This is a genomic window from Stakelama sediminis, from assembly GCF_014199335.1.
In the GTDB taxonomy this organism is placed as follows: domain Bacteria; phylum Pseudomonadota; class Alphaproteobacteria; order Sphingomonadales; family Sphingomonadaceae; genus Sphingomonas; species Sphingomonas sediminis.
The window spans coordinates 162844-204264 of record NZ_JACIJI010000005.1 but is presented as its reverse complement, the minus strand read 5'-3'; the positions used below and the strand labels follow the sequence as shown (position 1 = coordinate 204264).

29 protein-coding genes (1 of these 29 only partly in view) are annotated in these 41421 nt (G+C 62.9%); 15 read left to right on the top strand and 14 right to left on the bottom strand.

Annotated features, from left to right (window positions below):
- The coding region (locus FHR23_RS13235) for an AAA-type ATPase lid domain-containing protein (RefSeq protein WP_184004872.1) at nucleotides 1-642 on the top strand (642 nt) is incomplete at its 5' end.
- A 310-nt stretch (nucleotides 643-952) separates the two neighbouring features.
- Here the strand turns inward: FHR23_RS13235 and FHR23_RS13230 are convergent.
- Both FHR23_RS13230 and FHR23_RS13225 read right to left on the bottom strand, forming a co-directional pair.
- Nucleotides 953-2293 carry a sensor histidine kinase gene (locus FHR23_RS13230; protein ID WP_221227529.1) on the bottom strand — a complete coding sequence of 447 codons (1341 nt, stop codon included), beginning with the start codon at nucleotides 2291-2293 and terminating at the stop codon, nucleotides 953-955.
- Between the two features lies 1 nt (nucleotide 2294).
- Nucleotides 2295-2975 (bottom strand): response regulator transcription factor, encoded by a 681-nt coding sequence (locus tag FHR23_RS13225; protein WP_343043159.1) that lies wholly within the window; start codon nucleotides 2973-2975, stop codon nucleotides 2295-2297.
- Between the two features lie 220 nt (nucleotides 2976-3195).
- On the opposite strand from FHR23_RS13225, the gene FHR23_RS13220 reads away from it, so the two are divergent.
- The 9 genes from FHR23_RS13220 to FHR23_RS13180 all read left to right on the top strand — a co-directional run bounded on the left by FHR23_RS13220 (nucleotide 3196) and on the right by FHR23_RS13180 (nucleotide 16067).
- A complete protein-coding gene (locus FHR23_RS13220; RefSeq protein ID WP_184004866.1) occupies nucleotides 3196-4200 on the top strand; it encodes a YncE family protein in 1005 nt (334 codons plus the stop codon).
- A 149-nt stretch (nucleotides 4201-4349) separates the two neighbouring features.
- Entirely contained in the window at nucleotides 4350-6926 is a 2577-nt protein-coding gene (locus FHR23_RS13215) for a TonB-dependent receptor (protein ID WP_184004863.1), read from the top strand.
- A gap of 18 nt (nucleotides 6927-6944) precedes the next feature.
- Nucleotides 6945-8081, top strand: coding sequence for an alkaline phosphatase family protein (locus tag FHR23_RS13210; RefSeq protein WP_184004861.1), 1137 nt, complete (start codon nucleotides 6945-6947; stop codon nucleotides 8079-8081).
- Between the two features lie 530 nt (nucleotides 8082-8611).
- A complete protein-coding gene (locus FHR23_RS13205) occupies nucleotides 8612-9286 on the top strand; it encodes a winged helix-turn-helix domain-containing protein (RefSeq protein ID WP_184004858.1) in 675 nt (224 codons plus the stop codon).
- Entirely contained in the window at nucleotides 9283-10290 is a 1008-nt protein-coding gene (locus FHR23_RS13200) for a sensor histidine kinase (RefSeq protein ID WP_184004855.1), read from the top strand. The genes FHR23_RS13205 and FHR23_RS13200 overlap by 4 nt, the downstream gene beginning before the upstream one ends.
- Nucleotides 10291-10334: 44 nt before the next feature.
- Complete coding sequence (locus FHR23_RS13195; protein WP_184004852.1) at nucleotides 10335-11429, top strand: efflux RND transporter periplasmic adaptor subunit; 1095 nt, start codon at nucleotides 10335-10337, stop codon at nucleotides 11427-11429.
- 3 nt (nucleotides 11430-11432) lie between these two features.
- Complete coding sequence (locus tag FHR23_RS13190; protein WP_184004849.1) at nucleotides 11433-14513, top strand: CusA/CzcA family heavy metal efflux RND transporter; 3081 nt, start codon at nucleotides 11433-11435, stop codon at nucleotides 14511-14513.
- Nucleotides 14506-14805: a DUF3240 family protein gene (locus FHR23_RS13185; protein WP_184004846.1), complete on the top strand. Its 300-nt coding sequence runs from the start codon at nucleotides 14506-14508 to the stop codon at nucleotides 14803-14805. Before FHR23_RS13190 ends, FHR23_RS13185 begins: the two co-directional genes overlap by 8 nt.
- The gene (locus FHR23_RS13180; RefSeq protein ID WP_343043157.1) at nucleotides 14802-16067 is read left to right on the top strand and encodes a TolC family protein; all 1266 of its coding nucleotides are present in this window, start codon (nucleotides 14802-14804) and stop codon (nucleotides 16065-16067) included. The genes FHR23_RS13185 and FHR23_RS13180 overlap by 4 nt, the downstream gene beginning before the upstream one ends.
- Before the next feature lie 190 nt (nucleotides 16068-16257).
- Here the strand turns inward: FHR23_RS13180 and FHR23_RS13175 are convergent, their stop codons facing one another.
- Nucleotides 16258-18414, bottom strand: a complete 2157-nt coding sequence (locus FHR23_RS13175; RefSeq protein WP_246359881.1) for an MGH1-like glycoside hydrolase domain-containing protein — start codon at nucleotides 18412-18414, stop codon at nucleotides 16258-16260.
- Nucleotides 18415-18516: 102 nt separating this feature from the next.
- Complete coding sequence (locus FHR23_RS13170) at nucleotides 18517-20079, bottom strand: aldehyde dehydrogenase (NADP(+)) (RefSeq protein ID WP_184004843.1); 1563 nt, start codon at nucleotides 20077-20079, stop codon at nucleotides 18517-18519.
- A 460-nt stretch (nucleotides 20080-20539) separates the two neighbouring features.
- Here FHR23_RS13170 and FHR23_RS13165 point away from each other — a divergent pair, with 460 nt between their 5' ends.
- The 3 genes from FHR23_RS13165 (at nucleotide 20540) to FHR23_RS13155 (ending at nucleotide 25152) form a co-directional block, all read left to right on the top strand.
- Entirely contained in the window at nucleotides 20540-21613 is a 1074-nt protein-coding gene (locus FHR23_RS13165; protein WP_184004840.1) for a LacI family DNA-binding transcriptional regulator, read from the top strand.
- 141 nt (nucleotides 21614-21754) lie between these two features.
- Nucleotides 21755-23470 (top strand): IlvD/Edd family dehydratase, encoded by a 1716-nt coding sequence (locus FHR23_RS13160; protein WP_246359891.1) that lies wholly within the window; start codon nucleotides 21755-21757, stop codon nucleotides 23468-23470.
- Entirely contained in the window at nucleotides 23470-25152 is a 1683-nt protein-coding gene (locus FHR23_RS13155; protein ID WP_184004832.1) for a glycoside hydrolase family 43 protein, read from the top strand. The genes FHR23_RS13160 and FHR23_RS13155 overlap by 1 nt, the downstream gene beginning before the upstream one ends.
- An 80-nt stretch (nucleotides 25153-25232) precedes the next feature.
- Here the strand turns inward: FHR23_RS13155 and FHR23_RS13150 are convergent, their stop codons facing one another.
- The 7 genes from FHR23_RS13150 to manD form a co-directional block, all read right to left on the bottom strand.
- Nucleotides 25233-26672: a sugar porter family MFS transporter gene (locus tag FHR23_RS13150; RefSeq protein ID WP_184004829.1), complete on the bottom strand. Its 1440-nt coding sequence runs from the start codon at nucleotides 26670-26672 to the stop codon at nucleotides 25233-25235.
- A gap of 42 nt (nucleotides 26673-26714) precedes the next feature.
- A complete protein-coding gene (locus tag FHR23_RS13145; protein ID WP_184004826.1) occupies nucleotides 26715-27596 on the bottom strand; it encodes an SMP-30/gluconolactonase/LRE family protein in 882 nt (293 codons plus the stop codon).
- Between the two features lie 3 nt (nucleotides 27597-27599).
- Nucleotides 27600-28403 carry a D-xylose 1-dehydrogenase gene (gene xylB, locus FHR23_RS13140; RefSeq protein WP_184004823.1) on the bottom strand — a complete coding sequence of 268 codons (804 nt, stop codon included), beginning with the start codon at nucleotides 28401-28403 and terminating at the stop codon, nucleotides 27600-27602.
- A gap of 26 nt (nucleotides 28404-28429) precedes the next feature.
- Nucleotides 28430-29560 carry a fumarylacetoacetate hydrolase family protein gene (locus FHR23_RS13135; protein WP_425506371.1) on the bottom strand — a complete coding sequence of 377 codons (1131 nt, stop codon included), beginning with the start codon at nucleotides 29558-29560 and terminating at the stop codon, nucleotides 28430-28432.
- 138 nt (nucleotides 29561-29698) lie between these two features.
- A complete protein-coding gene (locus FHR23_RS13130) occupies nucleotides 29699-30925 on the bottom strand; it encodes an SGNH/GDSL hydrolase family protein (protein WP_221227534.1) in 1227 nt (408 codons plus the stop codon).
- A gap of 21 nt (nucleotides 30926-30946) precedes the next feature.
- Nucleotides 30947-32257 (bottom strand): MFS transporter, encoded by a 1311-nt coding sequence (locus FHR23_RS13125; protein ID WP_184004912.1) that lies wholly within the window; start codon nucleotides 32255-32257, stop codon nucleotides 30947-30949.
- A gap of 68 nt (nucleotides 32258-32325) precedes the next feature.
- Nucleotides 32326-33537: a D-mannonate dehydratase ManD gene (manD, locus tag FHR23_RS13120; RefSeq protein WP_184004814.1), complete on the bottom strand. Its 1212-nt coding sequence runs from the start codon at nucleotides 33535-33537 to the stop codon at nucleotides 32326-32328.
- A gap of 408 nt (nucleotides 33538-33945) precedes the next feature.
- Here manD and FHR23_RS13115 point away from each other — a divergent pair, with 408 nt between their 5' ends.
- Both FHR23_RS13115 and FHR23_RS13110 read left to right on the top strand, forming a co-directional pair.
- Nucleotides 33946-34890: a polysaccharide deacetylase family protein gene (locus FHR23_RS13115; RefSeq protein ID WP_246359880.1), complete on the top strand. Its 945-nt coding sequence runs from the start codon at nucleotides 33946-33948 to the stop codon at nucleotides 34888-34890.
- Between the two features lie 108 nt (nucleotides 34891-34998).
- Nucleotides 34999-36969 (top strand): OPT family oligopeptide transporter, encoded by a 1971-nt coding sequence (locus FHR23_RS13110; RefSeq protein ID WP_184004810.1) that lies wholly within the window; start codon nucleotides 34999-35001, stop codon nucleotides 36967-36969.
- Between the two features lie 3 nt (nucleotides 36970-36972).
- Here the strand turns inward: FHR23_RS13110 and FHR23_RS13105 are convergent, their stop codons facing one another.
- The 3 genes from FHR23_RS13105 to FHR23_RS13095 all read right to left on the bottom strand — a co-directional run.
- Nucleotides 36973-39462 carry a glycoside hydrolase family 9 protein gene (locus FHR23_RS13105; protein ID WP_184004805.1) on the bottom strand — a complete coding sequence of 830 codons (2490 nt, stop codon included), beginning with the start codon at nucleotides 39460-39462 and terminating at the stop codon, nucleotides 36973-36975.
- Nucleotides 39463-39579: 117 nt separating this feature from the next.
- Nucleotides 39580-40254, bottom strand: a complete 675-nt coding sequence (locus FHR23_RS13100) for a response regulator transcription factor (protein ID WP_184004803.1) — start codon at nucleotides 40252-40254, stop codon at nucleotides 39580-39582.
- Nucleotides 40251-41421, bottom strand: partial view of an ATP-binding protein gene (locus FHR23_RS13095; protein ID WP_343043152.1) — the 3' portion only. The gene runs 266 nt beyond the window's last position; only the last 1171 of its 1437 coding nucleotides appear in the window; its start codon lies beyond the right edge, outside the window; the stop codon is at nucleotides 40251-40253. Before FHR23_RS13095 ends, FHR23_RS13100 begins: the two co-directional genes overlap by 4 nt.

Here is a 41421-nt window from a genome sequence, read left to right as displayed (position 1 = left end):
GCGGCGAGCGACTTCCATCTGATTGCCGGCACCAACCGCGATCTCGCCCGCGCCGTTACCGAGGGAGTATTCCGCGAGGATTTGTTCGCGCGGCTAAACCTATGGACTTTCACGCTGCCGGGACTTGGTGAGCGCCGCGAGGATATCGAACCCAATCTCGATTACGAACTCGATCGTTTTGCCGAGCGCGAGGGCACACGCGTGACGTTCAACAAGGAAGCCCGCGAGCGCTACCTCGCTTTCGCCACCGCGCCGGACGCAAGCTGGGCCGGCAACTTCCGCGACCTTGCCGCCAGTGTCACGCGCATGGCAACGCTGAGCCCAAAGGGCCGCATCGACGTCGATTCCGTTCAGGCTGAAGTTTCGCGGCTGCGGCGTCTCTGGGTAACCGAGGGCGACTCCGAAGATGCCCTCGCCGCGGTGATGTCCGCGGAAGCGATTGATGATCTTGATCCGTTCGACCGCGTCCAACTGGCTCATGCGATCGACGTGTGCCGGCGCAGCCGGAGTCTTTCCGAAGCCGGAAGAAGTTTGTTTTCAGCGTCACTCAAGCGCCGCGCCTCGACGAACGACGCCGACCGCTTGCGTAAATATCTCACGCGCTTTGACTTGTCGTGGCAGCAGATCGCGGACATACGCTAATCTGACCGATTTTCCCTTATAGGGCCGCGCGCAGTCTTACGGGATTTTGGGTCAGCAACTGAGAACGCTGGCAACAACCACGGCTCGGACATCGCAACGCCTCCTCGACATCGCCATTGAATCAAGCCATCGCCGTCCGCGCAAGCAATTTAATGGGTCCTGAGCCTAGTCTATAGGCGATCATAACGAAAGGCCTGCTGCCTCCCCTTGATAATCGCATGATCGCCAGTTCATTCTGATCCACCAAACGACAAAGTTCTCCGACTGAACGAACGGCCGGTTTCAACGGTCGAGCGAAATGTCGGCAACGTCAGCTTAGTCGGTGCAAGGGGAATTGTAGTTCGGCACTCAAGCCAGGCCCATTGTCTGAGAGAACTAGCTTTCCACCGTGCATCTGCATTATGGCGGCTACCAGATTAAGGCCGAGTCCGTGCCCGTCGGTCACGCGCGCGCGATCGAGCCGGACGAAGCGACGCACGACGCGGGTAAGGTCGGCGTCGGGAACTCCCGGGCCGTTGTCGCAAACGCTGACTGAGACCCTGTCGTCGGCAGATACCAAGCCGACCTCGATCCGCGTATTTTCCGGCGTATGGTGAACCGCATTGTCGAGCAGGTTGCTAACCGCCTGCATGATGAGCTCCTTGTCGCCGAATATCCTGATATCGGCAGGCGCGTGCCACGTCAGCGAACGCCCGCTGTCCTCGACCGAAGGCGCGTGCATTTCGCATGCGATCCCGATCAATTCGCCGAGATTAAGCGATTGAAAGGCTGACCGTGAAGCGCCGGCTTCAATTTCCGTTATTCGCAGGATCGCATTGAACAACCCGAGCAGATCGTCGCTTTGCTGCATCGCGCTTTCCAATGCTTCCCGTAACCTGACCGGATCGGCAGGTCCCGCGAGCGCTGCCTCGATCCTGGCGCGCAGCCGTGCAAGCGGTGTACGCAGATCATGCGCGACGTCGCCGGAGACCTGCTGAAGATTCTCCAGCAATATGACGATCCGGTCGAGCATCGCATTCAACGCATTGTCGACCCGGTCAAATTCGTCGTCACGATCGGAATGGACGATCCGCCTGGAAAGGTCGCCTGCAGCAATCGCGCCTGCAGTTTCCGAGATCCGGTCGAGCCGTCTTTTAAGATGCCGTCCGAGCAGCGTCGCTCCGATCAGGCCGAGCAGGAGCACAAGACTGAATGCGCCTGTAAAAAGGAAGAGAATTGTCCGATCGAGCGCTTCCAGGCTCTCGGTGTCAATAGCGACGAGCAAGGAGTCGTGGCGATCGAGCGGCATCAAAAGGCCGCGGGCTTTATCGGGGCCTTCTTCGGGATCTTCGAATGTAAAGTTGCTGAAACCGACCGGCTGACGGCGCGCCGTCAGCGAGCCGGCCACGCGCCTATCGCCGTCGAAAAGCGCGTATAGGAAGCGGTTGTTGGGACTGGCTTGCCGGCGCGTCATCGCATCGATCACGTCATTGCGGCCGCCCTCTTTGAATTCGCGCTTCAGGACCCTCATCTCGGCGGACAGGTCTTCGTCCTGCTGCTGCTGAAAGGCTGCTTGTGCGGCGAAATAGACTCCGCTGCCAAGCGCCAGAATCGCAATCGCACATGCCGCCGTATAAAAAAAAGAAAGCCGATAGGCAGCGCTGCGGAGCAAGTTAGTCACGATGCCGCAATCGGTAACCGACGCCCTGAATCGTCTCGATCGGTTCGCTCGATCCGGCAGATTTCAGCTTCGTCCGAAGCCGGCTGATGTGACTATCGACGATATTGGTGCGGGGATCGTAGCGAATAGTCCATACCTGCTCCAGAAACATCGAGCGGGTTACCGTTCGGCCTGCATTTTCGGCGAGTACTGCAAGCAGATCGAATTCACGCGGCTGGAGATGAACGCGCTTGCTTCCGACACGGACCTGGCGACTGAGCATATCGATTTCGATATCGCCGATCAGGAAGTGGGTAGGCTTGCTTTCGAGTGGTGGCCGGCGATAAAGTGCGGAGAGCCGGGCCTGCAGTTCCTCGATCGCGAACGGCTTGACCAGATAGTCATCAGCGCCGGCCTCCAGACCTGCGACGCGGTCATTGATCGCGCCGAGCGCGGTCAGCATGATCACCGGGAAGCCGACATCGCGCCGCCGGATTTCGCGAAGTACATCGATTCCGCCAATATCGGGCAACATGCAATCGAGTATGCCGATGTCGAACATGGCATCGTCGGCCAGCTGAATGGCTTCGCTGCCGTTTTTGGCGATGGTGACACGATGTGACCGCGCGACAAGCGCATCGCGAAGCAGATCACTGGTCGCAGAGTCGTCTTCGACGACGAGAATACGCATCATAAGGGACCGATCCTCGAGCAGAATTGCGGGCGCCAGCGTTCTAGCTCGTGTCGGCCCTCGCGTCGGGTTATACTATCCCAATGTTTATGAACAACGAAGACACATGCCTGAAACAAGTGTTGAAACTTCCCAACCTTCCTTGGGATGGCGATGTTCGGGGTGATCGGCGGGTCGGCTTCCAATATGTTTTGCGGCTGTTGCAAACATCTGGAGCATTGTCATGTCGTTTCGTTCTATTGTCGCCTCAGGTCTGGCGGTAAGTCTTGCCACGATCCCGATCGCGCACGCCGCGCCGAGGATCGTCGCGCGCATCGCCGCCGCTGATGGCGGCTGGGATTATACCAAGGTCGATCCGGTTGGAGACCGGCTCTATGTGGCGCGATCGAACGACGTCACGGTCGTCGATCTGAAGGGGCAAAAGGCGCTGGCCGCGATCGGCCACATCGCGCATGGCCACGCCGTCGTTCCGATTCCGCATTCTTCGACGCTTCTTGTCACGAGCGGGAATGATGACAGTGTCCGGCTGATCGATGAAACCAACGGGAAGCAGGTCGCGCGGATCGCCGTAGGTTCCGATCCCGATGCCGCCTTTTATTCGCAAAGCCTGGGCCGTGCGGCAGTGATGAACGCCAAGTCCGGCACCATCTCGCTGATCGATGTGCCCACACACAAGGTGATGGCGACTATAACGCTGAAACCCGGACTTGAATATGCGGCCCAGGGGCCGGGAAGCAGCCTGTTCGTCAACAACGAGGACGAGAGCGAGCTCGAAACGGCAGACCTTTCGACAGCAAAGGCCGGCGCCGCGATTGCACTCCCCGGCTGCAAGTCGCCGTCCGGCCTGGCCTATGACAGCGCGAGCGGCATGCTCATCAGCGCGTGCGACAACGGCAAGGCCGCGATCATCGACGCACACAGCCGCAAGCTGGTCAAGCTGCTCGATATCGGAAGCGGGCCGGACGCGGTCATTCTCGATGCGGCCCGGCGCAAGGCCTATATACCCTGCGGCGATAGCGGCACGCTGTCGATCATCTCGATGACCGGCAAAGCGGGGCCGCATATCAGCGGGGTAATGAAAACCGAACGCGGCGCGCGGACCGGCGCGCTCGACCCGCGCACCGGGCTTCTCTACCTGCCCACGGCGCGCTTTGCGCCAGGCACGACCGGCCACCATGCACCACTGGTCCCCGGAAGCTTTCACATATTGGTCGTCAAGCCGTTCTGAGTAATAAAAACGTCATAACCGTTGAAAGGTCACAATAATCAACAATGATCTATTTCGAGTGGCATAGATGTAACAAAGTAAAACCATCGCTCCCCGCGAACAAGGCGCAGGTCAGACTGCTCCTCTATTCAGCATCAGGGAGCTAACACATGAAACTGAAAGCATTTATGCTGGCGTCGCCGGCGATCATCGCGATGGTTGCCGGCGGCACCGCGCACGCCCAGACCGCTTCGCCGACCCCGGGCTACAAGGACGGCAAGAAGGACATCGTCGTCACCGGAAACCGCGAGGATGCGACGGCGATCAAGAAAGACGCTCCGATCATTCTCGACATTCGCTCGCAGAAGGAAATCGCCTCGCTGCCGGACGTGAACGCCGCCGAAGCATTGCAGCGCCTTCCCGGCATTCAGATGGAATCGGACAGCGGAGAAGGGCGGTTCATCAATATCCGCGGCCTTGCCGCCGACCTCAACGCCACCACCTATGATGGCGTCCGTCTCACGCCATCCAATCCCGCCTCGCCGCAGGGCGGCAGCCGGGCGGTGGCTTTCGATGCTTTCCCCGCCGGCATTCTGGGCGGCCTTGAAGTCGCAAAGTCGGTAACACCGGCAATGGATGCCGAGGGCCTTGGCGGCACCGTCAACATTCTGCCTCGCGAGATCGATCCGCGTCAGAGCCTGCTGATCTCTGGCGGCGGCGCGCTGGGCGTCGAAACCCTGCGCAATTCGCGCCGTTATCAGGGCAACATAACGTTCGGGGCGGGCTTCGGCGGCACCACCGATTCGGGCGCGCATCATGTCAGCCTGACGCTGTCCTATGCCTATGACCAGGATCAGCGCGGCATCAACGACGTCGAAGCGGATTACATCAATGATCCGACCGCAGCGCCGGCGGGTACCGGCCCCTATGTAACGAGCAAGCTTTACGACGACCTGCAGCCGCGACTCTATGACTATCATCGGACGCGCCAGGGCGTTTCCGGCAGCCTGGTCTTTCGTCCTGACGATTCGACCAGGTTCTTCGTTCGCGGGCTGTATTCCGGCTATGTCGAGAATGCGTACAAGCACGAATATCAGCTCAACGGGCTTGCCGATGCGATCACCTCGATCAACAGCATGGGCGACGTTACCGGCAATGGCGTGACCGCCAAGCAGGTCGTGATTTCAACCCGCGAAGTGCTGGGCAACGATCTTATCGAGGCGGGTGGTCAGACCACGCTGGACAGCGGCGTCACCATCGACGGCAAGGTCGCCTACACCAACGGGCACGATGAATTCCCCTATTCGATGTATGGCGGGTGGAGCACGCCGAACACGTTCAGTGCAACGTACAACAACGTCGTCAACCCTGCCGTTCCCAGCTATCACACCAATGGCGGCGTCAATCTGAACGATCCGTCGATCTACACTTCTTTCGGCGGCGATAATCGTTTTTCCCATGTCGGCGACCATGAATGGTCCGGCACCCTCAATGTCGGCGTCCCGGTCGGCTTCGGCGAGGATGCCAAGATCCAGTTCGGCGCAAGCGCGCGGCTGCGCAAGCGCGTTAACCATCAGTATCAGGCCGATTTCATCGATCCCAATTCCAGCTATGCCGATTTCAGCCAGGGCGCTGATCAGATCTTTTACGGCGGCGCCTATAATATCGGCCCGACGCCGATCTATTCGAAGTTCGAGCAGATCGCCCAGGGCCCGCTCGTTGAGAACCTCGCAGCCTATTATAACGACAAGGAAAATATCTACGGCGGCTATCTACAGTATAGCGGCACGTTCGGTAAGCTTTCCGTCATCGGCGGCCTCCGGCTTGAGGCGACCCGGGCAACCTATCGCGTCGACCCCTCTCAGGCAGCCGGTTCGCCGACAGCGACGCACAATTACAGCGACCTGTTTCCCGACATCAGCCTGAGGTACAAGGCGTCGCCGGACTTCCTGCTGCGCGGTGCCTATTCGACGACGATTGCCCGGCCCGGCTTCAACCAGATTTCTGCAACGTCGTCGGTGAGCAATTCCAACGGCGTCTATGTCCTGTCGAGCGGGAATCCCGATCTTCAGCCCACGATCGGGCATAATTTCGATGCTGCGGCGGAATATTACACGCCGGGCGGCGGCGTGCTGTCTGCCACCTTCTTCTACGACCAGCTGAGCAACTACATCATTCCGACCATTCAGCGCGGCGCGACGAGCCCGCTGTTCCCGGCGGGCCAGACTGGCGAGATCGACGGCTTTCAAGATATCGGTTCCGCCCATGTCTATGGTGCCGAGCTTCAGCTGCGCCAGCAGTTCCTGTTCCTGCCCAGCTGGTGGAGCGGCTTCGGCTTCGACGGCAATATCACGTTGCTTCATTCACACGGCGCGATCCACCAGGACCCGAACACGCTGGCATTCTCTTACGGCACCCTGCCGCAGACCTCGAACTTCGCGTATAATGCGACGCTGTTCTACGAAAAGGGTCCGGTCGATGCGCATCTCAGCGGATCCTATGTTTCGAAGAACATCTTCGGCGTCGGTGATAACGCGGCGACCGACATCTACTCGCAGCCGCGCTTCCGGCTCGATGCCGATGTCGCGTACGCGTTCAGCAAGCAGCTGAGCGTCTTCGTATCGGCCAAGAACATCACCAACACCAAGCTGGCGTTCACCCAATCTTCGGACCCGCGCTACCCGATCCAGCGCGAATATTATCAGACCGACTACATGGCCGGTATCAAGTTTAATTTCGGTCACTAAGCAAAAGGAGAAGCGGGCATGGTGCGTCCGGCAAGCGTGATTTCGGGACTGTTCCTTGCGGCTGCGGCGGCGCTTTCGTCGCCGGCCGTCGCGGGGTCGGCAACGCCGCAACCGGTGCGCACCTTGCCGCGCTACAAACACATCTTCGTCATCGTCGAGGAGAATAAGGGCTTCAAACAGATCATGGATCATCCGGAATGGACCCCGGTGATCCACCGTCTGGCGAAGCAATATGGCCTTGCCAGTGAGTTTTACGGCGAGGTTCACGCGAGCGAGGGCAACTATGTCGCCATGCTCGGGGGCGATACCTTTGGTATCCACGACGATGACGCCTTTTATTGCAAGGCGGGGCTGAAGGATCCTTATTGCGAGGGTTCAGCGACGCCGGGCTATGCCGATCACAGCGTCGCCGCGCCCAGCCTGATGGATCAGCTCGCCGCGCACGGGATGCGCTGGAAAGCCTATATGGAGGATATCCCGGCCGCAGGTTCGCTTGCACCGCGCTGGCCGACGCCGCTCTATCCGGTCAAGGGAAAGCCCTATGAGCTGTATGCGGCAAAGCATAACGGCTTCGTCACCTTTCACTCGGTCAACAGCGAACCTTATGCCGAGCTAAAGTCGCAATTCGTCGGCTTCGATCAGCTCGACAAGGATCTCGCCGATGGTGACGTTCCCAATTACGCGCACATCATCCCCAACCAGTGCAACGAGATGCACGGCCGCGGCCCCGATGACGGACCCAATATTCCGGCCGATTGCAGCAATCAGAACATCCCGCAGCTGATCCATCGCGGCGATGCGGAGATCGGGATGCTGGTCGACAAGATCACCCATGCGAAATTCTGGCAGGGTCCGGACAACAGCGCGATCGTCATCACCTTTGACGAGAATAACAAGGAAGCCCGCAAGACCGGGGTTCAGGGCTGTTGCGGCTATGACCCGTCGAGCAAGGCCAATTTCGGCGGCGGGCACATCGTCACGATCGTCATCACCAATCACGGCCCGCGCCACGTCGTCGATCCGACGCCATACAACCATTATTCGCTGCTGCGGACGACAGAGGCCGCATTCGGCATCGACGAATATCTGGGGCACGCCGGCGACAGCGATAAGGGCGTTACGGTGATGACGCCGTTGTTCGCCAGGGGCAGCTGATGAGATTGCGCACGACTTCTGTCGTGAGAGTTGCGGCAGTTTCAGCGATTATGATTATTTGAAGCGGATATCCTGCTTCCGGCCCAATTCCAGCCTTTGATGCTCGACAGGGCGAATTCCAAAAGCGGACGAACCTCAATCGATAGCCTGACGGTCAAAAACAGCTCCAATTCTTTCGGGTGCGTCAGCTTCCTGAGATTGTTCCGCAATCCCCGCTAGCCGGGCGGATGCATCGCCCGCGACATCCCGACTAGGTGTCAGGGAGAGGCGGTTCGAGGGCAGCGGTTTAGCACGGATTCGGCGCACAGGTCGCACGCTTCCGTTCTCCGCAGTCCCCGATAATGGGCGACCGATGTGAGGGTTCTTTTGCGTATTGTTTGCCCCGATGTCTTAAATATCCCGCTGTGATACAAACGACGAACGGGAAAGGAATAGGGATTGCCGGTGCCCTTCTGGCTGGCATGCTGCGTCAGACTGTTGTCAGAGTCCTGGTGTAGGTCTTAACATTTCACCGATAGGGTACATCTGCCATGCGGGTCCTTGTTGTGGAAGATAATCAGCGGCTAGCGCGGCTGACCTGTGACGGGCTCGGCGCGGCTGGCTTCGCGGCCGATGCCGCGGGCGATCTGCAGGCGGCCGACGCCGCGCTCGCCGCCGCCAGTTTCGATGCGCTGGTGCTCGACCTCGGCCTTCCTGACGGCGACGGCCTCGCCTGGCTGCGCGAACGGCGGCAGGCGCGCTCGGTGCCGCCCGCACTGGTGCTGACCGCACGCGGCGCGCTGGAGGACCGGGTGGCGGGGCTAGATGCGGGGGCCGACGACTATCTGGTCAAGCCGTTCGAGGTTGCCGAAGTCGCCGCGCGGCTGCGCGCACTGCTGCGACGGCCGGGCGTTCGCAGTGACGTCGAACTGGTGATCGGACCGATCAGCTTCGACACCAACCGGCGCGAAGCGAAGGCGCATGGCGAGCGGCTTGAACTCGCGCGGCGCGAGGCCGACCTGCTCGAACTGCTGATGCGCAGGGCGGGGTCGGTGGTACGCCGCCAGACGATCGAGGATTCGCTCTATTCGTTCGACGCCGCGGTGACGCCCAACGCCGTCGAGGCGACGGTTTCGAGGCTGAGGCGCAAACTGGAACAGGCCGGGTGCGGCGACATGCTGCACACCGTGCGCGGCGTGGGCTATATGCTGGAGGAAAGGACATGAAGCACGAGCAACCGTCGCTCGAACATCGCCTGATCGCCCGGCTCGCGCTGGTAGGAGCGATCGGCGCCTTCGCGCTGCTGCTGTTCATCGCGATCGAATATGGGCTGACGTTTTCGGTGCTACTCGATCCGGATCAGCTTCCGGTCGTTACGCACGAGCTGACCGAGCATGTCGCGATCCCGATCCTGGTACTGATCGTGCCGATGACGCTCGCGGGCCGCTGGGTGATCCGCTCATCACTGCGTCCGCTCGAGGTACAGGCGCGTAACATCGACGAAGCTACGGAGAATGAGCGCGGCTTTCGCGTCGCCGTCGAGAGCCTGCCGCGTGAGGTCGTACCGTTCGCCGACGCGGTCAACGCGCTGCTCAACCGGATCGATACTGCTTCGCGCGAGCAGGAAGCGTTTGCCGCCGATGTCGCCCACGAACTGCGCACGCCGCTCAGCGTACTGGCGCTCGAGATCGAGCGACTCGATCACCCCGCGGCCGCGCGCCTGAAAGAAGATGTCGCGCGGATGCGTAGGCTGATCGAGCAATTGATGATCCTCGCCCAGCTGGACATCGACATGCCGCAGACTGCGGACGAACGCGTCGTGCTTGCCGACGTGGCGGAGGATGTCGCCAGCCTGATGGCACCGCTCGCCATTCGCCAAAACCGCAAGATCGCGGTCGAAGCGGAAGGCGAGGCATCGGTTACGGGCCGGCGCGAAGCGATTGCGGCAGCGGTGCGCAACCTCGTCGACAACGCCCTTCGCGTGACGCCGGAGGGCGGCACCGTCACGATCATCGTCGGCCCCGGTGCCCGCATCGCGGTGCGCGACGAAGGTCCCGGCCTCCTACCCGAAAAGCTCGACCAGCTTCGCCATCGCCACCGCCGCGCCGACCATGCCAGCAGCAGCGGCGCGGGGTTAGGCCTTGCAATCGTGTCGCGGATCGCGGCGTCGCATCACGCCAGTTTCACCACCCTTCCCACGCAGAGGTCGCTGCTCCTCGACTTTGCCTGACCGCCGTCAGCGTCCCGTCAGCTTCATGCGCTAGCACCCGATTCATGCGGGAACCGAAACGGCATTATCTGGCTTTCACGGCGGCGCTCCTGCTCGCCGGATGCGGCGGCGGGACCGATACTGCGCCGGCACCGGACAAGACGCCGTCGACACCGGCCGGGACGGTTCCGCTGTCGAACGAACAGGCAACCAAGCTCGGGCTGAAATGGGCAGTCGCCGAACGCGCCGACGAAGCGCCGATCGCGACGCTGCCCGCCACCATCGCGCCGCCGCCCAATGCGCGCGTCGCGGTGACCGCCACCTATCCCGGCATGGTCAAGCGAATCTATGTCGCCGAGGGCGATACGGTGAAGGCCGGACAGCTTCTCGCGACCGTCGCAAGCACCGACATTCTCTCCCACGGCGCCGACCTCGCCCGCGCCGAAGCACGGCTTCGCGTCGCGGGGGCATCGGCGTCGCGCCTTACCCAGCTTGCCCGCGAAGGCGTGATCGCCGGCGCGCGCGCCGACGAAGCGCAGGCGCAGCTTCGCCAGGCCCAGGCGGACGTCACCGAACAGCGCCGCATCCTGGCGATGACCGGCGCCGCGGGGCGCGACGGCACCTATCGCCTGACCGCGCCGATCGCGGGGCGCGTTGCGAAGGCGTCGGTCGAAACCGGCGACCGGATCGACCCGATGGAGGCGTCGTTCGTCGTGGACGCCGCGAGCCGCTACGAAATCCGCGCGCAGCTCCCGCAAAAGTTCATCGGCCAGATCCGCCCCGGCATGAGCGTCCGCGTCAAGGACGGCGTCGGCGGCACCGTCACCTCGGTCGGCAACGTCATCGACCCAGAAACGCGCGCGGCGCTGCTGAAGGCAAGCGTTCCCGGTGCGCCCGGCATCGTCAGCGGCGGCACGACGAGCGTCACCATCTATGGTCCCGCTCCCGACGGCGCGGTGATGGTGCCCGACGCGGCGGTAACGAACCTTGGCGACGGCGACATCGTCTTCGTCGCGGCAAAGGGCGGCGTCAGCACCCGCAGCGTCAGGCAGGGGCCAACTGTCGAAGGCCGCACGCTGATCCTTTCGGGGCTGAAGCCTGGCGAGAAGGTCGTGGCGAGCGGGACGAGCGAGCTGAAGGCGCTCGCACTGGCGCAATAGGCCGTGCTGAAGTCGCTTGTCGCCTGGGCGCTGTCCTATCGTGTGCTGATCCTCGCGCTCGCGCTCGCCGTCGCGGGGCTCGGCGCATGGGCGTTCAGCAAGCTGCCGATCGACGCCTATCCAGATATTTCGACGACGCAGGTGAAGATCATCCTGAAGGCGCCGGGCATGACGCCCGAAGAGGTCGAAACCCGCGTCATCACACCGATCGAGATGGAGATGCTGGGCATCCCCGATCAGTCTGTCCTGCGCTCGACCGCCAAATATGCGATCGCGGACATCACGATCGATTTCAAGGACAGCACCGACATCTACTGGGCGCGCCAGCAGGTCACCGAACGGCTGACAGGCGTGATGGGCGACCTGCCCGCATCGGTTCAGGGCGGGCTGGCACCGATTTCGACGCCCTTGTCCGAACTGTTCATGTTCACGATCGAAGGGCCGCAAAGCCTTCAGGAAAAGCGCACGCTGCTCGACTGGACGATCCGGCCCGCGCTGCGCACCGTGCCCGGTGTCGCCGACGTCAATTCGCTGGGCGGCTATGTCCGCACCTTCGAGGTGCGCCCCGATGCGCAGGCAATGGCGGCCGCGGGAATCAGCATCGCCGAGCTGCGCGACGCGATCGAGAGCGGCAACCGCAATGACGGCGCGGGACGGCTGCAGACCGGCGAGGAAGCCCTGATCGTGCGCGCGGTCGGCGCGATCAGCACGCTCGACGATCTGCGCGCGGTGGTGCTCAAATCCTCACCCGCCGGAATCCTGCGCGTCGGGGATGTGGCGAAAGTTCGCACCGGCAGCCTCACCCGCTATGGCGCGGTAACCGAGAAGGGCAAAAGCGAGACGGTCGAGGGGCTGGTCATCGCATTGCGCGGCGCCGATGCGCGCGCGGTCGTCGACGGGGTAAAGGCGCGGCTGGCGGAAGTTGAGCGCACGCTGCCTGCGGGCACGCATATCACGGTCTTCTACGATCGCTCCGACCTTGTCGAAAAGGCGGTCGGCACGGTCGAGGAAGCGCTGCTCGAGGCAACCGTGCTGGTCGTCATCCTGCTGATCCTGTTCCTCGGCGACTGGCGCGCGGCGGCGATCGTCGCGGTTACGCTGCCGATGGCGGCTCTCATCACCTTTCTGTTCATGCGCGGCATGGGGCTGTCGGCGAACCTGATGAGCCTTGGCGGACTCGCCATCGCAATCGGGATGCTGGTCGACGGCGCGGTGGTGGTGGTCGAGAATGTCGTCGAGCGGCTCAACCATCCCGAACATCACGACACGCCGCGGCTTCACCAGGTTTTCCAGGCGACGGCGGAAGTGATCGTCCCGGTCACGTCCGGCATCATCATCATTGCGCTGGTGTTCCTGCCGCTGCTCTCGCTTCAGGGGCTGGAGGGCAAGCTGTTCGCGCCGGTCGCGCTGACCATCGTCTTCGCGCTCGCCGGGTCGCTGCTGCTCGCGCTGACGCTGGTGCCGGTGCTGTCCTCGTTCGTGCTGCGTGCGCATGGCGGCAAGGAGCCGTGGATCATGCGCACAATCGGCCCGCGCTACGAGCGGCTGCTGAACGGCGCCTTTGCGCGCAAATCGCTGGTCTATGGCCTTGCCGGGGTCGGGCTGGCGCTGGCGGTGCTCGCTTATGGTTCGGTCGGCAAGACCTTCATGCCGACGATGAACGAGGGCACGATCGTGATGCAGCTCACCAAGCTACCGTCGATCGGGCTCGATCACTCGCTGGCCGGCGACATGGCGGCACAGCGTGCGGTGATGAAAGCGGTGCCCGAGATCGAGAATATCATCAGCCGTACCGGCTCGGACGAACTCGGCCTCGACCCGATGGGCCTCAACGAAACCGATACCTTTGTTGTGCTCAGGCCGCGCTCCGAATGGACCGGCACGATCGATGACATCGTCGCGCGGATGCGCGAGGCGATGAAGGACCTGCCAGGCATCGAGCCGAGCTTCACCCAGCCGATCGACATGCGCGTTTCGGAAATGCTCACCGGCGCGCGCGGCGACCTGGCGGTCAAGATCTTCGGGCCCGATCTCGACACGCTGTCGAGCCTTGCCGGGCGTATCCAGAAGACGCTGTCGGGGATCAAAGGCGCGGCCGAGGTGATGACCATGGCGAACGACCAGGTCGATTACATGCGCCTCGATATCGACCGCGCGGCGGCGGGCCGGGTCGGGATGCCGGTCGACCAGCTTCAGAACGCATTGCGGGCGCAGGTCGAGGGGCTGCACGCGGGCGTCGTGGCGGAGGGGCAGAAGCGTACTCCAATCGTCATCAAGGGGGACGAGGCGGTCCGCACCAACCCCGAACGCTTCGCCGATCTTCAGCTTCATACTCCCGCCGGGATGACCGCGCGCGCGAGCGACCTTGCGCGGATCGAGAAGGTCGAGGGGCCGGTGAAGCTCAGCCACGAAAACGGCTCGCGCTATGCGCTGGTGCAGGCGTTCGTCAGCGGCCGCGACCTTGTCGGCTATGTCGACGAGGCGAAGGCTGCGGTCGCGCAGCAGGTGCCGTTGCCGCCCGGCTACCGGCTCGTCTGGGGCGGCCAGTTCGAGAACCAGCAGCGCGCATCGGCGCGGCTGATGCTGGTGGTGCCGATCGCGCTGTTACTGATCTTCTTCGTGCTGCTCGCAACGCTGCGTTCACTGCGCGCATCGGTGCTGATCCTGCTCAACATCCCCTTCGCGATGGTCGGCGGCATCGTGTCGCTATGGCTGTCGGGCGAATATCTCTCGGTCCCCGCATCGGTTGGCTTCATCGCACTGCTCGGCATCGCAGTGCTTAACGGCCTCGTCCTCGTGTCCTATTTCCGCCAGCTTCGTGTCGAGGGCCATCCGATGACCGAGGCGGTGCGGCTGGGCGCGGGGCGGCGGCTGCGCCCGGTGCTGATGACTGCGACGATCACTGCCTTCGGTCTTGTGCCGCTACTCTTCGCCAGTGGGCCGGGCTCGGAAATCCAGCGCCCGCTAGCGGTAGTGGTGATCGGCGGCCTCGTCACCTCGACGCTGCTCACCCTCGTCCTGCTGCCGATCCTGTTCGAGCGCTTCGGCGAGGGGCGCGAGGAAAAGGAAGCACTCGATGGCTGAGCTTCGCCTCACACTTTACGCCGCCGCCTCGGACGAAGGCGCGCTGATCGACGCGCTGCGCGAGCCGGTCGAGGGCGCGATCCATGTCCGCAAGGAAACCGTCCATGGCCGCGATTTCAGCGATGCGAGCACCGCCGAGCGCGTGACCGGCAAACTCGACCGGATCGCGATCGAATTCATCTGCCCCGCCGAGCGGCTCGACTCGATCATCGCCGCGGCCAAGCAAAGCCGACGCAGCTATCCGGTGCGCTGGCTCGCCACCGAAATCCGGATGAGCGGGAGGCTGTCGTGAAGCCCAGCATGATGTTCGCCGCCTCGCTCTTCGCGCTCGCCACCCCGGCGACGGCGCAGGAGCGGCCCGATCTGCCGCCCGATCCGGTCGTCGCACGCGTGCTCGATACGCATCCTATGGTCGAAGCCGCGGGCGCCGATGTCGATGCAGCGCGTGCCGATGCGCGGATGCTGAAAAAAGGGCCGCACGAAGTGATACTGAGCGGCAGCTATATTCGCCGCTCGGTCGATCGTGAGGGTGACTTCGACGAGTTCGACGGAACGGTTTCGCGCGCCTTCCGCTTGCCCGGCAAGGCGCGGCTGGATCGTGAAGCCGGATCGCTCGGTATCGAGGAAGCGGACAATAACCGCGAAGATGCCCGGCACCAGACGGCGCTGATGCTGATGAACGCCTGGCACGACTGGCTGCTCGCCGGCGCGCTGGCGCGCAACGACATGGCGGCGGTCGCCAATTACGAACGACTACTCGGTGCGGTCGAGCGGCGGGTCGAACTGCGCGACGCCGCCCGGCTCGACGCCGAACAGGCGCGATCCGAACTCGCGCTGGCGAAGACGCGGCTGGCGAACAGCGAAAGCGACCTGCGCGCCGCGCGGGCAAGGCTGCGCGCGACCTTTCCCGATCTGCCGCTGCCAGACGCCCCGCTACCGCCGGCGACACCCGAACTTCCCCATGCCGGTCTCGACCGGCTGCACGACCTGGTGATCGAACGCTCGCACGAAATCCGCGCCGCCGAGTTTCGCGCCGACCGGTTCGACGTACTCGGACGGCGTGCCCTGCGCGACCGCACCGCCGATCCGTCGTTCGGGGTGCGGCTGTTCAGCGAACGCGGCGGGGCAGAGCGCGGCACGGGAGTGGTATTCTCGATGCCGCTGGGCGGCGGCTATCGCAGCGCCGCCGCCGACAAGGCCGTGGCCGAGGCGTCGCGCGCGCGGCTCGAACTGGTCAATACGCGGCGAGAGGTCATGGCAACCGCCGATGCCGACCTCAGCAACGCCGCCACCCGCTTCGCTGCGTGGCAGGCAAGTGCAGAGGCGGTGCGCGGCGCGGAAAGCGCGGCCAATCTTTCGCATCGCGGCTATGCAGGTGGTGTCACCGACCTGTCCGACCTGCTCTATATCGACCGCCAGGCGATCGCGGCGCGGCGCGAGGAAATCGCCGCGCGCATCGCGGCGCTGCGCGCGATCATGAAGCTGCGGGTCGATTCGCACGACATCTGGGCACCCGACGAAAAGCAGTCCGACGCAACGCCGCAGGGAAGCTAGCTGCATCAAGTCGAACCGGAAACAACTCTTCCCCATAGTCCTGGCGCCCACGCTTTCAGGTCGGGGGCGTCATTCCTAAAACGTAGCTGCGGCGACCGTCGGCGGTACAATGCTGATTTCGGAAAAAGCTTCTTTGTCGCACCGGTCACGCAGCTATGGCCTGATGCACTGCCCCGGACGGATGGCCGGTTCAGTCACCGACATAGCGATGGACCGGCGGTGCGGCATAGAGCTTCCATTCAAGCAGCCGAATGGCGCGGCCGTCCTTTGGTGCGGTCAGGCGGACGCGGAACTGCTGCGCCGTCACCGCTGTCCAGCGATCGGCATCGACTCCGTTGGCGATGGGACCGGCGGCATGCGTTGCCAGATCGCGCCAGCTGCCATGGTCGAGATACTGGATGGTATAGGCGGCAGGTGCGGCAAACTGCCTGCCGTCGTCGAGGAAATAGAGGCGGGAGGCGGCGATGCGTGTCGGCCTGCCGAAATCGAGCGCGTACCAGTCGGTCGCATGGGTGGAGCCCTGCGTTGTCCAGCCCTGCTGAATCTGCGGGAAGAACCACATGCGACCGTCGATGCTGTGGCCTAGCGCCGCAGCGTCACCGTCATTGACCGAGGCGGAAGGCTTTGGAAACTCCTGCCCGTTCAGGCGTACGGCAAGGTCGATGGTACGTGGTACCGGCGGCAGGGTGCGCTGACCGATGCGGGCTGTGAGGCGCGTCAGCGCGGGCGCATGGGCGACACGGCGGCCGTCGACAAAGAGCCGCAAGCCGGCACCGCGATGATAATGGCTGCCGTCGCGATCATAGACCACATCAATCAGGTGGCCGTGATAGGGAACATGCTCCAGCGCGAACCACGGCAGGGCGTTGGGGTCTTTCGGATCGCGCGGGACGAGCGGATTGACCTCCAGTACATCGTCGGCACGCGGACGGATGCCGACCAGCCCGGAAATGATCAGGTCGTCATAGGAGGAATGGTAGTAATGATGGCTGCGCGGCAGGCCGACAATGGGCTTGCCGGTGGCGGGGTCGTAATCCTCCTGAATGTCGGGCTTGCCGTCGACATAATGCAGGTCGGTATACTGGCTGAGCAGCGCGGCATAATCGGACCGGGTGATGACGTTTTGTTGCGTGGTGTTGAGCAGGTTGGCGAGGCCAATCAGCACCTGTGTCGTCTGAAACGGCCAGACGGGGCCGTTCCACTGGCATTCGCGCAGTCCTGTCGCCTGATCGTACCGATACTGGCGCATATAATATTGATAGCTGGGTTCGACGGTGCGCAGGCCGTATTTGCCGCGAAGCTGATCGGGCTTCAGCACATGCTCCCATGCGACGGCGTATTTGGGATCGCCGTCGGACAAGCGCATCGTCCACGGGGTGTAGCCGACCAGTTCGCGGCCGCGAATGGGTTCCCAGTAATGCACGAACTTATTGTCGACCTGATAGCGGTCGATGAAGTGATGGAGCGTCGGGCTCCACAGATCCTGCTCGACATGGGCTTTCAGGTCGGCGGCCTTGTCGGCATAGCGCCGCGCCGTCGCATCGTCCCCGGCAAGTGCTGCAAAGCGGCTGATCGCGCGGGCATTGGCGTACATATAGCTGTTGATCGAGGGGCGGAACGCCTGCCCGCCGGTAAAGCCGTCCTTGCCGCCGCTCGCGTCGATCGAGGAGATGGTATATTCGGTCGCATCGAGCAGCGGCTCGATCCAGTAGAGATGCTTTTTAAAGTCGTAATGGTCGTCCCACAGGCTGTACATCTGCTCCATCGAGGGCAGAAAGCGCGTGGCGAAACGGGCATCGCCGTCGACCAGATAGCGTTGCCAGGTGGCATCGGCGAGCGATTCGGAGAAATGCCGGTCATCGCCGCCGCCGGTCCAGATATAGCGGATCCAGTCGTTCAGATAGCTGCGGTCGCGCAGCCAGCGGCCGTCATAGATCGGGAAAATGGCGGAATCGTTGAGCGTCGAATAGGGTACGCGGTCCCAGCCGACCCTGGGCAGAAATTCGGTGAAAACGTCGCCATAGGCACCGACCGAGCGGATATGCGCGCGAAACACTTTCCAGCGGTAATAATAGATCTGGTTCAGCTTCGCGTCGGGGGAATCGAAAAACGGGATATTGTCCTGATACCAGGGCGCGTCATTGCCGAACCAGCGGCGCGCAATCGCGGTTTCGGGCAGGCGCGGCGCGGCGATAGATCCTGACGAGGCCGTGGCTTGCGGCGCAGATGCAGCGCGCGCTGCAAGCGGCTGCACCGGCAACAGGGCGGCCAGCCCGATGAGCAGCGAGGCGCGCAGCCCCCGCATATGATATCGCAACCACAACTTGCTGCGGCCCCTCATCGCCATGCCCTTCTCCCCATATCGTCATCCTGCCGATGCTGTCTTGTCTCTACGAAAAGGGCCGAAGCCGTCAGGCTCCGGCCCTGTTCCGGCGGCAGTGATCTCTGCTTATTCCTGTTCGCCGTCCACGGTACGCGGCAGGCCCAGCGGATTGCCGTGCTTGACCGGCTTGGGCAGCAGCGCGTCAGGCAGATCCTGATAGCAGACCGGGCGCAGGAAGCGCTCGATCGCCGCGGTGCCGACCGACGTCGTGCGCGGGTCGGAGGTGGCGGGGAACGGGCCGCCATGCACCATGGCATAGCTCACTTCGACACCCGTCGGCCAGCCATTGGCGAGGATACGGCCCGCCTTGCGCTCCATCAGCGGCAACAGCTTCGCGGCCTCTTCCTGATCGGCATCATCGAGTTGCAGGGTGATGGTAAGTTGTCCCTCCATCCCGGCGAGCACCTGACGGACTTCCTCGAAACTCTGACATTTGACGATGATCGATGCTGCGCCGAACACTTCATGCGCGAGTTCGGGATTGTCGATAAATGCCTTGCCGGTGGTGGTGAAGAGTGCTGCACGGCCCCGGTTGCAACCGGTTCCTTCCGCACCGCGCGCCAACGTTTCCACCGACGACTGCCCGGAAAGCAGCTCAACGCCCTTGTCGTAATTGGCATGGATACCGCTGGTCAACATGACCTGCGGCTGCGCTTCGACCAGCGCATCGGCGGCCGTCTGCGCAAAGGAATCAAGATCGGGGCTGTCGAGGCCGACGACCACGCCGGGATTGGTGCAGAACTGGCCCGATCCCATGGTCAGCGAACCGACATAAGCCTTGCCCATCGCCTCTCCGCGCGCGGCCAGCGCGGCGGGAAACAGCAGCACCGGGTTGATGCTCGACATTTCCGCATAGACCGGGATCGGTTCGGGGCGATTCTGCGCGATTTCCACCAGCGCCAGCCCGCCGCCGCGCGAACCGGTAAAGCCCACTGCCTTGATCCGGGGATCGCGTACCAGTGCCGCGCCCAGTTCGTTCGCCGGACCCTGAATCAGCGAGAAGACGCCTTCATGCAGGCCGCATTTCTTCACCGCCGCCTGAATGGCACGGCCGACCAGCACCGACGTGCCGGGATGCGCGGGATGGCCCTTGCACACCACCGGGCATCCGGCGGCGAAGGCCGACGCGGTATCACCGCCCGCCACCGAAAAGGCGAGCGGGAAGTTGGAGGCGCCGAATACCGCGACCGGCCCCACCGCAATCCGGCGCTGACGCAGGTCGGCGCGGGGCAGCGGCTTGCGATCGGGCATGGCATTGTCGACGACGACATTGGCCCAGCGCCCCTGCCGCAGCAGCTTTGCGAACAAACGAAGCTGGCCGCAGGTGCGGCCACGTTCGCCGGTCAGCCGCGCCTCGGGCAAACCGCTTTCGGCCATGGCGCGCTCGACCAGACCGTCGGTCGCCTCGATCTCGTCGGCAACGGTGTCGAGAAAGGTCGCGCGCGCTTCCGGGTCGAGGTCGCGAAAACTGTCGAACGCATCATCCGCCAGCGCGCAGGCCTGCGCCACATGCTCCACCGTCGATACCGCGAAATCGGTATCCAGCGCTTCGTTGGTCGCCGGATCGAATGCCTGAAACGTCTCGCCGCCGGATACTGCGTGCGAACCGATCAGAAAACTTCCGTCCATGTCTTTTTCTCCCGAATGGTGATCCGCCATCTGATTGCCCGTCGGGGCTTAATCAATGGCCTGAATAGCTGCCGAGGCCTCTAGCATTTTGTACGACAAGTGGCCAGCCTGATGGGTTGAAATATGCCTGACCGGACTGTCTCCATGCGCTCGCGCTGGAAAGCCCGAAACCTTCGGACAGTCGCCCCAGGCAGGATATTGGCCTCTGCAGTTCACGGAGCAGTCAAAACATAGTTGCCCCGGTTTCAGAGCAAAAATTCATATCCGTCCGAAATATCGTCAACTCAGTCAGTCAATCTTTTGATAGCGCTATCAGTTCCGGACTGCTGTTTCAAGGACGTGTTTAGGCGACAGTGAAAAACGAAAATTATTGAAAATACTGGACTGGATACGCCTGAATATTGCATTTGTCCGATTTACGCGTGCTTTTTCAAGCGCGCCCTGTAACAGGAGCGAATAGATGGCAACGACTCCCCACCGACCGAGGCGACGCAAGGGCGGGAGGCGTAACGGCGCCCCGACCATTGCCGATGTTGCCCGTCTGGCAGGGGTATCGGCGATGACCGTGTCACGCGTTATCAATGGCGAGGCGAATGTTCGTCCGGCCACGCGCGATATCGTGAAGGCAGCCGTCGAACAGCTGAATTATGCGCCGAATTCCGCCGCGCGTTCTCTGGCGGGCGCCGGTCAGCGGCGTATCGGCCTGCTCTACAGCAATCCCAGCGCCAGCTATCTCAGCGAATTTCTGGTCGGCAGCCTCGATCAGGCCAGCCGCAGCGATACCCAGTTGATCGTTGAAAAATGCGATCCCGACGATAGCGGCCTCGCGGTCGCCAGGCATCTGATCGACAGCGGTGTCGATGCATTGATCCTGCCCCCGCCGCTGAGCGATTTTCCGCCCCTGCTCGACCTGATCGAAGAGGAGGCCATTCCCTACGTCCTCGTCGGCAGTCTCCGTCCCGGTATCGACGTGGATACGGTCAGCATCGACGATTTCGCTGCGGCACGCTCCATGACTAATCATATTCTGTCGCTGGGGCACCGCCGGATCGCGTTTATTCAGGGCAACCCCCTGCTCAGCGTCAGCAAGCAGCGGCTGAACGGATATCTGGCCGCGCTGGAGGAAGCCGGAGTATCGCATGACCCGGAACTCGTCGTTCCGGGACTGTTTACCTATCGTTCGGGACTGGATGCGGCGGAAAAGCTGCTGGGTTCGGATAATCCGCCATCGGCGATCTTCGCCAGCAATGACGACATGGCGGCGGCCACCGTCGCGGTGGCGCATCGGCGCGGTCTCGATGTTCCGGGCGACCTGACGGTCTGCGGCTTCGACGATACCACGCTTGCCACCGCGATCTGGCCGGAACTGACGACAATCCGTCAGCCGATTGCCAATATGGCCCGCTCCGCGATCGAACTGCTCGTCACCCGCATGAAGAGCAAGCGCACCGACGAAGCGAAAAAAGTCGATCTGGAATTCACGCTGATCCGGCGTCAGTCGGATGCGGCACCGCGTCGGCGTCCCCCTTCCTGACTTGCTTCATACCGGGTTGCGCGACTATCATTGATAGCGCTCACACCCCTGAGAGGGTGCAATCAGGAGAAGATCGTGCCGCGTCAGCCCGCAAAACCCTTCCGTTCCCGCGACTGGTTCGCCGCACCGGGGCGTTCCGACATGACGGCGCTCTATCTCGAACGCTTCATGAATTACGGCCTGACTCCGGACGAATTACGCTCCGGCCGGCCGATCATCGGTATCGCGCAATCGGGCAGCGACCTGTCGCCGTGCAACCGTATCCATGTCGATCTGGCGCAGCGTGTGCGCGAGGGTATCCGCGATGCGGGCGGCGTCGCGATGGAATTTCCCGTCGTCCCGATCTTTGAGAATTGCCGTCGTCCGACCGCCGCGCTGGACCGCAACCTTGCCTATATGGCGCTGGTCGAAACGCTTTACGGCTATCCCATCGATGCGGTGGTGCTGACCACCGGCTGCGACAAGACCACGCCGTCGCAGCTCATGGCGGCATCCACCGTCGATATTCCCGCCATCGTCCTGTCCGGCGGGCCGATGCTCGACGGCTGGCATGAGGGCGAGCTGGTCGGCTCCGGCACCGTCATCTGGCGGTCGCGCCGCAAGCTGGCGGCGGGCGAGATTACCGAGGAGGAATTTCTCGACCGCGCGACCGACAGCGCACCGTCCGCCGGACATTGCAACACCATGGGTACCGCCTCGACGATGAATGCGGTGGCCGAGGCGCTGGGCATGTCGCTGCCCGGCTGCTCCGCCATTCCGGCGCCCTATCGCGAGCGCGGCCAGATGGCATATGAAACCGGCAAGCGCATCGTCGACATGGCCTATGAGGATTTGCGCCCGTCGAAAATCCTGACGCGGGAGGCTTTTCTCAACGCCATCCGCCTCGTCAGCGCGGTCGGCGGATCGTCCAACGCGCAGCCGCATATCATGGCGATGGCGCAACATGCCGGGGTCGCATTGAGCGCCGGGGACTGGACCGAATTCGGCTATGACATCCCGCTGATCCTGAACATGCAGCCAGCGGGAAAATATCTGGGTGAGCGCTTCCACCGCGCGGGCGGGGTGCCCGCAATCCTCCACGAACTGGCGATTGCTGGCAAGCTCGATACCGATTGTCTGACCGTTACCGGCACCAGCGTCGGGGAGAATATCAAGGGCCGCCAGACAAAGGATCGGGAGATGATCCGCACGGTTGCCGAACCGATGCTGGAACGCGCGGGCTATCTGGTTCTGCGCGGCAATCTGTTCGATTTCGGCATTTTGAAGACATCGGTGATCTCCGATGATTTCCGTCGCCGCTATCTGTCGAAACCGGGTTCGGAAAATATCTTCGAAGCCAAAGCGGTCGTGTTCGACGGCTCCGACGATTATCACCACCGCATCAACGACCCTGCGCTCGACATCGACGAAAACACCATATTGGTAATTCGCGGGGCCGGGCCGATCGGCTGGCCGGGATCTGCCGAAGTCGTCAATATGCAGCCCCCGGACGCGCTGATCCGCGCCGGGATCGAGACGCTGCCGACGCTTGGGGACGGACGGCAATCGGGCACGTCCGACAGTCCCTCGATCCTCAACGTCTCACCGGAAAGCGCGGTCGGCGGCGGCCTTGGCTGGCTGCGCGACGGCGACATCATCCGCATCGACCTGAACGCCGGCACCTGCAACGCACTGGTGGAAAAGGCTGAAATCGAACGACGACAACAAGAGGACGGTATTCCAGCCTATCCCGAAAGCCACACGCCATGGGAAGAACTGTATCGCGAAAAAACCGGCCAGCTCGAACAGGGCGGTGTGCTTGATTTCGCGGTCAAATATCGTGGGGTCGCGGCAAAGACGCCGCGGCATAACCACTGATGCTGCGCACAGCTATCGCAGCCGCCGCATTGCTCGCCACGGGCGCGGCATCGGCCACCGCCACCGGCCCGGTCGCAAGCTTCGACTGGTTTTCCTATCGGGGTTCCGACCCCATTGACCGCATCGTGAAACCGGGGCCGGACCAGTATCGCAACCCGATCCTGCAGGGCTTCTATCCGGATCCGTCGGTACTGCGCGTCGGCAAGGATTTTTATCTGGTCAACTCGACCTTCGCCTATTTCCCCGGGCTGCCGATCTTTCACAGCACCGATCTCGTTTCCTGGACGCAGATCGGCAATGCGATCGACCGGCCGTCGCAGATGAATTTCGGCAAGATCGGCATTTCGCGCGGCATTTTCGCGCCCGATCTCAGCTATCATGACGGCACCTATTATCTGGCGGGCACCTGCGTCGATTGCGGCGGCAATTTCGTCATGACCGCAAAGAATCCGGCGGGACCATGGTCCGACCCGGTATGGAACAAGATCGACGGCATCGATCCGTCGCTGTTCTTCGACACCGACGGCAGCGCATGGATTCTCAACAACGGCGCGCCACCGGAAAAGCCGCGCTATGAGGGCCATCGCGCCATCTGGATTCAGCGTATCGACCTGAAAACGCTTCAGCCCTTCGGCCCGCGCACCGTGCTGATCGACGGCGGCGTGCACCCGGCCGAAAAGCCGATCTGGACCGAAGGCCCGCACATCTACATGCATGACGGCTGGTATTATCTCTCCACTGCGGAGGGCGGCACGGCGGTCAACCATTCGCAGACCATCTGGCGCAGCAAGAAGGTCGACGGCCCCTATGTCGCCGGGCCGAACAACCCCATCCTGACGCAACGCGACCTGCCGCCCGACCGGCCCCATCCGATCACCTCGGCGGGCCATGCCGATATGGTCACGACGCCGAAGGGACAGTGGTGGGCGACCTTCCTCGCCACCCGACCCTATCAGGGGGACGACTATAATATCGGGCGGGAAACCTTTCTGCTGCCGGTGACGTGGAAAGACGGCTGGCCGACCATCCTGCCACCCAGGACCCCGATCCCCTGGGTGCACAAACGGCCCGACCTGCCCAAGGCGCCGGCGCCTGCACTGCCGACCAACGGGGCGTTTTGCTATCGCGACGATTTCGACGGCACCAAGCTGGCGATGCAATGGCTGAAGATCCGCACGCCGCACAGCGACTGGAGCAGCGTTGCCGACGGCACGCTGCGCCTGATCGCCCGTCCCGATCCAATCGGCGGCGACGGTCAGCCCAGCTATGTCGGGCGGCGGTTGCAGCATCATCATGCGGTCATCACTACGAAGCTGCATTTCATGCCCGCCCATATCGGCGACCGCGCCGGACTGGCGATCCTGCAATCGGGCACGCATTTCTTTACCATCGGCCTGACGCGCACTGCCGATGGCTATGCCGTCCAGGTGCGTCGCCGTGCGGGTGACAAAGACCCGGCGACGGGAACGCTGGTGGCATCCGCGCCCGTCCCCCTCAACCAAGGGTCGGACATCGAACTGCGCGTGATGCCCGACGCCGCGACGATCCGCTTTGCCTATGCGCTGCGTCCCGGTCAGTGGCACATGCTCGGCAAGGCGCAGGACGCGACGATCCTCAGCACCCATGTCGCGGGCGGCTTCGTCGGATCGACCGTCGGCCCCTTCGCCTACGCCGCCGAATAACCGACAGACAGCAGCGGATATGAAAAAGGGCGGGTGCCGATAATCGGCCCCGCCCTTTTTTGTGCGAAGGAGGAAGGGGCTTACCCTTCCATATCCTCCAGTTCGCGACCGCGGGTTTCGTGCACCATCGCCTTCACGAAGAAGAAGGAGATGAACGCCGCAGCGGCATAGAGGCCATAGGTGACCGGCAGGCCGACCCCTGCCGCCATCGCCGGGAAGCTGACGCTGATCGCGAAATTAGCACCCCATTGCGCAAAGCCCGAAACGGCAAGGCCGGAACCGCGAATCTGGTTGGGGAACATCTCGCCCAGCATCACCCACATCACCGGCCCCCAGCTTACGTTGAAGAAGATGACATAGAGATTGGCCGCGATCAGTGCGATCAGGCCGTTCTGATCGGACAGGTGCAGCGTGCCGTCCGTGAACGTGCCGGTGGAGAACATGATCGCCACGACCGCAAGCGTCACCGTCATCCCCGCCGAACCGATGAGCAGCAGCGGCTTGCGACCGATCTTGTCGATCGTGAACACCGTGACGATACACGCCAGGATCGAGAGCGAGCCTGACAGGATGTTGATGAGCAGCGAGTCGCTCTCACTGAAGCCCACCGACTGCCACAGCACCGACCCGTAATAAAAGACGATGTTGATGCCGACAAATTGTTGCAGCATGGCAATGCCGATCCCGGCCCAGACGATCTTGCGCACCCGTCCGGTCTGCTTGTCCAGCAGATCGGAAAGCCGGGGGCGATGATGGTCACCGGCAAGCGAAGAACGGATCTCGGCCGCCTTCACCTTGGCTGCTGCCGGGCCGAGAATGCGCGCCAGCACCGATTCCGCCTCGGCATCGCGGCCGCGCATCACCAGAAAACGCGGGCTGTCGGGAATGAGCAGCAGCGTCAGCAGATAGATACCCGCCGGCAACACCTGCGCCCAGAACATCCAGCGCCAGGCCGGATAGCCCAGCCAGAAGGTCGCGGTCGAATGCCCTGCCGTGTTCGCCAGCCAGTAATTGACCACGAACGCGCCGGTCAGGCCGCTGATGATCATGATCTGCTGGATACTCGCCAGACGACCGCGCACCGCGGCCGGTGTCACTTCACTGATATAGACGGGGGCCAGCACGCTGGCCGCACCCACCGCCAGACCTGCGACGAAACGCGAGCCGATGAATACCCAGTCGGTCGGCGCCGCACCGGCAACAAGGGCGCTGAGCACGAAGGTAAATGCCGACAGCATCATGACGTTGCGGCGACCCATCGTATCGGCCAGCCGTCCCGCCAGAAACGCTCCGATCGCACAACCGGGCAACAAGGCCGCCACGGCAAAGCCGAGCCACCAGTCGCTCAGGTCGAAGGCGGCCTTCAACCCGTCCTGCGTCCCGTTGATGACGCCGGAATCATAGCCGAACATGAACCCGCCGATCGTCGCCACGATTACGATCAGCGCGATCAGACCCTTGTTCAGTTCTTCGGCAACCGGCTGGCCGTCGGAAAATCCGGCCTGCGCTTCACCATCCATACTAACACCCTTCCCCTAAAAGACGCCGCAATCCGCGAAGTCCTATTTATCGAGTTTCAACTCGGTACCGGAAATCCCGGGAACGTTCACCCGGAAGGTGAACAGATTGCCCGCTTCCGGCTGCTCTGCCAATTGTTCTTTGCTTAATCCCTTTCGGGCGGTCGTCGCATAGGCATCGCGACCGTCCGGGCCGCCAAGCGCAATCTTGGTCACGTTGGACGCCGGAAATTCAACCGTCTGGGTGCACTGCCCGTCGGATGCGTAGCGCCGTACCGCCGCGCCTCCGAAAAAGCCCAGCCATATGCCGCCCTCGGAATCACAGATCGCGCCGTCGGGATGGCCCTGAACGCTGTCGTCGAGGACCAGAAACGGACGTTTTTCGGTCAGCGTGCCCTCGGCTGTAATCGTATAGGCATCCACGCGCCGATCGGCGGTGTCGACGGCATACAGTGTCTTGCCGTCGGGTGCGATGGCGGGGCCGTTGGTAATGATGACCGGGTCAGCGCCGCTGTCGCGAATGACGCCGTTGGTGAAGGAATACAGATGCCCGGTGGCTGATTCCTCGGAATCGTCCATCGACCCGAACCACAGCCGCCCGGCGGGATCGACCGCTGCGTCATTCATGCGGTTGCCGGGCTTTTCCGGTTCGGCATCGCAAAGCTTCTCAAACGCGCCGCTCGCGGAATCGAACCGGTACAGCCCGTCCTGAACACCGGTCAGGAACCCGCCGCCCGCAATCGGCACGATCCAGCCGACCTGTCCCGGCGCATCCCAATGCTCCAGCTTCGCCGTGGCGGGATCATAGCGATAGACGCGCGGCGCCTTGATATCGACGAAATAGAGCGCGCTTTCGCGAGCGACCCAGATCGGCCCCTCGCCCAGCGTCGCGCCGACGTCGCAAATGCTGTGCGCCCGGCCCGTCATGTTTCAGCGCCAGCCGGCATCGACGAAATAATCATGGCCTGTGCACATCCGGGCATCTTCGGACGCGAGAAACAGGACCATCGCGGCGACATCGCTGGGCTGAATACGCCCGTCCAGGCATTGTTCGGATACAATTTCGGCCTCTCCTTCCGGTGTGTACCATTTCATCTGGCGCGGCGTCTGGACATTCCCCGGCACGACCGTGTTGACGCGAATATTGTCACGTCCGAGATCACGGGCCAGTGCGCGCGTCAGTCCTTCGATCGCCGCTTTCGCCGTCTGATACACAATCAGCTCGGGCAGGCCCAGATGCCAACTGATCGATCCGAAATTCACCACGGCACCGCCGCCTGCGCGCTTCATCGAAGGGGCGACGGCCTGAATCGCGAAGAAATGATGGCGCAGATTCACCGCCAGCCGTTCTTCCCAATATTCCGGCGTCACTTCGTCGATGCTGTGCCGGTCGTCATTCCCGGCATTGTTGACCAGCACGTCGATGCCGCCAAAAGTCTTTTCGACATCGGCGATCACCGCCTTGAACGCGTCCAGATCGACCAGATTGCACAGGTTGAATTCCGGGGCATAGCGCGCCGAGGGCGTCAACCGCTCGACCAGTTCCTCGCTGGCCTCCCCGGCAATATCGACAAAGGCGACGCGCGCGCCCTGCGCCACGAAGGCTTCGACCAGCCCGGCTCCGATACCCGAACCGCCACCGGTGATCAGCACGCGCTTATCCTGAAGGCTCGGGTAAATCGCCCGCTGCTCTGCCACCCTTGTCCGTTCTAACACCAATTCACTCTCCAACATCGTCACCCGTCCCCACCGGCAACCCTTTACTTCGCAAGCAGGCCACGCGCGGCCAGATTATGCATCAACGCACCAATTCCCATCGTCCACGGTGCCGCCTGTTTGCAGGTCACGACGCGGTTTACCAGCTTACCCAGTTTCGGCGACGCGATGGTGACGCTGTCCCCGACCTTGTGGGTAAAGCCCGCCCCCGGCTGATCGCGATCCTGAATCGGCGCGAACAACGTGCCGAGGAACAGGATGAACCCGTCGGGATAATGATGCTCACTCATCGTCTGCCGCAGCAAAACCGCCGGATCGCGGCTGATCTCCCGCATCGAACTGACACCGTCGAGCACATAACCGTCCTCGCCTTCGATCCGCAGCGTCACGTCGCAGGCGCGTACATCGTCGAGCGTGAAATTGTCGTCGAACAGACGGATGAACGGCCCCAGCGACGCAGAGGCGTTGTTATCCTTCGCCTTGCTGAGCAACAGCGCCGAACGCCCTTCGAAATCGCGCAGATTGACGTCATTGCCCAGCGTCGCGCCGACCGGCTCACCCTGCGCATCCGCCAGCAACGCGACTTCCGGTTCCGGATTGTTCCAGGTCGAATCCGACCGGATACCGATATCCGCACCCCAGCCGACCGTCGCCAGCGCGGGCGACTTGCTGAACACTTCCGCATCCGGCCCGATCGCGACTTCCAGATATTGCGACCACATGCCGTCTTCGATCAGTGCCGCCTTCAGATCGGCGGCCTCCTGCGATCCGGGCACGACCGAGCGGATCGATCCGCCGATACGCGCCTCCAGCCGTTCGCGTACCGCCGCCGCACCCCCGGCATCGCCCCGCGCACGTTCCTCGATCACGCGCTCGATCGCCGAAATCGCAAAGGTAACGCCCGCCGCTTTCACACATTGCAGGTCGATCGGGCTCAAAATCCGGTGCGATCCGTCCGGTGCCGCGGACAGCCCCAGTTCCGCAAGCGGTCCCAGCGACTGCCCCGCCGCGGAATCAAAGGCACGGTCGGCGACCAGCATCGAAACCGTGGGCGCAACCCGGCTCATATCGAAAACGATACCGGTATCGATCAGGACCGGCGTCGGCCCTTCCCCGGTATCGATCCGACCCAGCAGCTTCGCATCCTGCCAGCCTTCCGGCAGCGACGATTCCAGCGCTTCCCACGCATTCTTACTCAAACCCAACCCCCTGCTCATCAACACAGCACATTGTTAGCGATACCGTATGTATCCGTGCAACTGCGTCAAGTTTTGACCCGTTACCAGCGTCCCGATCCCCATTCCATGCGCAATTCAGTGAAACAGCGACAGTGAAATGGCATCCGCCATCGCCTTATACCCGACCGGCCCCGGATGCAGACCATCGCCTGAGTCGTATTTCGGGTTCAGGTTGCCGGGATGTTTCGGATCGCGCATGATCCGGTCGAAATCAATGACGGCGTCGAAATGCCCCGGCGTTCGTATCCATGCATTCACCTTTTGCCGATCCGCCTCGCTCATCGGACCGGGGTGGTAATATCCCGACTTGCCGTCGGGCATGATGGTGCCGCCGATCGCCTTGATCCCATGCGCACGCGCGCGCTCGACAATCTGCTGAAGCGCCCCGATCATATGCGCGACCAGCGCGTCATGGTCGGCCTGTGTCGTCGTCTTTTCGCGCGACAGTCCGCCAAGGTCGTTAATCCCCTCCAGCACGATCATATAGCGCACCCCCGGCTGGGCCAGCACGTCCCGATTGAAGCGCGCAAGCGCATTGGGACCAAGCCCGTCGGTCAGCAGATGATTGCCGCCGATGCCGAGATTAAGGACCGACAGATTGCGGGTCGTCGCCCCGGCCTGCAACCGTTTGGCCAGAAAGTCCGTCCAGCGATCATTGCCGTTGGTGGTGGAGGCATGGCCATCCGTAATCGAATCGCCCAGGGCAATGATTGCATGCGCCGGGCCTGGGGTTTCGACCGAAATCCCGGCAAGCTGAAACCAGTGATCGACCTTGAACGCATCGGGCATGTCGGCATCGGCCAGATGGTCGCCCTGCACGACATAGCTGGTGGCGCGCGATCCGGGATGGCTCGTCTCACGCGCGGGCGCTTTCGGCAGGTACATCGTCACGGCCAGGCTCGACAGCGGGCGCACCGCCATATTGACAGGGTCCGACCAGTAGGACGCGCCCGCCGGCACCACGACGCTGTCGCTGCCGTTAAAGGTCACGCGATGGTCGCTGCCCTGCACGATCCGCGCGCTTGCGGGATCGGCTGAATAGGCGACATGCACCCCGTCGATACGCAGCGGCTGCTTGCCGAAGGCATTCGACACCTGAATACGCATTTCCGGCCCGCCGATGCTGAGGTGCACGACCTGACGCAGCGTGGCGTCGGTCAGCTTTTCGGGCGGCAGCGCATTATTGGGCTCCGGAATCTGCTGTGCCGATGCCCAGCTTCCGGTCCATGCGCTGCCCCTGACCGGCGTCTGCGCGGCAACGGGGGTCGCGACCAGCGCCAGCCCTGCAACAATTCCCAGCATTCGCATTGACTTCTCCCGGTTTCAGTGTGTTGCAGTCTGCGCGTCGCCGGTCAGTTTCGACAGCGGCACGGGCGCATAGCGCGGCACGATGATGTGTACGACCAGCAGTGCCAGCAGATAGGCACAGGCGGCGGCGATGAAGATCGGCTGAAAACTGCCGACGGTTTCCAGAATGGCCCCTGCCGACTTCGCCATGATGAAGCCGCCGATGGCGCCCGACAATCCGCCGATGCCGACCACCGACCCCACCATCCGGCGCGGGAACAGATCGCCCGGCAGTGCATAGAGATTGGCCGAAAAGCCCTGATGCCCGGCACAGGCAAGGCCAATGAACAGCACCGCGATCCACATATTCGGCGCCTGAGTCGCAAAGGCGATCGGCACGGTGCACAGCGCGGAACAGAACATCGCGATCTTGCGCGCACGCCCCGTTTTGAACCCGCGCCCCAGCAGCCGCGAACTGATCCAGCCGCCGCCGATCGATCCGATATCGGCAAGCAGGTATACCGCCACCAGCGGCGGACCGAACTCGCTGAGCTTCAGGTCGAACCGGCGCGAAAAGAAATCGGGCAGCCAGAACAGGAAGGTCCACCAGAACGGATCGATCATGAAGCGGCCGGTGATATAGGCCCAGGCCTGACGATGCCGGAACATGCTGCCCCAGGACGGACGCGGCTGCCGGTCTTCCTCATCTTCGGTCAGCGTCGAATCGGACTCGATCCAGGCAACCTCTTCCGGCGTGACCGACGCCTTTTCGCGCGGGCGGCGATAGAAGATCAGCCAGCCGATCAGCCAGATGACCGACAGCGAACCGGTGACGTAAAAGGCCGCGCGCCAGCCAAGCTGCAACCCGACCACGATCCACGGCACCAGCAGCGGCGTGACGATCGCGCCGACATTCGACCCGGCATTGAAAATCCCGATCGCCAGCGCCCGTTCCCGCTTGGGGAACCATTCGCCGACCGTTTTCAGCGCGGCGGGAAACGTCGCCGCTTCGCCGATACCCAGCGGAATGCGCGCCCAGATCATGCCGGAGGTCGTGGTGAAGGCCGCGTGCATGACATGGCCCAGCGTCCACAACGCCATCGCCACGGCATAACCCAGCCGCGCCCCGATCCGGTCGATCACCCAGCCGGAAAAGACATAGGCGATGCCGTAGATAAGCTGAAAATAGGCGGCGAGGTTGGCATAGCCTTCCTCATCCCAGTGATAGCGCGTCGCCAGTTCGGGCTTGAGCACCGGCAGCACCAGCCGGTCGACATAGGACAATACGACCGCGAAAAACAGAAAGGCGCAGACGATCCAGCGCACCTTGCCCGAAGGCTTTGCCATCGGCGGACGCGGTACGTCCGATCCGGGCAGCGTGGCGGCGTCTGCGGCCTCCTTCACGGCATTATCTCCTACCAATGGAACATCGTCCCGTCCTCCAGGCGGTTCACCGGCAGATAGGCGCGTTTATATTCGTATTTCGCGGCCAGTTCCTCGTCGATATCGACGCCCAGTCCCGGCGCATCGCCGGGATGCATCAGCCCGTCGGCAAAGCGATAATGATGCGGGAAGACGGCATCGGTCTCTTCGGTGTGCCGCATATATTCCTGAATGCCGAAATTGGTGGTCGACAGGCCGAAATGCAGTGCCGCCGCCATACATACCGGCGACAGATCGGTGGCCCCGTGACAGCCGGTGCGTACATTGTACAGATCGGCAAAGCTCGCCAGCTTGCGCAGATGACTGATGCCGCCCGCATGCACGACGGTCGCGCGGATATAGTCGATCAGTTGCTCCTCGATCAGTTGCTTGGCATCCCAGATCGAGTTGAAGATTTCGCCCACCGCCAGCGGCGTGGTCGTATGCTGACGGATCAGGCGGAAATTGGCCTGCCCCTCCGCCGGGGTGGCGTCTTCCATCCAGAACAGGCGATAGGGTTCGAGATCCCTGCCGAGCCGCCCCGCTTCAATGGGGGTAAGCCGGTGATGCACGTCGTGCAGCAGGTGCACGTCCCAGCCCAGCGCGTCGCGCGCCGCGTCGAACAATGGCGGCACCGAACGCATATATTTGCTGGTCGACCAGACATTTTCGGTCGGCAGATCGGCATCGGCGGGTTCGTAGAAATAGCGATCCTTCGACACGCCATAGGTCGAATTCAGGCCAGGCACGCCGGATTGCAGGCGGATCGCCTTATATCCCAGCTCCTGATAATGGAGCGCGTTGTCGATCGTTTCCTCGATCGTTTTGCCGTTGGCATGGCCATACACCATGCACCCTTCGCGGCACGCCCCGCCCAGCAACTGATAGACCGGCAGCCCCGCCAGCTTGCCCTTGATATCCCACAGCGCGGTATCGACGGCGGCGATCGCCGACATCGTCACCGGCCCGCGCCGCCAATAGGCGCCGCGATAGAGAAACTGCCACACATCCTCGATCCGATGCGCGTCGCGCCCGATCAGACACGGAACGACATGGTCGTTCAGATAGGCCGCCACCGCCAGCTCGCGCCCGTTGAGCGTGGCGTCGCCCAGCCCGTACACGCCTTCGTCCGTTTCAATCTTCAACGTAACGAAATTCCGCCCCGGTGAAGTTACGATCACCTTCGCGGCAGTGATTTTAGGCATCGTTGCTCCTTAAAATGCGATGGCGCGCCTGCGCGCATCCAAAGGGGCGCCTCGCCATGCACGAGTCGCGTTCAAGTTCATTGGGGAGGAAAATGTCCGGCGTCCGTCGGGGAAGCGCTCCTTCCCGACGCCGGTCACGCGACGCATCGCACAATTCGGCCGCCCATGGCTGCGCCCTTTCGATCACCCTCTCCTTTCCGGTGAAAGTTTCACCCGGTTATGTCTGACTCTATTTTGATAGCGATACCAGATTCATTTTTGAAGGGAAATTGTCAATTGCCGCAAACGCATTTTGCGCGGCTCAGGATACGTGAACGATATTTTCCGCTCTACGCCCGCGCATCGGCCCTTGCGGAAAATCGGCGCCGCATAGTAGTGTTAGCGATAACCATAACGGAGAGGCTGAAGATGTTGAAGTTCGCGTGCGCTGGCATTGCCGCATTATCCCTGCTGGGCGTTTCTCAGATGGCGTCGGGTCAAACCCCTCCAAACGCCCCGGCACCCGCCTCTCCCGCGCCCCGGATTGCGTTGACGTTCGACGACATGCCCGCCCACGGCCCGTTGCCGCCCGGCGTCACCCGACTGGACGTGGTTCACGAAATCATCGCCGCCCTGAAAAAATATCACGCCCCCGCATTCGGCTTCATGAACGGCGGGTTCGGTGCCGACAATCCGCAATCGCCCAGGGTGCTCGCGGCCTGGCGCGCCGCCGGACACCCGATCGGCAATCACACCTACAACCATCTCAATCTCAACGAAAAAGGGGTTGCCGCCTTTGAAGCGCAAATGGAGAAAAACGTCCCGATCCTGAAAAAGCTGATGAAGGGGCATGACTGGCGCTGGCTGCGTTTTCCCTATCTGGCCGAGGGCAAGACGCCGCAGCAACGCGATTCGCTTCGCCACTATCTGGGGCAGCACGGCTATCGCATTGCCGCGGTTACGATGAGCTTCGGCGATTATGGCTGGAACGTGCCCTATGCCCGCTGCATGGAAAAGGGCAATCATCAGGCGGTCGGGCAACTGGAAGCAAGCTATCTCGGTGCCGCGCGCGAACAGGCGCTCAAGGAACGCAAACTGTCGCACGAACTGTACGGCCGCGACATTCCCTATGTGCTGCTGATGCATCTGGGCGCGTTCGATGCGCACATGCTGCCGCGCCTGCTGAAGCTTTACCATTCGATGGGCTTCACCTTCATCAGCCTGCCCAAGGCCGAGTCCGACCCCTTCTACAAAACCGCGACCGATATGAGCCTGCCCGGACCGTCGCCGAGTCTGGAAGCGGCCGCACGCGCCCGGAACATTGCCGTTCCGCCGACGAAGATCGGCCTGCCCGACGCGAATATGTGCGGATAGGGGGCGACACCCCGTTGAAAACGCCACCTCGGGTTTCCCCTAGGCGCAGGACAGGCGGCATGGCATGAAGCGGGCACGCAACAATCATGCAAAGGGTCGGGGATCAGGATGGCGAGCACGGTGGAAGAGGCGAAGCGGGGGTCTTCGCCGGTAGAGCTTACGCTGCGCGGGGTCATTCTGGGCGGCATCATCACGCTGCTGTTCACCGCCGCCAATGTCTATCTGGGTCTGAAGGTCGGGCTGACCTTCGCCACCTCGATTCCCGCCGCCGTCATCTCCATGGCGGTGCTGCGCGGGTTCAGAGATTCGACGATCTACGAGAATAATATCGTCCAGACCGTCGCCAGTGCGGCGGGCACGCTGGCGGCGATCATCTTCGTGCTTCCCGGCCTCGTCATGATCGGCTGGTGGCAGGGCTTTCCCTATTGGACGACCGCCGCGATCACCGGCACCGGCGGCATATTGGGCGTGCTGTTTTCGGTACCGCTGCGCCGCGCGCTCGTCGTCGATACCGACCTGCCCTACCCCGAAGGAAAGGCCGCGGCAGAGGTACTGAAGGTCGGTTCCGAATCGCGTGAAGGTGCGGTGGAAAGCGCCAAGGGGCTGAGCGTGCTGCTGTGGAACGGCATCATCAGCATGGGCTATGCCATCGCGACGCAGACAAAGCTGGTGGCGAGCGAGGCGACCAAATGGTTTCGTGTCGGCGGCGGTGCGACGGGCGGTGGCTTCACGCTCTCCTTCGCCTTGCTGGGCGTCGGCCATCTGGTCGGCATTTCGGTGGGCGTGGCGATGTTCATCGGCGTGATCGTCAGTTCGGGCATCCTGCTCCCCATCCTGACGACGCAACACCCCCTGCCCGGCGGCCCCGAAGCATGGGCGGGGCAGATTTTCGGCGACGATGTCCGGTTTTTCGGTGCGGGCGTGATTGGCGTCGCGGCGATCTGGACGCTGTTGCGCATCGCAGGTCCGGTGATCGGCGGCATCCGTTCCGCCATGGCCGCCAGTCGCGCGCGCCATGCGGGCGAGGCACTGGCGCTGGAAGAACGCGACCTGCCGATCGCGGTGGTCGGCGCGGGCGCGGTGGCGATGCTGCTGCCCATCGCCATCCTGTTGTGGAGCCTGATCCGCAGCGGGCCGCTGGCGGGATCGGAAATCGTGCTGATCGCGGGCGCGCTGGCCTTCGTGATCGTCATCGGCCTGCTGATCGCGGCGGTGTGCGGCTATATGGCCGGGCTGATCGGGGCGTCGAACTCCCCCGTTTCGGGGATCGGCATCCTGTCCGTTGTCGCCGCCGCGCTGATGCTGGTCGGGCTGTTCGGGCGCGACCAGCCGACGGGCACCACCGACGCGCTGATCGCCTATGCGCTGATCGTCACCGGCATCGTGTTCGGCGTCGCGACGATTTCGAACGATAATCTGCAAGACCTGAAGACCGGCCAACTGGTCGGTGCGACGCCATGGAAGCAACAGGTCGCGCTGGTCATCGGCGTGGTGTTCGGCAGCCTCATCATCCCGCCGGTGCTCGACCTGCTCAACACCGCTTTCGGCTTTGCCGGTGCTCCCGGTGCCGGGCCGGATGCACTGCCCGCGCCACAGGCGGCGCTGATCTCCGCACTGGCGAAGGGTGTGCTGGGCGGCAATCTGAACTGGGCGATGATCGGCTGGGGGGCGGTGGCCGGCGTGATCTTCGTGGTGCTGGACGAAGTGCTGGGGATGCTGGGACGGATGCGCCTGCCCCCGCTGGCGGTCGGCATCGGCATTTACCTGCCGATGAGTCTGATTCTGCCGGTATCGGCGGGCGCGCTGATCGGCTGGTTCTACGACCGCTGGGCGGCGGGACGCGCCGACCCCGAATTCGCGCAGCGCATGGGCGTGCTGACCGCGACCGGGATGATCGTCGGCGAAAGCCTGTGGGGCGTCCTCTTCGCCGGGATCGTCGCCGCCAGCGGAAACGACAGTCCGCTCGCGCTGGTCGGGGACGGGTTCGAAGGCCCCGCGCTGATCGGCGGGGTCATCATTTTCGTCGCGCTGGTCGTACTGCTCTATCGGCGCACGCGCAGGCTGGTCGTCAGCGACTGACGCCTATTTCTCGTCCTTCGTCACCGCAATCGCGGCATTGGCGGCAAGGATATAGGCGGCCGTGGTGCTGACCGTATATTCATTCTCGAACCACAGGAACGGCCAGTGCGTCTTTTCCTCCGGGAAGTCGGGTTTGATGACGATCACGCCCGGCACCATCCCGCCGGGGACAAAGCTGTAATCGGCACGATTGTGGCCATAGCCGATCAGTTTCGAATTGGTGCCCACCGTCGATACCAGCGACAGATTGGTCGCGGGATGGCGGCCCAGCATGTAATCCAGAGCGTGCAGCGTATATTCCGGCCCGACAATCTGCGGGAACGTCTTGTGCAGCAGATACATGGTGGAACCGAACGCCGCGACCTGCGCCGACCCGGCCCAGCTTCCCATGCTGATCGGCACGCCGAAGGGGTTGTCGGCGATGGTGCTGTCGACCTTTGCCTTATACGCCTTCACCATCGGCTCCAGCGCGGCGCGATAGTCTGCATCCATATACGGGATCGCACGGATGGCGGCACCGCCGATAAAGTCGAAATGCTGTTTGATCGCGGGCATGAGCTGTTTCAGCCGCGCGCGATAGACCGGATCGCCCCTGGTGGTAATCAGCAGTTCGATCGTCGCCGACGCATCCGAAATCGTCAGGAAGCGTCCGCCGTCGCGGCCATCGCCCTGCGGCGCATTCGCCCCCATGCGTGAACGCTGCTTCTGCCACATATCCTTGGCCGCGGCGAGCGCCTGTGCCGCCATCTTCGGATCGCTGTCGTGCAGCGCACGCGCCGATGCGGCCAGCGCTGCCGCGACGGCCAGATCATTGGCCGGAAGGTCGGTGGTGAAGGCCCAGCGGTCGTCCGGCTTGCCCGAATACCCGCCCCTGGTCTGCAACGGCCCCAGCTTGGGATCGTAGATCAGCCGGTCGGTCTGCGACGCGGCATCGCCCAGATGGGTATATTGTTTCAGCGTCGGCGACACGATGCCGACGATCGCATGGCCGAACACCTTATATTGCGCGAGCAACTGGATGGTGCCGTGGCGGATCTGCTGCAGCACGTCCTGCTTGCCGTCGGGCTTGCGGATCTGGACATAGCGCGCCGGTTCGTCGACCGTGGTTTCATCCCAGTTCATGCCGAACAGTTCATGTCCCCAGACCAGATCGCGGATAACCATCGCGTTGCTGGGCGTCTGAATGTCGTAATCGCCCGCATCCTGCCAGCCGCCGATGTTCAGGCCGGGAATATGCTGCCCCGCCTTATAGGGGGAATCGAGGTTCGGCCCCATCTTGTAGCCGTCGAAATGGACGATATTGGGCGGTGCCTGCCGCGCATCGTCCAGATGCGACGGCCCCTGCCAGATGCGATATTGTTCGCGCACCTCCATATGATCCATCTGCTCGGCCAGATAGGTGTCGAGCGACGTCTGCCAGATATGCGCATAGGCCTTGGGCGAGATCGGGAAGGGATCGGTCGTATGCCCGGCATAGGAAATCGCATAGAGGCCCGGCGTATGCACGCTGGAGAAATCGAACGCGGCATAGTCATAGCGCAGCCACTTGCCCCATGGCTTCACCTTCGCGGTCAGCACCGGTTGCGGCGTACCATCCTCGGTCAGGCGCACCAGCGTCGCTTCGGCGGGTGCCTTGAAATGGGGGTCCAGCTCGATCATCGCGACCTTGCTGCGATCGGGCGTATAGCCCGCCTGATTATAGGACACGACCGGCTGACGCACCCAGTCCTTGATGACGTGCGGACGCACATGCCAGACCACGGCATTGTCCTTCGCCCCCGCCGGGATCATCGAACGGACCACGAACCAGCCATTCTGCGCCCGGTTGCGCGCATCGTACAGCGCCAGCGGCGCTCCGTCCGATGTGATGGTGACGCGCGTTTTCGGGTCTTCGGGCGACAGCGTTATCGACTTGCCGCCGGATGCCAGTGGCATCGGATCGCCCGACCCGTCCTTCTTCATCGGCCCGTCGGGATCGCGCGGGAACAGCCCCGGCGCACCGTCCATCATATAGGTCTTGCCGAAATAGGCGGTGGGAATGAAATCGAGGTTGAACCCCGCCTTACCCGCAAGATCGGCAGGCAGCGGCTTGTCGAGATTGACCGCGATGCGAAAGCCGTCACCCTCCGCCGTTACCGAGACGTGATAGTCCAGCCCCTGCTTCTTGTAAGCGGAATGAACAATGACCTGATTGGGTTCGCTGCCCAGTCTGCGGTCGAGAAAGGCAGGAACCGGATCCCATTGTTCCGGCGTCGGGTTAAGGCGAACATCGCCGTCGGTGGCGATACGATCGCCATGCAGAATGATCTGAATACCCGCATTTTTTTCGTCGAAGAAGATCGGGCTGAACTTGTTCTGGTCGATAATGACGCTCAACCCTTGCGTTTCAAGGGTTTGCTGGGGACTGACCTTCAACGTCTGCGCATCGATATGATAGGGCGAAATCACTGCGCACGCCGTTACGGCCAGCGCGACCAAAGTCCGACTCTTCATCTTTCCTCTCCCTGATATCGCTACCATATCTTCTTGGAGAGTAATTGCAATAGATCGTCGGAAACCGCTCTAATGACACCGGGTTTTTTCCTTGCCGCGGCGCAGTATTTACCTGCTTCATACCAGACGATAGCCGATTGCAGGTTCATTGCGGATCAGTTGCGGGCGTGTCGGATCCTCCTCCAGCTTCAGGCGCAGCGACCGCACGATAACGCGCAGATATTCGGTGTCGCCGATATGCGCCGGTCCCCAGACGGTTTCCAGAATATGGCGATGGGTAAGAACGCGCCCGCCCGCCGCGACCAGCAGGTGCAGCACGCTGAATTCGCGCGGGGTCAGCATCGCCGCCTCCCCGCGCACCGTCACCTCGCGCCGGTCGGGGTCAAGCGTCAATACACCGTGGCGCAGCACCGGATCGGCAGGCACGGCGGAACCGCTGCGCCGTAACGCCGAACGCAGCCGGGCAAGCAATTCATCGCCGTCAAACGGCTTCGTCACATAATCGTCGGCACCCAGGTCCAACGCGGCAATCTTGTCCGTTGTATCGCTGCGCGCGCTGAGCACCAGAATCGGCAAATCACCAGCCGCACGCAACGCAGCAACGAGTTCCAGCCCGTCGCGGTCGGGAAGCCCCAGATCGACAATCGCCGCATCGGGCGGCCGTCGCTCGATCAGCGTCAGCGCTTCCGCAGCCGTACCCGCCGGGATCGCCTCATGCCCGCCGCGCGACAGGATCGACGCCACCAGCCGCCGGATCGCCAGTTCGTCATCAACCACCAGAACACTGCTCATGCCGCATCATTCCCGTCCAGCATGGGCAGGTCCAGCACGAACCGCGCGCCGCCTTCGCCTGACGGCTCCGCGCTCAGCCTTGCCCCCATTGCATCGGCGAAACCGCGCGCAATCGACAGACCCAGCCCGCTGCCGCCCGTCCGGTCGCTTCCGGCCAGGCGGACGAAGCGTTCGAACATCGCTGTTTCCTCGCCCGGCGGAATACCGTCTCCATCGTCGGCGATCAGCAGGAAAACCCGGCCGCTTCGTTTCGATGCGGTAATCGAAACGTGGCTTGCCGCATGCCGCGCGGCATTGTCGAGCAGGTTGATAAGGATATGGCGCAACAGCACCGGATCGGCACGCACCAGCGGCAGATCCGCCGGGACCGAACGATCAAGCCGGCGTTGAGCCAGTGTCGGTGCCACGGCATCGACGGCATCGGCAACGGCATCGACCATATCGGTTGCCTCCATTCGGGGGGACAGCGCACCGCTTTCGATCCGTGCCGCGCCGATCAGGTCGTCCATCATCCGGTCGAGACGATGCGCCTGTCGCACCAGCGCCCTGAGTTCGGGCCGTGCGTCGTTCGCCGCCAGTTCGGCAAGACCACCGCGTATCACCGTCAGCGGTGTACGAAAATCATGCGCCAGCGACGCCAAAAAGGTACGGCGCAACTCCTCCCGATCTTCCAGCCGCTGCCGCTCAGTCCGTTCGCGATGCAGCGCCGCACGGTCGCGCGCCTGCCCCAGCAGACGGGCAAAGGTGCATAGTTGGGCAATCTGCGCGGGCGCTCGGCTTGCTCCGCCCGGTGGCCGGGCGACCGCCAGCACTGCCTGATCGGAATCACCGCCCAGCGGGAAAAAGCTCCAGTCGGCAGCCGCCATCACCGTGGCCGCATGACCGGTCGGCTCTCCGTGATGCGCAGCCCACACCGCCGCCGAAGCGCTCAGCGAGCCAAGCCGCATCGCATCGCTTTCGACATCGCGGATCAGTTCCACCGCGCCATAACGGGCACTGATCCAGTCCAGCCCGACGCGAACGCCCTCATCCCCTTCCCCTTTGGCAAGGATCGCGGCGAACTGCGCTTCTTCCGCGCTGCTGTCGGCATGGGCCTGCGCCTCGCGCTCGCGCGCCTTCAGCGCATAAGCCAGCCGGGTGGTGACCAGCGCAACCGCGAACAGCACG

Excerpts from the sequence above, each read along its gene's own strand:
- FHR23_RS13165 (WP_184004840.1), top strand. The coding sequence starts at position 20,540 with ATGGCAACGACTCCCCACCGACCGAGGCGACGCAAGGGCGGGAGGCGT.
- FHR23_RS13130 (WP_221227534.1), bottom strand. The coding sequence starts at position 30,925 with ATGCTGGGAATTGTTGCAGGGCTGGCGCTGGTCGCGACCCCCGTTGCC.
- FHR23_RS13175 (WP_246359881.1), bottom strand. The coding sequence starts at position 18,414 with ATGGCGATGAGGGGCCGCAGCAAGTTGTGGTTGCGATATCATATGCGG.
- FHR23_RS13170 (WP_184004843.1), bottom strand. The coding sequence starts at position 20,079 with ATGGACGGAAGTTTTCTGATCGGTTCGCACGCAGTATCCGGCGGCGAG.
- FHR23_RS13220 (WP_184004866.1), top strand. The coding sequence starts at position 3,196 with ATGTCGTTTCGTTCTATTGTCGCCTCAGGTCTGGCGGTAAGTCTTGCC.
- FHR23_RS13225 (WP_343043159.1), bottom strand. The coding sequence starts at position 2,975 with ATGATGCGTATTCTCGTCGTCGAAGACGACTCTGCGACCAGTGATCTG.
- manD (WP_184004814.1), bottom strand. The coding sequence starts at position 33,537 with ATGCCTAAAATCACTGCCGCGAAGGTGATCGTAACTTCACCGGGGCGG.
- FHR23_RS13195 (WP_184004852.1), top strand. The coding sequence starts at position 10,335 with ATGCGGGAACCGAAACGGCATTATCTGGCTTTCACGGCGGCGCTCCTG.
- FHR23_RS13100 (WP_184004803.1), bottom strand. The coding sequence starts at position 40,254 with ATGAGCAGTGTTCTGGTGGTTGATGACGAACTGGCGATCCGGCGGCTG.
- FHR23_RS13210 (WP_184004861.1), top strand. The coding sequence starts at position 6,945 with ATGGTGCGTCCGGCAAGCGTGATTTCGGGACTGTTCCTTGCGGCTGCG.
- FHR23_RS13205 (WP_184004858.1), top strand. The coding sequence starts at position 8,612 with ATGCGGGTCCTTGTTGTGGAAGATAATCAGCGGCTAGCGCGGCTGACC.
- FHR23_RS13110 (WP_184004810.1), top strand. The coding sequence starts at position 34,999 with ATGGCGAGCACGGTGGAAGAGGCGAAGCGGGGGTCTTCGCCGGTAGAG.
- FHR23_RS13150 (WP_184004829.1), bottom strand. The coding sequence starts at position 26,672 with ATGGATGGTGAAGCGCAGGCCGGATTTTCCGACGGCCAGCCGGTTGCC.
- FHR23_RS13115 (WP_246359880.1), top strand. The coding sequence starts at position 33,946 with ATGTTGAAGTTCGCGTGCGCTGGCATTGCCGCATTATCCCTGCTGGGC.
- FHR23_RS13125 (WP_184004912.1), bottom strand. The coding sequence starts at position 32,257 with ATGGCAAAGCCTTCGGGCAAGGTGCGCTGGATCGTCTGCGCCTTTCTG.
- FHR23_RS13185 (WP_184004846.1), top strand. The coding sequence starts at position 14,506 with ATGGCTGAGCTTCGCCTCACACTTTACGCCGCCGCCTCGGACGAAGGC.
- FHR23_RS13200 (WP_184004855.1), top strand. The coding sequence starts at position 9,283 with ATGAAGCACGAGCAACCGTCGCTCGAACATCGCCTGATCGCCCGGCTC.
- FHR23_RS13215 (WP_184004863.1), top strand. The coding sequence starts at position 4,350 with ATGAAACTGAAAGCATTTATGCTGGCGTCGCCGGCGATCATCGCGATG.
- FHR23_RS13105 (WP_184004805.1), bottom strand. The coding sequence starts at position 39,462 with ATGAAGAGTCGGACTTTGGTCGCGCTGGCCGTAACGGCGTGCGCAGTG.
- FHR23_RS13155 (WP_184004832.1), top strand. The coding sequence starts at position 23,470 with ATGCTGCGCACAGCTATCGCAGCCGCCGCATTGCTCGCCACGGGCGCG.
- FHR23_RS13160 (WP_246359891.1), top strand. The coding sequence starts at position 21,755 with ATGACGGCGCTCTATCTCGAACGCTTCATGAATTACGGCCTGACTCCG.
- FHR23_RS13145 (WP_184004826.1), bottom strand. The coding sequence starts at position 27,596 with ATGACGGGCCGGGCGCACAGCATTTGCGACGTCGGCGCGACGCTGGGC.
- xylB (WP_184004823.1), bottom strand. The coding sequence starts at position 28,403 with ATGTTGGAGAGTGAATTGGTGTTAGAACGGACAAGGGTGGCAGAGCAG.